The sequence below is a fragment of the Nitrospirillum karajorum genome, assembly GCF_036348415.1.
In the GTDB taxonomy this organism is placed as follows: Bacteria; Pseudomonadota; Alphaproteobacteria; order Azospirillales; family Azospirillaceae; genus Nitrospirillum; species Nitrospirillum amazonense_B.
Genome location: NZ_JAZBQB010000004.1, coordinates 1 through 55,390 on the forward strand (window position 1 = coordinate 1; position 55,390 = coordinate 55,390).

Genomic DNA, 55,390 nt, shown 5'->3' on the forward strand with positions numbered 1-55,390 from the left:
GCAGTGGAGTAGGAAGCGCTGGGGCGCTTCCCCTCCCCGAACCGTACGTGCACCTTTCAGCGCATACGGCTCTCCCTTCAACCTTGGCCCAGGGCCAAGGCGACATCATGATAGCGGGAGGTGACGGTGTTTCGGAGTTCGTCCCTGAAGATGTAGGGATTTCGCTCCGGGTTCCGCCACCGGAACTGCGCCTTCTGGCTGGAGACCAGTCGACGCAACGCCTTGCCGACGGGATTTCCCCGATTGCTTCGGCCATAGACCAGCCAAGTCTTCGCCTGGCCGGTGGCTGGAGCTTGGTACCATTTCCGCATCAATGGCTTGATGCGGGAGCGATATTTCCGCGCCAGCCAGTGCGCCATTTTCCAGAACACGACGGTGTCGATGCGCCGGAATGTGCGCGCCGTGAAGTCGGTGAACTTGTAGAACGCGGCCCATCCCACCAGTTCGCGGTTCAGGCTGTCGATCATGTCCACCGCGGCAACATCATGATTGCCGGAGAGGGCCTCGACCAGACGACGGGCGAAGGTCTTGGCTTTCTCCTTGGGTATGGTGGTGACCACGGACATACCCCCGTTCGACCCCCGCTTGCGAATGATCCGGTGCCCGAGGAAGACGAACCCGTCGTCGACGTGGGTGACATGGGTTTTGCCCATATTCAACGTCAGCTTCAGGCGACCTTCCAGGAAGGCCCGGCATTCCTCGCGGATGGCTTCGGCCTGCGCCCTTGTCCCTTTGACGATGACGACGAAGTCATCGGCATAGCGGCAGTAGGCGACAGCGGGCTTCCATTGCCGGTTCTCCCGAACCGCGATGGGGCGCCCTTGCTGGATGCCGAAGTTCCAGGCCCAGCGGTCCTTGCGGGCTTTCGCGCTCAGGTATTTCGCCTCCAGCCACTCATCAAACTCATGGAGCATGATGTTGGACAGGAGCGGCGACAACACGCCGCCTTGCGGAACCCCTTCGCTCGACGCCACGAACAGGCCACGGTCAACGTGGCCCGCCTTCAGGAGCCGCCAGAGCAGATCGGTGAACCGATCATCCCGGATGCGCCGCCGGACGCAGTGAAGCAGAAGCCGGTGGTGAACCGTGTCGAAGTAGCTCGCCAGATCGCCTTCGACGATCCAGCGGCCCCTCGTTCCCACGTCCCCATCCTGCAACTGGAGCTTCACGGTCCGGACGGCGTGATGCACGCTGCGTTCGGGTCTGAAGCCGTAGGAGAGGCGATGGAAGTCGCTTTCCCAGATCGGCTCCATGGCCATCAGCATCGCGCGTTGGACGATGCGGTCCCTCAGGGTCGGGATACCCAGTGGTCGCGTCTTGCCGTTGGCTTTGGGGATATAGAGTCGCTTGACCGGCTGTGGACGGTAGTCCCCCGACAGCAGGTCCGTTCGCAGGCTGGCCAGGTGTTCCGCCAGTTCAGCCTGCATCCACCGCTTGTCCATTCCGTCAATGCCCGGTGTCTTGGCGCCACTCGACGCCAGGACGATCCGGGCGGCTTCGGCAAGCCATTCCCGATCAGCCACGAGCCGGAGGAGGCGATCGAACCGGCGGTTCGGGTCGCTCTCGGCCCATGTCGCGAGCTTGTGCTGCATTTCGCTGATTATCAAAGGTCTTCACCTCGTTGGGTCAGGTAGTTTGCGCGCCAAGCCGGTTGAACTGTCCTCCTTCGCCATGTGACAGGCTTTCCCTGTCGCGGACTACTACGAGGACTCCGCCAGCGTGATGGGCATCGGGGCCAACTCCCTTGGCATTCCATCACGCCTTCCCTCGTTCATATGCTGGACGTTCACGCGCTGGGGAGGTTGCCGGTCGCAGTCCTTGTCCTTGCGTCCCGCAAGTCGACACCGACCCATGGTCTGGCTGCGTTCTCCCCATGGTCCCCTCGGGGCGCCTTACATCTGTGCCCGAGTTCGGATGCCGCCGGCTTACGTGTCCGACGTCACCATCGGTATTCCGCCTGTTAAGCCGTGTAGGCGAAGGCGACATTTCAGCCCTCGGATGCGGTTTAACCGGTTCGTGTTCCTCGACCTTCCAGCACTTCAGCCTCGGGGACCATCTCGGCGTAACGGCTTCGCCTCAATCCCCTTTTCCTGCGGGCTACGTCACCCTGCCAGTTGACGGCAGGTCACCGCCGCTTGGGCTCAGGCCCCCTCACAGCAGAGGGCAGGGCGTTCGTTCAATTCCTCCTTTCTCCTTGGCATTCCAGTCATATGCACCCCGGACCATCCGGGACGAGGCGCACTGAACGTGATGTCGGTCACCCAGACCTGATTGGGCGCGGCGGGGGCGAAGTCGCGGTCCAGGCGGTTGGGAGCGATGGGCAAGTCATGCTTGCTGTCGGTGGTGCACACCCGGAACGGTTTGGACTTCTTGGCCTTGATACCGTGGCGGTGCATCAGTTGCTCAACGCGGCCCCAGCTGACGGCGTGGCCTTCGGCTCGCAGGGTGGCGTGGATGCGCGGCACGCCGTACCGTCCCCAATGGTGATCATGAATGCGACGAATATCCGCCAGTGGATGTTGGTTAGCTATCGCACGGTTACTTTCCGGCCGCTGCCGCCAAGCGTAATATCCAGACGGCGACACGTTCAAGGCTGAGCAAAGCATCCAGACCGGGTAGTCATGTTGGCAATCTTCGATGATCTGGAACCCCATTTCAGGGGCTCCGAGAGATGGAGAGCGTTTTTTCCAGAATCTCCCGTTCCATTCTCAAGCGTTCATTCTCGCGGCGCAGCCGAGCAATCTCAGCAGCCGGATCGGCAACGGCCTGGGCAGGCACCGCCTGCTGTTTGGGGAGCTGCGGCGCCTGCCCAAGCCGACCCACACGACGGCGCCAATTCCGCAGCATTGATGGCTGGATGCCCAGCTCCCGGGCAATGTGCTCCAGCGGTCGGCCGCTGCTCTCAAGCAGCGCCACGGCCTCTTGTTTGAATTCATCCGTGAACGAACGGCGGGCTGTCATCATGGGAAACTTCCTGGCTCGTCGCCGAGCTTAGCGAAGGTGTCCACCAATTCGGAGAAGGCTCAGTTCAATGCACCTCCTATCCGCTGACCGTCATCGGGCAATTCAGGCAAGCCTGGCCGTTGTGCCGGGAAACGGATGATGAAGCCGGCACAAAACTCTCCGGTTGTGTCGGATTGCGCCAAAAGCCATAACAATGTTAACGCTGGGACCGCGGATAATCGGTGACATTGGGTGGTTCTTCGGGCATCCGCTCTTCCGAAGATGATATTGAGGCATTTGATGGTTGATCATGGCCCTGACGTGTCCGGCGTTCCCGACTCACTCTCCGTCGGCGGTCTCGAGGCCATGATTAACGGCTCTGACCAGGCGTATCGTGACGCCGCAGGGATCAAGCACGTCAGCCAATTGGCGCCGAGGGGCAGTTATTCACGCCGGCCCATGGCGCTGATGGACACCTTTCACATCAGCCCGCAAGTGGTGGAAAATTTTAAATACAACACGTCCATATCTGAGCAATTTTACTCAGAGGTAAACGCCACGATATTGGCCGATGCCTATGTTTCCGGGCAAGGAACCGTAGTCACGCGCAATGGCTTGCTGGTTCAAGAAAGCGCGCTTGAATACCTGGCGCACAATCAGGTGCCGGATGGCTTTCAGCGTGATCAGACTGGACAAGGATTCACTTTCGCAGCCCAACCCGACACTATAATAGAAGAAGCTTGTATTCTGGTGAAACGGCCTTGGCATCGGAATTATGGCCATTGGCTGGTTGATAGCGCGACTATCCTGGCCTACTTTGCGGAACAGATTATCACCACCCCCCTAACCGTCGTCATCGGCGCCAACGAGAGCCCGCTTCAGCGGAATATCGTCTGGGAAACGATTGATAAAATCTGTCCCGGCGCCCGCGTCATCGAAATGCCGGACACGGCCACCTGGCGGTTCGCCAATCTGCTCTATGTCACACCCCTGCACCGCCCCCCCATGGTTAAATGGCCTCCAGCGATGGCGAAGCTGAAGGCCGCCTTCGTAGAACAGGGAACACAGGTGGTCCAAGGGCAGCGCCTTTACCTATCGCGGGCGGATGCCGACACACGCAGACTCGCCAACGAAGACGAACTGAGCGGGCTGTTGGACCAGCATGGCTTTAAAACGGTTTTCACCAACGGCATGTCCCTGGCGGACCAGGCACACCTGTTCAGTTCCGCTGAAGTGGTCATGGGTGTCAAAGGGGCGGCGCTGACCAACCTCCTCTTCTGCGCCCCTGAAGCCACCGCGATCTGCCTATCGCCTGGCGACTTCGTTGATCCATTCTTCTGGGATATCGCCGGACAGATGGGGATGGCATACGCCGAAGTCTTCGGCCGGGTCGTTACCAATAGCTCCATGGGACGCAATGATTTTCTTATTGGAGTCGAACGCTTGAAGAATGCGCTTTCTGCGATTCTAGGGTAATATTCTTGTAAATAAGCATAACACATCAGTTCAACCTGCTGCCCTGGCGCTGGACACCCAAGGCGACAGCAACGCCCGCCGTGGCTGCCTGGCGGTGAAGGTCACAACAAGGTCCATCACGTCCAGACCATCACCCGCGTTGCCCAGTTGCTCGGCGAGGACGAGGACTGGCTATGGGACGTCGCTTCCGAAATGGGCCAGGAAGACGGATTGATCTGGGTCTACGGCCCAGGCGAAGAGACCGTCATGGCCTTCACCGACTTCGGCATCGAAACGCTTAACGACCTGGTCCAGATCCACAAGGACAATCCCGGACTGCTCAAGCGATGGATCGCGCCCGAATAGCCAGTCGCCTGTGAAGAATGGCCCTGATTGGCTCAATTGGAGCTGATCAGGGCCATTTTGCTTTGAGTTTGGAGAGCCAGGAAGAGGGCACGCCAAAGGTATTTGAGCCACCTGACGAGGAGGTGGAAGTTGAAGCCGGCGGCGGCGAGGATTGCGTTGATGCGATCGCCGCTGCGACCCTTGAGTAAGCGTCCGGCCTGGTCCGTTATGATGGGGGCGTGACAGCCGCCACCCAGGGCATCAGTTCGGTGATGCGGTTGATCGGGTGGCCATCGGCGATCCTGGCCAGCGCGTCACGAAGATAGGCCTCCGGATCGAGGCCGTTGAGCTTGGCGGTCTCGATCAGGGTGTAGAGGCTGGCCGCGCGCTCCCCCCCGGTGTCGCTACCCGCGAAGGTCCAGTTTTTCCGGCCCAGGGCGATGGCACGCAGGCTGTTTTCGGCGCGATTGTTGTCGGCCTCCAGACGACCGTCGTCGAGGAAGCGGGTCAGGGCCGCCCGGCGCTTAAGGATGTAGCGGAAGGCTTCGGCCAGGGCCGACTTGCCGGACAGCCGGGTGGCGGCGGATTGAGCCCAGGTGAAGAACTCATCCAGCAGCGGTCTGGTGCGAACGCGCAGGGCACGCCGCTCCTCGGCGGGCTTGCCCCGGGCTGCAGCCTCGATGGCGTAGACGACAGCGATGCGGTCCAACGCCTCCTTGGCCACCGGCGACTTCGTGGCCTGCCACACGTCGAACACCTTGCGGCGGCTGTGGGCCCAGCAAGCGACCTCGATGATTGGCCCGGGCTTGGTCCGGCCGGGCTCGTACAACTCCTCGAACCCGGCATAGCCGTCGGCCTGCAGGAAGCCGGTGTAGCCCTTCAGGTGGTCACGCGGCCGCTCGCCCTTGCGGTCGGGGCTGTAGAAGTAGGCGGCGGCCGGAGGGGCCGTTCCCTGGAAGGGCCGGTCGTCCCGGACATAAACCCAGAGCCGCCCGGTCCTGGTCTTGCCGTTACCCGGCGCCAGCACCGGGACGGGCGTGTCGTCACCGTGGATCTTGTCGGCGGCGAAGACATGGGCGCGGATGCCGTCGACGACGGGCGCCAGCAGCCAGGCGGCCTGGCCAACCCAGTCGGCCAGGGTGGAGCGGTCCAGGTCGACGCCATCGCGGGCGTAGATGGCGCTCTGTCGATACAGTGGCAGGTGGTCGCCATACTTGGCCACCAGCACGTGGGCCAACAGCGCCGGGCTGGGCCGTCCACGGGGGATGGGCAGGTTCGGCGCCGCCGCCTGGCTGATGTGGTCACACCGCTGGCAGGCGTACTTGGGCCGGACATGGCGCAGCACCTGGAAGCGGCCAGGCACATAGTCCAGCACTTCCGTCACGTCCTCGGTAAGCGCCGTTTTACCCCCACGTCGTCCGATATCCCATGACGTGCGATGATCGGGCCTGTCGAAGGAGGCCCGGTTGGATCGTTTGCCCATTAATTTGCCAATCAATGAGCCCACGCCGTATTCGGCGGATGTGCTGGACGGGCCTGAGCGTCGGCGTCGCTCGAGTGCGGAGGAGAAGGCGCGGATCGTGGCGGAGAGTTTGGAGCCGGACGCGGTGGCGAGCACTGTCGCGCGGCGTCACGGAATGCATCGGAACCAGTTGTATGCGTGGCGCCGGGAACTTCGCGGCGGGGAGAAGGCGGCTGGCATCACGTTCGCGCCCGTGGTCGCGGAAGGGATGGCGGCACCAAGGGGTCCGGGCATCGAGATCACCTATGCGGGCGCCGTGATCCGCGTGGGCGGCGATACCGACCCGGCCCTGCTGGCGCGGGTGCTGCGCACGCTGAAGCGGCTGGGATGATCATCCCCCCGTCCGGCATCCGGGTTCTGGTGGCGACGCGGCCGGTGGACTTCCGGCGCGGTGCCGACGGCCTGGCGGCGCTGGTGCAGGAGGTGCTGGCGCAGGACCCGTTCTCAGGGACGGTCTTCGTGTTCCGCTCCAAGCGCGCGGACAGGCTGAAGCTGCTGGTCTGGGATGGCACCGGGCTGGTGTTGGTGTGGAAGCGTCTGGAGGCCGACAGCTTCCGCTGGCCGCCGATCACCGACGGGGTGATGCGGCTGTCGGGCGCCCAGATGGAGGCACTGTTGGCCGGGCTGGACTGGAGCCGGCTGCATGTCCCGCGACAGGGGCGCCCGAAGGTTGCGGGATAGCCCGACCGTTGGGCATATGATGCCAAGTGGCTGATTCCGTGCTATAAATGCTCCTGCCATGCGGATCGATCCCGACACCCTTCCGGCCGATGTCGAGGCCTTACGCGCCCAGGTTCTGGCGCTGGCGGAGACATTGGAGGCTGAGCGGGCGGAGCGCCGGCGGGTTGAGGACCTGAACGACCGGTTACGCCACCTCATCCACCAACTGCAGCGCATGCAGTTCGGCTCGCGGTCGGAACGGCTGGATGCCGACCAGCTCAACTTGGCGCTGGAGGACGTCGAGCAGGCCCGGGCTGAGACCGAGGCCGTGGCGGAGAAGGATGATCCCGCGCTGAAGCGGCGGCGAACCGGTGAGCGCCGCAAGGCACGCGGGGTGCTGCCGCCGCACCTGCCGCGCGTCGAGGTGGTGGTGGCGCCAGAGAACACGGCCTGCCCCTGCTGCCAGGGGACCATGCATGTGATCGGCGAGGATCGGTCGGAGCGGTTGGATATCGTGCCGGCGCGCTACCAGGTGATCGTGACCCGCCGGCCCCGTTATGGCTGCCGCGCCTGTTCAGGCGCCGTGGTCCAAGCCCCGGCACCTGCCCGGCTGATCGAGGGCGGCTTGCCGACCGAGCGGCTGGTGGCGGCCGTGCTGGTCGCCAAATACGCCGATCACGTTCCGCTCTACCGGCAGGCCCAGGGCTTCGCCCGGCAGGGCATCGTGATTGATCGCTCGACGCTGGCCTTCTGGGTGGGTTATGCCGCCGCCGAGTTGACGCCGGTATGGCGGCTGATGCGCGCCGACCTGTTGCGCTCCGGCAAGCTGTTCGTTGACGAGACCAAGGCGCCGGTGCTCGATCCGGGCCGGGGCCGGACCAAGAGCGGCTACTTCTGGGCGCTGGCGCGGGATGACCGGCCCTGGCGGGGCGGCGATCCGCCGGCGGTGGTCTATCACTACGCCCTCGGCCGGAGCGCCAAGCATGCCGCCGGCGTGCTCGATGGGTTCACCGGCATCATCCAGACCGACGGCTATACCGTCTACAAGACGGTGGCGGGCCGCGCCGGCATCGGGATCGCGCATTGCTGGGCGCATCTGCGGCGGGACTTCTTCGACGTCACCAAGACGGGACCGGCACCCATCGCCGAGGAGGCGTTGCAGCGGATCGCCCGGCTTTATGCCATCGAAGCGGAGATACGGGGCAGCCCGGCAGCGGACCGGCGGTCCGCCCGCCAGGCCCGGAGCCGGCCGCTGGTCGAGGACCTCAAGCGATGGCTGGAGCAGCAGCTCGGCCGTGTGTCCGCCAAATCGACGACGGCCGAGGCGATCCGCTACGCGCTCAACCAATGGACCGGGCTCGTCCGCTTCCTGGACGACGGGCGGATAGAAATTGATTCCAACACGGTGGAACGGAGCATCAGGCCCTTGGTCCTCACTCGCAAGAACGCGCTCTTCGCCGGTCACGACCGGGGAGCGGAGAACTGGGCGGTGATCGCCTCGCTGATCGAAACCTGCAAGCTGCAGGGCGTGAACCCGGAGCCCTATCTGGCCGACGTGCTGACCCGGCTGGTCGACGGATGGCCCAACGCGCGGCTGGCCGAACTCACGCCGTGGGCCTGGGCCGAGGCGCAGGCCACTGCGGTGAGGGCCGCGGCATGACCATCGCCTCCTCATCCACCGCCTGGCTGAGCCTCCTCGCCTCGCCGGCGGCACCGAAAAGCGCGCTGTCGCCGCTGGCGCTGGAGGGCTATCTGACCGGCGTCGTGGTGGCGCCCGACCTGATCCCGCCCAGCCGTTGGATCGCCGCCCTCTGGGGCGATGAGGAGCCGGTCTTCGACAACGACGCCGACCTCCATGCGGTGCTCGGCACGCTGATGACCCGTTACAACAGCCTCCTGAGCGAAATCGACGCCGGCCTTGAACGGCTGGAAACGGAGCGGGTCTGCGACTATCGCCCGGCCTTCCTGGACGCTGGCGAAAAGCCCACCCACCAGGCCGTCCGGGAATGGGTCTCCGGTTTCTGGCGGGCCATGGCCATGGCGCCCGAAGGCTGGACCGCCTTTGCTGGGGATGAACGGCTGGAGGCGGTCATCACCCCCTTCGTCGGCTTCATCGACCTCGACGACGGCGCCTTCGTCCCCGCCGAGGACATCGACGAACGCCTCGATGAGGCCGCCGGACAAATCCCCCGCGCCATCCTCGTCCTGCACAAGATCGCCAAGATCAGGGCCGCACGCCCACCCGCAAAGCCAGCGCCCAGCCGCCAGACCAAGGTCGGCCGCAACGACCCATGCCCCTGCGGATCAGGCAAGAAATACAAGCGCTGCTGCGGCGCAAACTGAGCCGTCAACCGTTACGCCGGTGGGGCACACGCACCGCTTACTCTTCAGCTTCTCGATCTCCAGCCGCGTCAGCCGGACGGCGGCCTTGGCGGCCCGCAACTCCGCCTGGCAGGCCAGGGCGAAGGCGCGCAGCGCGTCCGGGTCGGACGGAAGATCGGCAGTGTCGAGTGACATGGCCCATCTTACCAAACGCCCGCCCAACCTACCAGAATCCAAGCGGAATCAAGGCCTCACAGCAAGCTGGGCGCCACCGTCGCCTCCGGCACCACGGTGCGCCGCCAGTCGATGCCTTCGATCAGCAGTGCCAGTTGCGCCGGGCTCAGCACCAGCCCGCCGTCCACGATAGGCGGCCACACAAAGCGGCCCTTCTCCAGTCGCTTGGCTAACAGGCACAAGCCAGAGCCGTCCCAGTACAGTGCCTTCAGGTAGTCGCCCCGCTTGCCCCGGAGCAGGAACAGATGGCCGCTGAACGGGTCGGCCCTCAGCACCTGCTGCACCTTGGCCGCCAGGCCGTCGAAGCCGTTGCGCAGGTCAACCGGACGGCAGGCCAGGTGGACCTTGGTGCCGGGCGCCACGCTGATCAAAGTGCTGCCTTCAAGGCCCGCACCACCCGCGACAGCGCCTTCTCGTTGACGGACGTGTCCACCCGCAGCCGCACGCCGCTGGGAAGCTCGACCTCGATCAGGCCCGAACGACTCCGTTCCCAAGGAACCACCGCCTCCGCTTCAGGCGGCGGGCTCTCTGCGTCCGCGACAGTCCCCAACGCCAGGAACTCCACCGGCGCCTCAGACCGAAACACCGCCGCTGCCTTCTGCGCCGCCCGCCAGTTGTAGATCAGGCTGCGGGGAAGGCCGTATCGCTCCGCCACCACCGGCACTTTGCCGCCCGCCGCGTCAACTTCGGCCAGCAACGCCGCCTTCTCTTCCGTCGTTCAGCGCCGCCGACGCGCCAGCAGTGTCGCCCCCGCCACGTTCCCTCTTTCTGGACCCCTCCAGAAGGAATCTCGACGGCCAAGCTTCCGCAGCCATCGTCAAAGGCGCAACACGGCCAAGGCCGGACGCTTACACTATGACGACATCGTCGACCACTGCTGCCACGCATGGAACAAACTCGTCGAACAGCCTTACCGCATCATGTCCATTGGACTTCGACGCTGGGCACATGGGTCGTAATTAACGCTCGTTGGTATAAGTAGTATGGCCTCTTCATATTACGATCGTCGGGCCGTACCCATGCCTCATAGCGCGCTCCCCATGTACTGAAAAAAATTCAGACTGCATCTCCTTGGGCAGCATTTTCTCAAAGTAGCCTGGGCGCTGTTGCCAATTAAATTTGCCATCTTTAGGACTCGATGCATTGGCGGCAAAAAGAGAAGATGTTACAATGTCATCTGAAGACCAGGGGAGGCACCGCTTTAAAGTTGAAAGCGCGACCAAGGGATTACGACACAAATCTTCATACCTTATTAAAAAAACATTATCGTGTTTATTAGACAGATCGGTCCAATTTTCAGCAGATTCAAACCAACTACCAGCCTCCACAAAGGTTGGATCTATAGTTCCATGAAGCATGAACGAAGAGAAGAAATACTTGAGATTTCTGCTTCTTTTAAGATTCTGAACGGTATCGATATCGATGTACATTCTATCTTGGAATCCAGATTTCTCGATGTAAGCGTAGTTCAAATGAGACAAAAACACGTCCAGGGGATGGCGTAAAATATAAATATAAATATCTGTATTTATGTCTTCCCCCTTAATGGCGTAAACTGGACTCTTCCCATGTGACTTGTAGAGCGACCAGTCTTCATCATTGATACGAAAAATTCTTCGATCGTTGTACGATTCGGTATGAATGTCAGGAGCATCAACTCTGACGTCAAAATCTCCTGCCCCTCCGGCCAACCTAAGCATTTCGTGAACGATCTTGCGAAGCCAGTTACTTCCAGATCTTGGGAATGAGTAAATCCCTAAAGTTCCCATTTCGGATCCATATCTTTTGCTTGGCTAACTAGAGTAGGTAAGGCTGGAGTGCCAAGTGTGAGGTTAAATCGCTGAAATCGTGTATGATTCTAGCGCAGAAACAGTTCACCACGGATCAATTGAGTTCACGCCCGCCATGGAGAGAAGAGTACCCGACTTGTCACCGGTTGCCGGCAGGTCCACACCTCGAAGAGCCCCGCTTGAGGGTGAGTTTCTGATAAAATCGGTTCGTCCTGTGTCGCTGATGTCAGGAGACCCGCGCGGAACGGCACCCAGAGCAAGTCCAATCCGGGGCTAAACAGCCGACGGTGGATACCAATCCCAGTGTGACAATTTGTCCAAAGTAGACGCGCCCAGCCCAACGTAATCCGAATCCGTTAGATCGAATTCACAGCTAACTAAGCCTTCGGTTCCGAATCTACGCACAACGTGACGTAGATCGCCAAAGGACTTTAATGGCCATTTCTGCTCAAAACCGAATGCGCTGTAAACTAACTGACAGGAGAGATTTTGATTTAGAATGGAAGCCTTCAGCCGCCCACATTCCGAAGCCGTACCATCCGCCTTCCAGCCACACACTATTTCATATCCAAATTTAGAAGCCGCTTGTTCCAATATAATATCAACAGCTTTTTCCTTCAGATCATTCATTACACCAGAGCGGATAAACGCCTCAACATTCTTCCGAAAATCAGGATATCGTAGATCAATTATATCTTCATTCTCTGGTACTGTGGTATGCGCTCCACTCACAAGCCCCGCAGCAAGATTTGAACCTCTTCCACGATGATAAACAAACACACCAGTACTTAACGTTACTCTATAGCCTTTTTTTAAGCTTCTCAGGCTCCAATCCGTCTCCTCACAATAGCCACGACCAAAAATTGGATCCATAACGCCAACATCTCTTACGACGTCAACGGGCATCATTATACAGAACGAAATCCCAGCCGGAACATCCAGAACTTGCCCACCGTACTTTCTGGACAGCGCATCTGAAACAAAGTTTACGGTATCCGCGTTTGCAAGATACCGATCTGGATCAACGTTCGGCAAGCTATAAATCGAAACATTATTCGACCAAGCGGTCACAGACCCAACATTGTCCTGTCTACAAGCCTCAACCATACACGTAATCAAATTGCGAGGGAATATTACATCAGAATTATTAATTGTAACAAAATCATAATTCCCTCGAACAGCCACCATAAGACCGAGAGAAACATTCCTCGGAATTCCGAGATTCCTCGGAGCAAGATAATACAAAGCACCGACGTTATCACAAAAGGCCTTCAATTCCTCGCTCCATCCGGCCTCTGGACTCGCGTCGTCAAGTACAAGAACATCTACTGACGCAGCAGTTTTATCCATCGACACAGCGCTCTCTATTGCCCTGGGGACAAAACTCCTGCCATTGTATACTGTGATAACGTGTAGAACTTTAGGCTTCATTGTGCACACTCCCGTTCAGGTAACAACTAACGCCATCCAGCGCGGGCTGGCATGTCAAGGACCTCAAAATAGGCGTCCACCGTCTTTTTCGCGGTAGCCTTCCAAGACAGACGCTCCACTGACTTCATTATCGTCGCAATGCTTTTTTGTGCCGCGTCACGTGAAGTCAGCAGAGTTACCGCCTGCGCGGCGAGTTCGTCAACTCGAAAGGACCCGCAAGTCACCGTGTCTGGTAGTAATTCACGAAGAGGTCCAAAAGATACAAACAACGTCGGAACCCCCATACAAGCTGCCTCAAATGGCCCTTGTCCAAACCCTTCGGCTGATGTCAAGTACATCGCCAAAGATGCGTGCTTAAGAAGCCAATTTCGTTCAAGGGATTCAACTTCTGGAAGAACAATTAAACTATCACAAGGCGTTTTACTTGAGATCAGTGCCTCTTCAACCCTCGATGAACCAAATGGCACTGTTGCTCCTACCAAAACTAAGCCAATATCAAACCCCATTCGACGAAGTTCAGCCCAAACCCTTATCGTAAAATCCCTGTTCTTATGAGCATAAGTAGCTCCTATTGCGACGAGAAACCGCCGCCCGGTCCAGCCACGCTCAGCAATTACCCGTGGAACACGAACCGGCTGATCTGGGGAACGAGCATCTCCACCATTCTCAACAACAAAAATACGATCTCTTTCTATTGGCATTCTCTCTTCTTGTATTACGGATACTACATCGTTACTAATGCTAAAAATGGCATCAGCTCGTGAAGCCTGAAGGCGAAAATTCGATCGGTAATCGTCCCATTTCTGCCAATTTGGGAAGTAAGACGCATTCCGATAGGCAATTAAATCCTGAATGGTTATTACAATCCTTTTTGAAATAGAGGACCATCTTTGCCAAGGAATTGGTTCGCTAGGTTGATATGGGCGGTGAATAATATCAACATAGTCAGCGTCAGGAAATTCCAATCCATTGCTTTTGACTAAAATCAGCTTATCGAGATTCCTCAGTTCCTGCGCATAAGACGGCAACCGGTCAGGTTGTGGGACAGCAAGAAAGAGACGTTGAACAACTGGTAGCGTACAAAGCTCTTTGCAGAGCTGCAAAATAACAAGTTGCGTGCCCATCTCCTTTGGCCCAAGCGCCGACCCATCTATGAGGATTCGAAGACCATTAGTTTGGGCCCTGGCAACATCTAGAGCCTGAGCAAGAACCGAATCACTGCGCTGCATCTCAATGTCATAACAAATGGGATAAAATGGATGCCTGCGATTAAGCGCATCGCGCCGCACAGTCATACGCTCATTTTCTCTTACCATAAAGTTCGGCGGCCATACTCGGAACACAAATGTATAGGGATCTAAATAGTTTACTAATCCGCGTCTTCCCGATCTTAATGAAATATCCTCCAATAGAAATTCTACGTCCCTACCGGAGCTATCTCCATCCTCGGAACATAGATTCCAGGCATTTGTGGACAAAACAACAACCGGACCTTGTGCAACGGGGATGGGAACTCCTCTTCGCTGGCCGATAGAGTGACGAGCGCGCAGATGATACGTCAAAGTGGTTTGATCGTAACCATCCGGCGCGAGTGGGTGAGGGGTATTTCTATAGGGAAAACTCAAAAATCCGCCAGCGTTTGAAAGAAACGACACACTTGCCACCCTCGGATCATTCTTGATCCAATAAGCAGCGTTCGTCAAAAACGAATTTGGTAGCACAGTGGGTGACAGTAAGAAAGCAACGCCAAGCAAATCCATATCCCAAATCTCGGAAAGTCCTACATTGAAGCTTTCGGGTGGAATTAGCTTAACATCCTTTAAGCTTCCAAAATGGGATAGCAGAAATTCACGGTCAGTATTGTGTGCAAAAGCAATAAAAATGACACCCGTTGACCCGCTTCCCGAAATTGACCTTACGCACTCAATCCAATCTCGCGGAGATTCTTCAATCCAGATAAAGAAACCAATTGTAGAACTCAAGTCGTTTTCTACACCACTCGTCGCAATATCAGTACTATGAATCTGTTCCATGATCAAATCACTTTCTCTTCAGTCAACCACTCACGCACCATGGACATGCCGCTCTCAAAGCCAACCGAAGCGGTAATACCCAGCCCCTCTTGCAGCGCACTTACATCTGCGACAGCCCACCGAACGTCGCCGTCACGAAATTTACCGGTAATTACAGGTTCTGGGGCTCCATAGAGGGACGAGATAGATTTCGCGGCGTATACTATCGAATTCGCGACGCCAGTGCCAACGTCAATGCATCTTCTTCCAACGGCGGGTTTCACGTATGCTGCTTCGATGGCTTTGACTACGTCCCCAATGAAGATGAAATCGCGTCCGATCATTCCATCTTCGTAAACCTCGATGACGTTGCCCTTTGCAGCGATTTGGTGGAAAAAAGTGATGATACCAGTGTATGGGTTGATTGGTGATTGTCCAGGTCCGTAGACGTTCTGTAGACGAAATATCGAGAGCGGAACGTTCTTTGCGGCACTCCATGCTTGCAGGATGTGCTCTTGAGCTAACTTAGTAGCTCCGTAGATACTCGCTGGGTTAGGAAATACATGTCCCGCTCTGTGAGGAACAGGCTCAGCTCTAAGGCCATGTTCGTCAATGACATCCCAATGCCCTTTTGATAACTGATCGTGAGAGCGCAGATTCTGGATAGAACATTACACCGGCATTGGACCGCCAAGCTCCCTCCCCATACACCGCTCTACTGGAAGCCAAAATTATATGATCAGGAATAATTGATGCATCTGAGAGTGCATCTAGCATTACAGTGGTTCCAAACACATTGACACCAGCGTGCCTAGCACTCTCTCCAAGAGATTGTCCAGTGCCCGTTTCTGCAGCCAAATGAATCAACGTGCCGATTTCATATCGAGCAAAAACATCTCGCCAGGCGTTGCGATCTCTAATATCCATCACAACTAGTTCGACTGATGGGTGTAAATCCTTTGGCCGTTGTGAAGAACGGTGGACCTGTGGATGCATACTATCGATTGCGACAATATTTTTTGACCTTAGACTAAGTTGGTGAGAAAGCGCCGTGCCAATGAAACCAGCGCCGCCTGTGATTACTGTAAAACGTGACATATTTCACCCCGCAGGTTTTTTAATATAATACAGCAACATTTCAACCTTCTCGTCTAGTGATGCGTGTTATATGCGTTGTCTTTCCGACCTGGTCGCGTACTTTACCAAATATTTCAAGGTCGTACCGGGATTCCGACATTTCTGTGCGGTCTATACAAAAGAAAAATCCCGTCATAAGGAGAGATGATGAATGAAAATGAGAAGCTACATCTGCACGCTCAGAGGGAGTAGCCATACGGGTGAGTACCGAGGCCTCCCCGACCAGTCGAACACCAATGAGCTCAAATGATTCCATCTTCTGTTCCGAATACGCCCAGCCCCTAATAACAATATCCTCTGATCCTGAAATTATGATCTCGGACTCAGAATGATCGTTCAATGCTCGACCAGAAATCTCCTCAATGTAACACACTGCAGCCAGATCGTCTCGAATTTTATCTTCTAAGTTTCCAACCATAGAATTATTAGAAGATTCATCGGAATTTACAGATAAAAACTGAGTTTCGCTTTCGGCGCCATCTCCAAAACCGACTACTAAGTGCTGGGATTCGGCGCCTGTTGAGCCGCCAACACGGGAGCGAGCAAATTCAAGACGCGTCGACAACTCATCACGCTTTGTCCGTTCCTCTACAAGAATGGAAGTATGCTGAGAAATGGCGGTTGCCAGTTCAACCACTCGCAAATTAGCGCTATATTGATCTGAAAGTGTCATTTCGGCCAAAATAGAGTCGATATCTGGTAGCATTTTTCCTCTTTACCTTTCTAATTCAACGAAAGCCTCAAAAGATAATACCACGAGCAGCTTAACCCTGAGTTTTCGGTGATATCAATATGTTGTACGTGGTGGACTTGATGTGACAAGCGCAGACGAGCCAGTGCCTTGTCGATTACCTCGCCGCCGGCCGGCGGATCATCCTTGGTCCCGGTGGGGGATTTGGGTCTCGGCGGCCTCCTTGACCATGCCGAACAGCAAGGCCTGGCCGGGATCGACCATAGCCAGGCGCAGCTTGGCGCAACAGCAACCAGGCGCTCTTGCGAGATCCCAGCCCCAGTTGCCGGCCTATCTGCTGGGCCGACGGCCGCTGGTGTGCGTGGCCACGGATAGGCCGCCCAGAACCACATGGACAGCGGCAATTTGGAACCGTGCATTACCATCCCTGCCGCAACCGAAGTTTGTCATTGACATTGGCGGCACTTATAGGTCCAGGCATTGGTGCTCAGTCTCCACGCCCGACCGCGCACGCAGCCAGGACAACAGAACCCGTCCAGCCACTGCGCCGCCACTAACCAGGCCGTGCACGCCGCCTCGTCGGCGAACCGATGCTGAAACTCCGGGATAGAGCGGGGAAAGTCGAGTGTGGCGGGACCTCTCGGCACTTATCTGTCCGCCATATGTTCTATCATGCCACGCCACTCCAAGCGCCAGATATTGATGCTCAAGAGCCTCAGGGACAAGCCGCCACTACATAAGCCTATTTATCTCAAATTCCAACTCAGAACATTGACGTTTATAAAGCGAGATGTCCGCCTTAACAGAAGCAAGCCTCGCCACAAGCTCCTTTACGAGCTTGTTAGTTGTCTCAAACTCTTGGAGAGATGCCGCTAGAGCAGCCCGTTCCTCGGCTCCAATACGTTTGGTCAAATCAGATTTATCTAGGTTTGCGAGTTTACTCGAGGGGACTTTTAACGGAGCCATGTTTGCACCATCCACTTCCGATTCTGCGCATTTATTAGCATATCCAAGCGGCGAGTGCACCTAAGTTCCTGAGAGTCCGGCCCGGAATCAGACAGGTATTTTGAGGGTGAACTGAACCGCCCCGAGTTTGCCGGAGGCTCTACCCATATGAGAGGATGGAGCTATGGACGAGCATCGCAAACAGAAGTCGTTTTCGCCTGAGCTGCGGGAACGTGCGGTCCGTATGGTACAGGACCATCGGGGCGACTACGCATCGGAATGGGCAGCGATCGTGTCGATCGCCGGCAAGATCGGCTGCACGCCGGAGACGCTTCGTCGATGGCTGCGGCAGTCTGCCGGAGCTGTCACGGCACCAGACGGCATGAGCGCCGAGATGCGCGAGCGGCTGAAGGCCCTGGAGCGGGAGAACCGGGAGCTGCGGCAGGCCAATGAGATTCTACGCAAGGCATCGGCGTATTTTGCCCAGGCGGAGCTCGACCGCCGGTTCAAGCCATGATCCGGTTCATCGCTGATCACCGGGACGTTTATGGCGTCGAGCCGATCTGCAAGGTGCTGCCGATCGCGCCATCCACCTATCACCGGCATGCGTCGCGGCGTTCCAACCCGGACCGCCTGCCGGCGCGGGCCAGGCGGGACGCGCGGTTGAAGGTCGCGATACGGCGGGTGTTCGACGAGAACTTCGCCGTCTATGGCGTGCGCAAGGTCTGGCACCAGTTCAAGCGGGAAGGCCACGCCGTCGCGCGCTGCACGGTCGCCCGGCTGATGCGGGGCATGGGTTTGCGGGGCGTGATCCGGGGCAAGCCGGTGAAGACGACGGTGAGCGACATGGCGGCGCCCTGTCCGCTGGACCACGTCAACGTATGGCCCGCCCCGTCCACAGGTGGTTTGACGATCGCGCCTTGATCAGTCTGCTTCAACTGAGCTGGTCCCAGGAAAGTGGACATGTCGTTAAGCTCGGGTTTTGCTCTCTGCCAACGGAGAGAGGACAGCAGGACCATGAGCAAGTCGACACGACGGAATCACAGCGCCGCGTTCAAGGCCAAGGTGGCGCTGGAGGCGCTTCGGGGGGAGCAGACGGTGCCGGAGATCGCGGCGAAGCACGGCGTTCATCACACGCTGGTGAACGAATGGAAGCGGGCGCTGACGGCCGGAGCGTCCTCGGTGTTCGAGCGGGGGACGGAGCGTTCGACCAAGGAGGCGGAAGGGCTGACGGACGAGTTGTACAAGCAGATCGGCCAGCAGAAGGTGCAGATTGATTTTTTGTCTCGCGCGCTCGGCAAATGAGCCGGGCGGAGAAGCGGGCGATGATCCGTCCCGGGCACCCCGCCCTGTCGGTGGCGCGGCAATGCGCGCTGATCGGTCTCAACCGGTCCAGCTTTTATTACAGGCCGGTCAACGACAATGCGTCGGATCTGGCGCTGATGGAGCTGATCGACCGGCAGTTCCTGGAGACCCCCTGCTATGGTTCACGGCGAATGACGGCGGTGCTGCGCCGGGCGGGTCATGCCGTCAACCGGAAGCGGGTGCGGCGGTGATGGGGGTGATGGGCTTGCAGGTGATCTGGCAGAAGCCGAACACCAGTAAGCGGCACCCGGCGCACAAGCTGTATCCCTACCTGCTGCGGGACCTGGTGATCGACCGGCCGAACCAGGTGTGGGCCACCGATATCACGTTCATCCCCATGCCGCGGGGGTTCCTGTATCTGGTGGTGATCATGGACTGGTTCAGCCGTAAGGTCCTGTCTTGGCGGCTGTCGAACACGATGGAGGTGGACTTCTGCATCGAGGCGCTGGAGGAAGCCCTGGGCCGCTATGGGAAGCCGGAGATATTCAACAGCGACCAGGGCAGCCAATTCACCAGCACGGGCTTCACCGGCGTGCTGACCGGCGCGGGCGTGAAGATCAGCATGGATGGTAAGGGGCGGTGCATCGACAACGTCTTTGTTGAGCGGCTTTGGCGCAGCCTGAAATACGAGGACGTCTATCTGCGAGCCTATGACACCGGGTCGGCGGCCCGAGCCGGTATCGGTACCTGGCTGGCCGCCTACAACACCCAACGACCGCATCAGGGGCTGGCTTATCAGACCCCCGATGAGGTCTATTTCCGCCGCCCAGTGTGGACGGGGCTCGCCCCGTCCACACTGGCTGTGGCAGCTTGAGTAACCAGCAGTGCGCAATCCGAGCTTAACGAACGGTCAAACCTGTCCAGCCAAGGGGGGCCAGCTCACTCGGCAACTACCTGGCGTTTGAACGCGATGCTGTAAACTCGGTGCTTCGCCATGACCCCACTCCTGCAAGGCCCGACATCACCGTCAATCTTTTATACCCGCTGTGTCCACCCCAAGGGGCGCACTCCAAGTGGCGCCCGAATTTTCCCCAGTTTCGCTGACCGGCCAGGTCCCGGGGGGCATGCCCCCCGGGACCTCGCGGCCACTGGTCACCCAGACTGTCCTCGCAGGCGCGAGGGAGGGGACTGGTGGTCACACTTGGGGAACTTGTCATGATCCTGGAACTCGCCCGTGAAGGGCTGACCGTCTCCGCCATCGCCCGGCAGACCGGCCTGGACCGTAAGACCGTCCGTCGCTACATCGCCCAGGGGCTGGAGCCGCCCCGCTATACGCCCCGGGCGCCCAAGCCCACGGTGGTCGGGCCCTATGAAGCCTACCTGCGCCAGCGGGTAATCGCGGTACCCGGGCTGAGCGCCCGCCGTCTGCTGCGGGAGATCCAAGCCCTGGGCTATCCCGGCGGCTACACGGTGGTAAAGGATTACCTGCGCACCGTGCGCCCGGCGGCGGCCAAGGGCTATGAGCAGCGGTTCGAGACGCCGCCGGGGCATCAGGCCCAGGTGGACTTCGCCCACTTCAAGGCCAGATTCACCGACGAGCCCGGCGTGGAACGGGTGGTGTGGCTGTTCTCCCTGGTGCTGGGCCACAGCCGCATGCTCTGGGCGCGCTTCGTCGCCCGCCAGGACTTGGCCACCGTGCTGAGGTGCCATATCGCCGCCTTCGAGGCCCTGGGCGGCGTGCCCGCCCGCATCCTCTACGACCGCATGAAGGCCGCCGTGCTGGGCGAAGCGGCGGGGGATGACGGCGCCGATGGCGGCATCGTCTACAATGCCCGCCTGCTGGACCTAGCCACCCATTACGGCTTCCTGCCTAAGGCCTGCAAACCCTATCGCGCTAAGACCAAGGGCAAAGTCGAGCGGCCCTTCCGCTACATCCGCCAGGACTTCTTCCTGGGACGTACCTTCCGCAACCTCGACGACCTGAACGGCCAACTGCGCCAATGGCTGGACCAGGTCGCCAATATCCGCCGCCACGCCACCACCCTGCGCATCGTCGTCGAGCACTACGCCGAGGAACGGTCCCACCTCAAGCCCGTCCCCGCAATCCCCTATGCCACCGTGCTGTCCCTGGAACGCCGCATCACCAAGGACGGCATGGCGTCCGTCGGCGGCAACCTCTATTCCGTCCCCGACAGCACCCGGCGCCGCGCCGTCGAAGTGCACCTCACCGCCGACCAGGTCCTCATCCTGGAGGAAGGCCGCCGGATCGCCGTCCACCCTGTGCTGGAAGGGCGTGGGCGCCGACACCTGATCGCCGGGCACCGCGTCCTACCGCCACCCGTCAACAGCACGACACCCCGGCAAAGTGCTCCCCAGGCGCCACCATTACGGCGGCCCGGCGAGATCGTCACGCCGCGCGACCTGGCGATTTACGACGCCATCGGCCGCCACCTCGCCCAGCGCGAGGTCACGCCATGAGCGCCACCCTCGACAGCATTCGCCGCCACTTGGTGGGCCTGAAGATGCCGCGCGCCCTGGAAACGCTGGACCACGTCCTGCGCCAGGCCGAGCGCGGCACCCTCACCACCCTGGAGGCCATCGACGCCCTGCTCGGCGAGGAACTGGCGCTGCGAGAAGCACGCCGTGTCAAGGCAGCCCTCCAGATGGGCCGTCTGCTCACCGTCAAGACGTTGGCGGGCTTCGACTTCGCCTTCCAGCCTTCCCTCGACAGGGATCGCATCCTGGCCCTGGCCCAACTGGACTTCATCGACCGGCACGAAGTCCTCCATCTCCTGGGCCAACCCGGATGTGGCAAGACCCACCTCGCCACGGCCCTGGGCGTCGAGGCCGTCAAGGCGGGACGCTCCGTCTACTTCATCACCCTGGCCGACCTCATCGCTTCCCTGGCCAAGGCCGAACGCGAAGGCACCTTGCGGGAACGCTTGCGCTTCCTCTGCCGCCCCCAACTCCTCATCGTCGATGAGATCGGCTACCTGCCCGTCGTGCCCGGCGGCGGCAACCTCTTCTTCCAGCTCGTCAACGCCCGATACGAAAAGGGCGCCATGGTCCTCACCTCGAACCGCGGCTTCGCCGAGTGGGGCGACGTCTTCGGCGACACCGTCGTCGCCACGGCGCTCCTCGATCGCCTTCTCCACCACGCCATCGTCGTACAGATCGAGGGCGCCAGCTACAGGCTACGCCAGCATGCCGACCTCATCCCGGAAAACGTCCGGCGAAGACCCGACACCGCTCCGCTCCAAGCCATCCGAAAACGTGGAAGACCGCCGAAAGTGAGGCCCGCCGACACCCACCCAATCAATTAACCAAACAAACCATCTGGGGATTTTTAAGTCGCCACTTCTGGGGAAAATCACTTCGCCGTTTACAGCGTGTGATGAACGCCGTGCTTCGCCGCGATCTCCGGCACCGTCTGCTCCCCCCGAAGCGCCTCCAGCGCCACCTTGGCCTTGAACGCGGCGCTGTGATTCCGTCGTGTCGACTTGCTCATGGTCCTGCTGTCCTCTCTCCGTTGGCAGAGAGCAAAACCCGAGCTTAACGACATGTCCACTTTCCTGGGACCAGCTCACTGGTCCAATGGCCAAACCGAAGGCCAGATCACCAAGCTCAAACTCGTCAAACGCCAGATGTATGGCCGCGGAAAGCTTGACCTCCTCCAGGCCCGCGTCATCGGCGCCGGTAAGCGTCAGCGCAGCCCCGCCTTCCCAGGGCGTTATTGATGGGCATGCTTGCCGCTCGGCTTGAGTGGTGGACGCATGGATGACGTGACGGTGATCGGCAAGGAGGCGCTTCGAAGTGCTCATACGAGCGCTTCGGAGTTGCACGGCGAGGTTTTGAGCGGGCCGGAGCGGCGGCGGCGCTGGAGTACCGAGGAGAAGCTGCGGGTTCTGGCGCAGAGTGTGGCGCCGGGGTCGTCGCCGAGCCTGACGTGCCGGATGCACGGTATCAGCACCGGTCAGCTGTCGACGTGGCGCAAGCAGTTCCGGTCGGGTGAGCTGACGGGGTTCGTGCCGGTCTCGGTCGTTGCCGATGCGGCGTTGCCTGAACCAGCTGTCGCTCCTCAAGCGGCGGAGCGGGCCCCCGTTGCCATCGGCGTGATCGAGGTGGAGCTGCCGACCGGCGTGCGGCTGCGGATCACCGGCGATGTCGGCGAAGCGGCGTTGCGCCGGGTTTTGGCGGCGTTGTCGTGATCGGCATTCCGGGCAATGTGCGCATCTACCTGGCGTGCGGCGCGACCGATATGCGCCGTGGGTTCGACAGCCTGGCCGCCCAGGTGCAGACGATGCTGAGGCTTGATCCCCACGACGGCGCGCTTTACGCCTTCCGGGGGCGGCGGGGCGACCTGATCAAGATTTTATGGTGGGACGGCCAGGGCCTTTGCCTGTTCTCCAAGCGGCTGGAGCGCGGCCGGTTCGTCTGGCCGCAGGCCCGGGAGGGCTCGGTCGTGCTCACCTCCGCCCAGGTTTCCATGCTGCTGGAAGGGATCGATTGGCGGACGCCGGTGCGCACCTGGCAGCCGGACGCGGCCTGCTGAGCACGCTCGGTTCCATGCGGCCCCCGGCGCGTCATAGTGACTCGGATGCTGTCCACCACCCTGCCGGTGGTGGTGTTTTCGGGTAGAATCCGCCCCATGACCGACGTTGCCGCAGAGATCGCCGAGCTTCGTGCCCGGCTCGCCGAACGCGAGGCCGAACTGGCCGCGGCGCGGGCGGAACTGACCGGCGCACGTCTCCTGATCGAGCAGTATAAGGCGCAACTGGCCAAGCTTCGCCGGATGCAGTTCGGCCGCTCGTCGGAGAAGCTCGACCGGCAGATCGCCCAACTGGAACTGATGCTGGAAGACCTGGAGGAAGGCGAGGCCGCCCGGACGGCGCCGTCGCTGGATGGCGGGAACGCGGCCCCGGAACGGCGCCAGCGGGACCAGCGTCATCCGGTGCGCCGTCCTCTGCCGGAGCATTTGCCACGCGAAGAGGTCGTCCATTCCCCAGGCGACGTCTGCCCCGGCTGCGGCGGCACGCATTTCTCCCGGTTGGGTGAGGACGTGACCGAGGTACTGGAGAAGATCCCGGCCCGGCTCAAGGTGATCCGCCACATCCGGCCGAAGCTGTCTTGCCGGGCGTGCGAGGCCGTCCTCCAGGCGCCGGCCCCGGACCTGCCGGTGGAGAAGGGCCGCCCCGGGGCCGGCCTGCTGGCCAATGTCGTGGTGTCGAAGTACCTGGACGGGCTGCCGCTCTACCGGCAGTCGGCGATCCTGGCGCGTGAGGGCATCGCGATCGAGCGCGCGACCTTGGCCGATTGGGTCGGCCATGCCGCCTGGTGGGTAGCCCCCCTGGCCGGTCTGATCGGCGCCCATGTGATGGCGGCGCCAATCATCCACACCGACGACACGCCGGTCAAGGTGCTGGCCCCCGGCAACGGCCAGACCAGGCTCGGTCGGCTCTGGACCTATCTGGTCGATGAGCGGCCCTGGTGCGGTGACCGTGCGCCGGCGGCGTTCTATCGCTTCAGCCCGGACCGCAAGGGCGAGCGCCCGCGTGAGCATCTCTCCGGGTTCAGCGGGGTGATCCAGGCCGACGCCTACACGGGCTATGAGGCCCTGACCCGGCCATCGGGCCTGGTCCCGCCCGGTATCGTTCCACCAGGTATCGTCCATGCGGCCTGTTGGGCGCATGCGCGGCGGCACCTCTACGACCAGTACGAGAAGACCAGGTCACCCATCGCCGAAGAGGCCTTGCGCCGGATTGGGCGGCTCTACGAGGTCGAGGCCACGATCACCGGCCTGTCGGCCGACCAGCGCCGGGACGCGCGACGGCAACTCGCCGTTCCCATCCTCGACGACCTCAAACCATGGCTGGAGGCGCAGCAGCGGCGCCTGTCGGCCAAGAACACGCTGGGCAAGGCGATCGGGTATGCGCTGAACCGCTGGAACGCGCTCACCCTCTATGTCGCCGACGGCCGCATCGCCATCGACAACAATCCCGCCGAGCGCTCCCTGCGTGGCATCGCCCTTACCAGGAAGAACTTCCTGTTCCTGGGCTCCGAGGCGGGCGGCGACCGGGCGGCACTCCTCTACTCCGTCCTGGAGACGGCGAAGCTGAACGGGCTCGACCCCGAGGCCTATCTGGCGGATGTCCTGGACCGCATGGCCAAGGGCCATCCGATCAACCGGCTGGCCGAACTTCTGCCCTGGAACTGGACACGCCGGGCTGACAAACTCGCGGCATGACCGCCGACGCCCCCCTCCCGCCAGAGCTCATCGCGACAGTCCGCATCGATCTGCTCGACACCGACCCGCCGATCTGGCGCGAGGTCGAGGTGCCGATCACGATGACGCTGAAGCAAGTTCATGGCGTCATCCAGGCCGCCATGGAATGGCAGGATGCCCATCTCTGGTCATTCGCCAGCGACAGCGAGGAGATATCCCAAAGCCGGGCCGCCAAGCTGCCGCTTCAAGACCTGCTGCGGCCTCGCAAGACCAAGCTCCTCTACACCTACGACTTCGGTGACTGCTGGGAACATCAACTGACTGTGACCCGGCCCCGTCCGCCCGAAATGGGTGTCGCCTATCCCCGCTACGTCGCCGGGGAAGGTGCCGCGCCGCCGGAGGATTGCGGCGGCATTCCTGGCTTCTATGCTCAACTCGACATCCTCGCTGACCCGAACCATCCCGATCACGATGAGGTCAAGGAGTGGCTCGGTGACTACGATCCTGGCGCCTTCGATGAGCAACCGGTCAGGCAAAGACTCGCCCGCATCGCCGCTCGCCGGTCAGCACCGAAAAAGGCAAAGACGCGGTGATCCGCTGACGCTTACCGGCGCCGAATGATCTGCCCATCATCAAGTTTGCGTCAGAGCCAATTTTGGGTGCATCCAGCCCCGATAACTGGGGCACTTTTCCACGCCGGATAACACCGTGGTCGTGACATGGCCTGTTCCCACCGCTGTTCACAGGGTGAATCGAATCACGAAACGCCCTAAAAGGGGATCCCAAATCGCAAGAAAGCGGAGGTCGAGCCCCCGCTTTCCTGCAAATCCGATTACTGACCGGGCGCCGAAACCGCAGCCTCATCAGGGGCTTAGCGATTATTCACGGACGACTTGGTATCAATCTGTGCCACGACCGTCGTAATGCCTGGTTGTATATTACTTTGGTTTATTTCGAGTCGGTGCCGGCATTTTGGTGTTGGCGTAGGGCCTTCAGTTCGGGGATGCGCTTCTGGGAATAGGCGTAATCCTCGGGAATGCCGATGTCGATGAAGTCGCCTCGAACTGGAACTGCGGCGACATTCAGGTCGGATAATCGTGGCTGTAGAAAATCAGTTTCGATGGAGAACCGCTCCGGCAATGTCCAACGATCCACCAGGGAGCGGCGGAATAGGTAGGCGCCGGCATTGACGGCGCCCGGCCGGCCGGGCGCTTTCTCACGAAAGCCGGCCAGTCGCCCATCCACGACGCTGACCAACCCATAGCGTCCGCAGTCGGCGACATGGCACACGGCCATAGCCATGTCGGTTCCCGAATCCTGCAGAGCCGTTTCCATCTCATCTGCCGGGAGGTCGAAATAAGTGTCACCATTAAGCGTGAAGAAGGTCTCCCCTTCCACCAGGCGAGCCGCTTGCCAAATGGCGCCACCCGTCCCCAACGCGGTCTCTTCCACCGCATATTGGACCGCCATGCCGGCGAACGTATCGCCATACGCCGCCATGACCTTGTCGTGCATGTAACCCACCGCCAGGATGACTCGGCTAAAGCCTTGGTCGGCCAGTTGTTCCAGTTGCCAATGCAGGAAGGGGCGACCGGCCACCATGGCCAGTGACTTGGGCAAGTCGCTGACCACGGTGCGCAGACGGGTCCCAAGTCCTCCAGCCAGAATGACCGCTTCGCGCATTACGCCGCTTTCGGAAAAATGCGCTGCTCGATCAGGCCGCAAATCATGTGGCCCAAGGCTTCATGACCCTCCTGGATGCGCGGTGTGTGGGTTGAGGGGATGCGAAGGCAAAGATCGCACAGAGCCAGCATGTCGCCGCCTGTGGCGCCGGTGAAGCCCACCGTCTTCACGCCGCGCTCCTTGCAGGCGGCCAGGGCGCGGATGATGTTCTTTGAGCGGCCCGAGGTGGACAGGGCGAAAAATACATCGCCTTCCCGACCCAAGGCCTCGATCTGCCGGGCAAAACTATAATCGTAGCCGTAGTCGTTGCCGATTGCGGTCAGGATGGAAGTGTCGGTGGTCAGCGCGATGGCAGCCAGGCCCGGCCGATCATAATTGAAACGGCTCACCAACTCGCCAGCCCAATGCTGGGCGTCGGCGGCGCTGCCCCCGTTGCCGGCGAACAGGATTTTGTTGCCGGCCTGGAGGGCGGCGACGCTCAGGTCCACCACGTCGGCGACACGCTGGCAAAGGTCCGTGTCGGTTTGCATGGCTTGCAACATCTGGATGGTGGCGCCCAGTTCCTCTTTAATCGCACCGATCATCGCACTCTCCACGCTTTGGCTCCCTCAGAGGTGAAATAGCAGGCCGAGGCCGTACCACCGAACTGTTGCAGCGCCTTGATAACCTTCTGCCGGCATTCCGGCGGGGCCAGGAAGAACATGAACCCCCCGCCCCCGGCGCCCGACATCTTGCCAGCGAAGGCCCCGGCCTCGCGGGCCGCTTGATCGATGGCGTCGATGTTGGAGTTGGAAATAGAGTGGGCGCTACGTTTTTTTGCTTCCCAGCCAGCCTGAAGGGCGCGCCCGAGGGCAGGAATGTCCCCGCGCAACAGGTGTTCTTTCATCGCCACCGCCTCACGTCGCAGCGCGTGCATGGCATCGATAGAGGTTTGGTTGCCGCTTTGGACGTTGCTGACCTGCTCCGCGATGATGTTCGCGGATTCGCGCGAGACCCCGGTGAAGTAAAGCACCAAGGACGATTCTAGTTCGCAGGCGATCCAGTTTTTCACTCGTAGCGGGTTAACGATGACACGGTCCTCGGCGTAGAACTCCATAAAATTGAATCCGCCGAAGGTGGCAGCGTACTGATCCTGCTTGCCGCCCTTCAGGCCCAGATCCTTGCGCTCGATGATGTAGGCCAGATGAGCCACGTCATATTCTCCCAGCGGCAGCGCGAAGGCCTCGACGAAGGCCTGCACCATTGTCACCACGAGGGTGGACGAAGACCCTAGGCCCGAACCAGCTACCGCGTCGGAACTTGTCCTCAGCCGGAGCGATACTGGCCGCCCTCCCAGGTAGTCGCCTACAATGCGGTTGTACACGGCTTTGTGAAGGTCCAGGCATCCATCCGGCGGCAGCCTCACCACCACGTCATAAGTGGTCATCTCGTTACGATCCAATGCCTCGAAAACAATCTGGCCGTCATCGGTGATTTCTAGCATCGCGTATGAGAACTTGGAGATGGTGACATTCAGGATGGCACCCGTATGAATGTCGCAATAGGGCGAAACATCTGTGCCACCACCGGCCAGCCCAAGCCTGAGGGGCGCACGTGCACGAATCAAAGTGCCAGCTTTAGGATTATAGGCGAGGGCCATTATAAATCTCCTCAATCTCACCAAATAGCAGGACGCTTATCGATTAAAGAACATGAACCGCCCCGAGTTTACCGAAGGCTGACTGTTGTGAGTCATGCCGCCAAGGTTTAGTTGTCGGCAGCAGCATAGTAGCGCGCCTCGGCCTCGGCTAGCGGGATATTCCCGATGGGGGCCAGCAAACGATAGTCGTCTGTGAATAATCGCTAAGCCCCTGATGAGGCTGCGGTTTCGGCGCCCGGTCAGTAATCGGATTTGCAGGAAAGCGGGGGCTCGACCTCCGCTTTCTTGCGATTTGGGATCCCCTTTTAGGGCGTTTCGTGATTCGATTCACCCTGTGAACAGCGGTGGGAACAGGCCATGTCACGACCACGGTGTTATCCGGCGTGGAAAAGTGCCCCAGTTATCGGGGCTGGATGCACCCAAAATTGGCTCTGACGCAAACTTGATGATGGGCAGATCATTCGGCGCCGATGACGCGGGCCTGGAGGAGGTCAAGCTTTCCGCGGCCATACATCTGGCGTTTGACGAGTTTGAGCTTGGTGATCTGGCCTTCGGTTTGGCCATTGGACCAGTGAGCTGGTCCCAGGAAAGTGGACATGTCGTTAAGCTCGGGTTTTGCTCTCTGCCAACGGAGAGAGGACAGCAGGACCATGAGCAAGTCGACACGACGGAATCACAGCGCCGCGTTCAAGGCCAAGGTGGCGCTGGAGGCGCTTCGGGGGGAGCAGACGGTGCCGGAGATCGCGGCGAAGCACGGCGTTCATCACACGCTGGTGAACGAATGGAAGCGGGCGCTGACGGCCGGAGCGTCCTCGGTGTTCGAGCGGGGGACGGAGCGTTCGACCAAGGAGGCGGAAGGGCTGACGGACGAGTTGTACAAGCAGATCGGCCAGCAGAAGGTGCAGATTGATTTTTTGTCTCGCGCGCTCGGCAAATGAGCCGGGCGGAGAAGCGGGCGATGATCCGTCCCGGGCACCCCGCCCTGTCGGTGGCGCGGCAATGCGCGCTGATCGGTCTCAACCGGTCCAGCTTTTATTACAGGCCGGTCAACGACAATGCGTCGGATCTGGCGCTGATGGAGCTGATCGACCGGCAGTTCCTGGAGACCCCCTGCTATGGTTCACGGCGAATGACGGCGGTGCTGCGCCGGGCGGGTCATGCCGTCAACCGGAAGCGGGTGCGGCGGTGATGGGGGTGATGGGCTTGCAGGTGATCTGGCAGAAGCCGAACACCAGTAAGCGGCACCCGGCGCACAAGCTGTATCCCTACCTGCTGCGGGACCTGGTGATCGACCGGCCGAACCAGGTGTGGGCCACCGATATCACGTTCAGTGCGCCTCGTCCCGGATGGTCCGGGGTGCATATGACTGGAATGCCAAGGAGAAAGGAGGAATTGAACGAAGGCCCTGCCCTCTGCTGTGGGGGGGCATGAGCCCAAGCGGCGGTGACCTGTCGTCAACTGACAGGGTGACGTAGCCCGCAGGAAAAGGGGACTGAGGCGAAGCCGTTACGCCGAGATGGTCCCCGAGGCTGAAGTGCTGGAAGGTCGAGGAACACGAACCGGTTAAACCGCATCCGAGGGCTGAAATGTCGCCTTCGCCTACACGGCTTAACAGGCGGAATGCCGATGGTGCCGTCGGACACGTAAGTCGATGGCATCCGAACTCGGGCGCAGATGTAAGGCGACCCGAGGGGACCCATGGGGAGAACGCAGCCAGACCATGGATCGGCGTCGACTTGCGGGACGCAAGGACAAGGACTGCGACCGGCAACCTCCCCAGCGCGTGAACGTCCAGCATATGAACGAGGGAAGGCGTGATGGAATGCCAAGGGAGTTGGCCCCGATGCCCATCATGCTGGCGGAGTCCTCGTAGTAGTCCGCGACAGGGAAAGCCTGTCACATGGCGAAGGGGGACAGTTCAACCGGCTTGGCGCGCAAACTACCTGACCCAACGAGGTGAAGACCTTTGATAATCAGCGAAATGCAGCACAAGCTCGCGACATGGGCCGAGAGCGACCCGAACCGCCGGTTCGATCGCCTCCTCCGGCTCGTGGCTGATCGGGAATGGCTTGCCGAAGCCGCCCGGATCGTCCTGGCGTCGAGTGGCGCCAAGACACCGGGCATTGACGGAATGGACAAGCGGTGGATGCAGGCTGAACTGGCGGAACACCTGGCCAGCCTGCGAACGGACCTGCTGTCGGGGGACTACCGTCCACAGCCGGTCAAGCGACTCTATATCCCCAAAGCCAACGGCAAGACGCGACCACTGGGTATCCCGACCCTGAGGGACCGCATCGTCCAACGCGCGATGCTGATGGCCATGGAGCCGATCTGGGAAAGCGACTTCCATCGCCTCTCCTACGGCTTCAGACCCGAACGCAGCGTGCATCACGCCGTCCGGACCGTGAAGCTCCAGTTGCAGGATGGGGACGTGGGAACGAGGGGCCGCTGGATCGTCGAAGGCGATCTGGCGAGCTACTTCGACACGGTTCACCACCGGCTTCTGCTTCACTGCGTCCGGCGGCGCATCCGGGATGATCGGTTCACCGATCTGCTCTGGCGGCTCCTGAAGGCGGGCCACGTTGACCGTGGCCTGTTCGTGGCGTCGAGCGAAGGGGTTCCGCAAGGCGGCGTGTTGTCGCCGCTCCTGTCCAACATCATGCTCCATGAGTTTGATGAGTGGCTGGAGGCGAAATACCTGAGCGCGAAAGCCCGCAAGGACCGCTGGGCCTGGAACTTCGGCATCCAGCAAGGGCGCCCCATCGCGGTTCGGGAGAACCGGCAATGGAAGCCCGCTGTCGCCTACTGCCGCTATGCCGATGACTTCGTCGTCATCGTCAAAGGGACAAGGGCGCAGGCCGAAGCCATCCGCGAGGAATGCCGGGCCTTCCTGGAAGGTCGCCTGAAGCTGACGTTGAATATGGGCAAAACCCATGTCACCCACGTCGACGACGGGTTCGTCTTCCTCGGGCACCGGATCATTCGCAAGCGGGGGTCGAACGGGGGTATGTCCGTGGTCACCACCATACCCAAGGAGAAAGCCAAGACCTTCGCCCGTCGTCTGGTCGAGGCCCTCTCCGGCAATCATGATGTTGCCGCGGTGGACATGATCGACAGCCTGAACCGCGAACTGGTGGGATGGGCCGCGTTCTACAAGTTCACCGACTTCACGGCGCGCACATTCCGGCGCATCGACACCGTCGTGTTCTGGAAAATGGCGCACTGGCTGGCGCGGAAATATCGCTCCCGCATCAAGCCATTGATGCGAAAATGGTACCAAGCTCCAGCCACCGGCCAGGCGAAGACTTGGCTGGTCTATGGCCGAAGCAATCGGGGAAATCCCGTCGGCAAGGCGCTGCGTCGACTGGCCTCCAGCCAGAAGGCGCAGTTCCGGTGGCGGAACCCGGAGCGAAATCCCTACATCTTCAGGGACGAACTCCGAAACACCGTCACCTCCCGCTATCATGATGTCGCCTTGGCCCTGGGCCAAGGTTGAAGGGAGAGCCGTATGCGCTGAAAGGTGCACGTACGGTTCGGGGAGGGGAAGCGCCCCAGCGCTTCCTACTCCACTCCCCATGCCGCGGGGGTTCCTGTATCTGGTGGTGATCATGGACTGGTTCAGCCGCAAGGTCCTGTCTTGGCGGCTGTCGAACACGATGGAGGTGGACTTCTGCATCGAGGCGCTGGAGGAAGCCCTGGGCCGCTATGGGAAGCCGGAGATATTCAACAGCGACCAGGGCAGCCAATTCACCAGCACGGGCTTCACCGGCGTGCTGACCGGCGCGGGCGTGAAGATCAGCATGGATGGTAAGGGGCGGTGCATCGACAACGTCTTTGTTGAGCGGCTTTGGCGCAGCCTGAAATACGAGGACGTCTATCTGCGAGCCTATGACACCGGGTCGGCGGCCCGAGCCGGTATCGGTACCTGGCTGGCCGCCTACAACACCCAACGACCGCATCAGGGGCTGGCTTATCAGACCCCCGATGAGGTCTATTTCCGCCGCCCAGTGTGGACGGGGCTCGCCCCGTCCACACTGGCTGTGGCAGCTTGAGTAACCAGCAGTGCGCAATCCGAGCTTAACGAACGGTCAAACCTGTCCAGCCAAGGGGGGCCAGCTCAGTATGCCAGCGTCGCCTATCGGCGGATCTTGGCAGACAACGGCTTCGTCGGCTCCATGAGTTCGGCGCGGCAATCCCTACGACAACGCCAAGGCCGAAAGCTTCATGAAAACCCTGAAGGTCGAGGCCGTTTATCCCATGGCGTACGAGACCTTCGACGACGTCGTGGCCGATCTGCCGCGTTTCATCGATCTGGGTTACAATGCCCGGCGCCTTCATTCAGCGCTGGGCTATCTCAGCCCTATTGCATTCGAAGAACAACACGCCCGATCACCGGTCAATTCCGCGGCTTGAAGCTGTCCACCCCAAGGGGCGCACTCCACACTTCTGGGGAGTATTCATCCGCCACTGACAACGGTTGCCGATGTCTGCGGGCGGTAGGACGAGATGGCCTGACAGTCGAACGGCAGTAAGGAAACCTGGGTGTTGTCAACGGCCTTCGAGGCCGGGCCGATTATGAGGGACCGGGTTGCGCGGATCTCCATCTTGGCAGGGGGCATCGCCCCGAGGCCGGATACGTTGAAGCAGACTGATCAAGGCTGGATCGTCAAACCACCTGTGGACGGGGCGGGCCATACGTTGGCACGCGAACTTGCGTCACCAGCATGAGCCGGGCAAATCGGGGCGGCGAATTATCCAGGCTAGATAACCCGTTGGGGCACAATCCCCGGATTGATCGGAACCCCAGCCGGCTTCAGTCGGAATCCGCCGTTGACAAAACGCAGGCAATATCTATACCTGATAGAAGCAAATGCCCTTAATGCCAACAGGAGGAAAAATCCAATCAGAACGGGGATTGATTTTTTCTGTGTACAACAGGAGCGCGTCAATAATGAAAAATCACTTGAAAAAATCGATATTTTAAGAAAGTTACCAATTGCGATCCAGCAGTTCTATAGCCCCGCGAGTCGACTTAAACGTTTCATGGTCGGTCGTTATTGGTATTTATTTACGATGCTGTAGTGCGAATGATGGCCATTAAGAAATAGTTGCATCTTCCCCCTGAGTTTCGGTGATATCAACACTTTGTACGTGGTGAGCTTGATGCGGCAAGCGCAGGAGAGCCGGTGCCTTGTCGATGACCTCGCCCCCGGCCGGCGGGTCATCCTTGGTCAGGTGGGGGATATCGGTCTCATCGGCCTTCTTGACCATGCCGAACAGCAAGGCCGGGCCGGGATCGGCCATAGCCAGGCGCAGCTTGGCGCACAGCAACTAGGCGGTCTTGTGCGATTCCAGCCTCAGTTGCCGGCCCATATGCCGGACCGGCAGGTCGTTGGTATGCGTGGTCATCAGATAGGTCGCCCAGAACCACACGGTCAGCGGCAATTTGGAACCGTTCATCACCGTCCCCGCCGTCACCGAGGTTTGCCCGTGACATTGGCGGCACTCGTCGGTCCAGGCCTTGGTGCTCAGGCCCCACTCCCAGTCGCGCCCGCAGCCAGGACAACGGAACCCGTCCGGCCACCGCGCTGCCGCCAACCGGGCCGCACATGCCACCTCAACGGCGAACTGATGCTGAAACTCCAGGATAGAGCGGGGGAAGTCGAGTATGGCGGGACATCTCGGCGCTTATCTGTTCGCCATATGCTCTATCATGCCAAGCTAGTCCTAGCACTAGGTATTGATGCCCCGGAGCCTCAGGGACAAGCCGCAAATGGATAATAATCTCATATTGGTGTTTGATGGAAACTGCCAAGCGCAGCACATTGCCGCGATTTTTTCGGCCATGGAAGGCGTGCAAGCTTTTGCCGTAGGCGGCGATCTTGGTTATGTTCCTGGTTACAATGGGCGATCGTGTGCCTATATTTCCGAATCTGAAGTTATTGAATTGTGCGCGCGCAAGTCTACTGGCAGTAAAGTCATTCAAGTCTCGCAAAGCACAATTCACATGTCTAAGGCGCCGTCCAAATATGAAGAATTGGTCGACTCGATTATAACTTTCCCTCACATTCAATTATTTTCTATTTTTCCAGATGAATTCCGACAGAATTTTGGGGGTTATTCGAACGCGAATCGCCACTATGCTACTGATCTGCGAATTTTAGAAGTTACTGAAGATCGCGCTGGGACCGGTGGACAGATTGCTAGGGCATTGCGTGAAGAGATTGCGCTCTATCCGCTGTTCCATACGTCAGTTCACCCTGGTGGGATGCTTACTTCCTTATTGGTCGAGCATATCGCCTCTAAATTGGGAATCTTGAATGAGGATGTGCGCAGTATAATTCGCGACGTAAGATCTGGAGAGGGTCTGAACTTCGCCACGGGCCACCCAGTGCCTGTAGAAGTGCGTCTGGATCTAAAATTCGACTGGGGAATACAGTATAATTATTATGAGACAATGATTCGGAGTGCCCAATCCGCAGCATGGCAAGAAACCCTGCGTGCTGCGGATTTAATTACGGATATTAGGTTTCATGATAGCCAGTATTGGCTTGCCATAGTTAAGGCCAGTCGTGCGCTTGGAGATATTGATTATGCGCTTCTCGCCCTTGAAAAGCTCCTAAGTTTATCGAGAGGGCATGATGAATTTTGGATTTATGCTTTTTCTTTTTGTAATTCGGAAAAGAGATTTGACCTTGCCTCTTCGTATGTAGAACAATGTAAGGATTACTATCGCGGCCAAAGGCGCCAATACGTAATCTTGTCTTGGATGGCAATTATTAATAGGGATCTCGACAGAGCCGTCGAGTACGCTTCCGAATATCATTCTAGGGCACCAGATCGCCCAGATTCGTGTCTCGCACTGGTAAAGAGTCTTGCTTTAACTGGGCAGATCCAACGGGCGCGCACACTCTTCGTCGATTCATACCGGTGTGGAAACATTCATACCAAGAACTGGCTGATGAATAACTTAATTAAAGTGAAAGAAACTGGTTTAGATTTGGCAGATTTGGAGTCGCTTTGACACTCATACAGAAATTCCCGCAACGTAGGCCTAATACCAAATCCTACTTGTATAGAGATGAAAGTTCCGCGTAATGGAGGATCTTGACTGTCGGCGCGAGTAACAGGCGATATCAACGGACGCCGCGCGTCCAGGAGAATCGCTTAAAGTGGGTTATGCGGACTGTGTGATGAGGGCGTGAAGGTATTGGGTATCCCAGGCGGCGGATTTTCTGCGGACTTTGAGATTGTGCTTGTCCTTTGCGCCTCGCAGGAGGTTCATAGCCATGTGTCGGATGATTGCCATGTTCTGGGGTCCGTTGCCGGATCTGAGACGGCTCAAGTCTTCATGGAGGACGACATCGAGTACCCAGTGGAGCCGGTTTTCGATATGCCAATGGGCTCGGACGGCATGAGCGAAGAGGTGGATGTCGAGTTTTTGAGATAAAAGATAGTATCGGCGTTCCAGGCTGGTTTTGCCGTTACGCTCGATCTTGGTGTTCAGAGATGGTTATCCCCTGACAGTCGCCCCCTCATGTGAGGTTATCAGGCGGCGGGTTTGAGGTTGGTTTCGGGTGCCTCCTTCTGTGGTTTGGGGATACCGTCGCGGAAGGCCTGGAGGGGCGTGCGTCCCCTCATGTCACGTCCCTGATGGGGCCGCTTGGTATTGTAGACGACCAGGTACTGGTCGAGCACGATCTGCATCTCCTCGATGGTATCGAACCAGGTGCGTCGGCCTTCGACGCGGAAGTGCTCGCCCAGCAGCGTGCGGTGCAGGCGCTCGACGATGCCGTTGGATTGCGGGCGTTTGACCTTGGTCCGCCTGTGCTCGATGCCTTCCAGTTGGAGGAAGAGTTCGTAGGGGTGCTGGTCCTCGCGGCCACAGAACTCACGGCCGTTGTCGCTCAGCACAGCCTCGACGGTGGCGCCTTCGGCCTCGAAGGTGGGCAGCACGTCGTTGTTCAGAGTCTGGACGGCGGTCAACGGCAATTTGTTGGCGTAGAGCCTGGCCCAGGCATGACGGCTGTGGCAGTCGATGGCGGTCTGCAGGTAGACCTTGCCCACACCCTTGAAGACGCCGACGAAGAAGGTGAACTGATGGTGTGGATGCCCCCTTTCCTCGGCATCGGCGGATGCCAGGCTATGATGTCTGCTGGACATCGTTATGGAGGGCACCATGACCACGACGTATTTGGTGGCGATAGACCTGGCCAAGCGGCATTTCCAGGTCTGCGCGACGGACTTTTCCGGCAAGGTGTTGTTCAATCGTGCTTTTTCACGGTAGAAGCTGATGGTGTTTCTGAGTGGCCAGCCTCGCTGCATCGTTGCGATGGAGGCCTGCTCGACCAGCCACTACTGGGGCCGGCTCGCCGAAGGTGCGGGGCATGAGGTTCGGCTGATCCCGCCGATTTACGTGAAGCCGTTCGTGAAGCGGCAGAAGAACGACGCGGCGGACGCCGAGGCGATCTCGGAAGCGGCCCGCCGTCCGAACCTTCATTTCGTTGCGGTGAAGAGTGTGGAGCATCAGGCCCGGGCGGTCACCTTTCGGACCCACCAGTGTTTTGTGAGGCAGCGGACGCAGTTGATCAACGCGTTGCGCGGCCATCTGGCGGAATTCGGCATCGTCGCGCCGGTTGGGGCGACCAATGTCACGCGGCTGGAGGAGGCGATTGGCGCCGAGGGTGACGATCTGCCGCCCGTTGTCCGCGAGATGGCTGGCTTCTACATTGAACAGATCAAAGCTCTGACGGTGAGGATCGACGGCCTGGTTCAGCGCCTGCAATCGGCATCCCGGACGGATGCGTTTCTGCGGCGTCTCTGCACCCTTCCAGGCGTCGGCCCCGTCACGCCCGGTGCACTTGCCGCCTTCGCGCCGGACCTGCGCACCTTTTCCGATGGCAGGAACTTCGCGGCCTGGCTGGGCCTGGTGCCGAAGCAGTTGTCTTCTGGAGGCAAATCCCGGCTTGGCGGCATGAGCCGAATGGGCCAGGACGATATCCGAAGGCTGTTGATCATTGGTGCCATGAGCCGCATCCGATGGATATCGTTGTTCTTGGGATCGACCTTGGCAAGAATTCCTGCAGCGTTGCTGGGCTGAGCGCCACCGGCCAGGTTGTGCTTCGCCGCCGGGTGAAACGTGAGGGCATGTAAACGGCGAAGTGATTTTCCCCAGAAGTGGCGACTTAAAAATCCCCAGATGGTTTGTTTGGTTAATTGATTGGGTGGGTGTCGGCGGGCCTCACTTTCGGCGGTCTTCCACGTTTTCGGATGGCTTGGAGCGGAGCGGTGTCGGGTCTTCGCCGGACGTTTTCCGGGATGAGGTCGGCATGCTGGCGTAGCCTGTAGCTGGCGCCCTCGATCTGTACGACGATGGCGTGGTGGAGAAGGCGATCGAGGAGCGCCGTGGCGACGACGGTGTCGCCGAAGACGTCGCCCCACTCGGCGAAGCCGCGGTTCGAGGTGAGGACCATGGCGCCCTTTTCGTATCGGGCGTTGACGAGCTGGAAGAAGAGGTTGCCGCCGCCGGGCACGACGGGCAGGTAGCCGATCTCATCGACGATGAGGAGTTGGGGGCGGCAGAGGAAGCGCAAGCGTTCCCGCAAGGTGCCTTCGCGTTCGGCCTTGGCCAGGGAAGCGATGAGGTCGGCCAGGGTGATGAAGTAGACGGAGCGTCCCGCCTTGACGGCCTCGACGCCCAGGGCCGTGGCGAGGTGGGTCTTGCCACATCCGGGTTGGCCCAGGAGATGGAGGACTTCGTGCCGGTCGATGAAGTCCAGTTGGGCCAGGGCCAGGATGCGATCCCTGTCGAGGGAAGGCTGGAAGGCGAAGTCGAAGCCCGCCAACGTCTTGACGGTGAGCAGACGGCCCATCTGGAGGGCTGCCTTGACACGGCGTGCTTCTCGCAGCGCCAGTTCCTCGCCGAGCAGGGCGTCGATGGCCTCCAGGGTGGTGAGGGTGCCGCGCTCGGCCTGGCGCAGGACGTGGTCCAGCGTTTCCAGGGCGCGCGGCATCTTCAGGCCCACCAAGTGGCGGCGAATGCTGTCGAGGGTGGCGCTCATGGCGTGACCTCGCGCTGGGCGAGGTGGCGGCCGATGGCGTCGTAAATCGCCAGGTCGCGCGGCGTGACGATCTCGCCGGGCCGCCGTAATGGTGGCGCCTGGGGAGCACTTTGCCGGGGTGTCGTGCTGTTGACGGGTGGCGGTAGGACGCGGTGCCCGGCGATCAGGTGTCGGCGCCCACGCCCTTCCAGCACAGGGTGGACGGCGATCCGGCGGCCTTCCTCCAGGATGAGGACCTGGTCGGCGGTGAGGTGCACTTCGACGGCGCGGCGCCGGGTGCTGTCGGGGACGGAATAGAGGTTGCCGCCGACGGACGCCATGCCGTCCTTGGTGATGCGGCGTTCCAGGGACAGCACGGTGGCATAGGGGATTGCGGGGACGGGCTTGAGGTGGGACCGTTCCTCGGCGTAGTGCTCGACGACGATGCGCAGGGTGGTGGCGTGGCGGCGGATATTGGCGACCTGGTCCAGCCATTGGCGCAGTTGGCCGTTCAGGTCGTCGAGGTTGCGGAAGGTACGTCCCAGGAAGAAGTCCTGGCGGATGTAGCGGAAGGGCCGCTCGACTTTGCCCTTGGTCTTAGCGCGATAGGGTTTGCAGGCCTTAGGCAGGAAGCCGTAATGGGTGGCTAGGTCCAGCAGGCGGGCATTGTAGACGATGCCGCCATCGGCGCCGTCATCCCCCGCCGCTTCGCCCAGCACGGCGGCCTTCATGCGGTCGTAGAGGATGCGGGCGGGCACGCCGCCCAGGGCCTCGAAGGCGGCGATATGGCACCTCAGCACGGTGGCCAAGTCCTGGCGGGCGACGAAGCGCGCCCAGAGCATGCGGCTGTGGCCCAGCACCAGGGAGAACAGCCACACCACCCGTTCCACGCCGGGCTCGTCGGTGAATCTGGCCTTGAAGTGGGCGAAGTCCACCTGGGCCTGATGCCCCGGCGGCGTCTCGAACCGCTGCTCATAGCCCTTGGCCGCCGCCGGGCGCACGGTGCGCAGGTAATCCTTTACCACCGTGTAGCCGCCGGGATAGCCCAGGGCTTGGATCTCCCGCAGCAGACGGCGGGCGCTCAGCCCGGGTACCGCGATTACCCGCTGGCGCAGGTAGGCTTCATAGGGCCCGACCACCGTGGGCTTGGGCGCCCGGGGCGTATAGCGGGGCGGCTCCAGCCCCTGGGCGATGTAGCGACGGACGGTCTTACGGTCCAGGCCGGTCTGCCGGGCGATGGCGGAGACGGTCAGCCCTTCACGGGCGAGTTCCAGGATCATGACAAGTTCCCCAAGTGTGACCACCAGTCCCCTCCCTCGCGCCTGCGAGGACAGTCTGGGTGACCAGTGGCCGCGAGGTCCCGGGGGGCATGCCCCCCGGGACCTCGCCGGTCAGCGAAACTGGGGAAAATTCGGGCGCCACTTTTGGGGAGTATTCATCCGCCACTGACACACGCTGGTGAACGAATGGAAGCGGGCGCTGACGGCCGGAGCGTCCTCGGTGTTCGAGCGGGGGACGGAGCGTTCGACCAAGGAGGCGGAAGGGCTGACGGACGAGTTGTACAAGCAGATCGGCCAGCAGAAGGTGCAGATTGATTTTTTGTCTCGCGCGCTCGGCAAATGAGCCGGGCGGAGAAGCGGGCGATGATCCGTCCCGGGCACCCCGCCCTGTCGGTGGCGCGGCAATGCGCGCTGATCGGTCTCAACCGGTCCAGCTTTTATTACAGGCCGGTCAACGACAATGCGTCGGATCTGGCGCTGATGGAGCTGATCGACCGGCAGTTCCTGGAGACCCCCTGCTATGGTTCACGGCGAATGACGGCGGTGCTGCGCCGGGCGGGTCATGCCGTCAACCGGAAGCGGGTGCGGCGGTGATGGGGGTGATGGGCTTGCAGGTGATCTGGCAGAAGCCGAACACCAGTAAGCGGCACCCGGCGCACAAGCTGTATCCCTACCTGCTGCGGGACCTGGTGATCGACCGGCCGAACCAGGTGTGGGCCACCGATATCACGTTCAGTGCGCCTCGTCCCGGATGGTCCGGGGTGCATATGACTGGAATGCCAAGGAGAAAGGAGGAATTGAACGAAGGCCCTGCCCTCTGCTGTGGGGGGGCATGAGCCCAAGCGGCGGTGACCTGTCGTCAACTGACAGGGTGACGTAGCCCGCAGGAAAAGGGGACTGAGGCGAAGCCGTTACGCCGAGATGGTCCCCGAGGCTGAAGTGCTGGAAGGTCGAGGAACACGAACCGGTTAAACCGCATCCGAGGGCTGAAATGTCGCCTTCGCCTACACGGCTTAACAGGCGGAATGCCGATGGTGCCGTCGGACACGTAAGTCGATGGCATCCGAACTCGGGCGCAGATGTAAGGCGACCCGAGGGGACCCATGGGGAGAACGCAGCCAGACCATGGATCGGCGTCGACTTGCGGGACGCAAGGACAAGGACTGCGACCGGCAACCTCCCCAGCGCGTGAACGTCCAGCATATGAACGAGGGAAGGCGTGATGGAATGCCAAGGGAGTTGGCCCCGATGCCCATCATGCTGGCGGAGTCCTCGTAGTAGTCCGCGACAGGGAAAGCCTGTCACATGGCGAAGGGGGACAGTTCAACCGGCTTGGCGTGCAAACTACCTGACCCAACGAGGTGAAGACCTTTGATAATCAGCGAAATGCAGCACAAGCTCGCGACATGGGCCGAGAGCGACCCGAACCGCCGGTTCGATCGTCTCCTCCGGCTCGTGGCCGATGGGGAATGGCTTGCCGAAGCCGCCCGGATCGTCCTGGCGTCGAGTGGCGCCAAGACACCGGGCATTGACGGAATGGACAAGCGGTGGATGCAGGCTGAACTGGGGGAACACCTGGCCAGCCTGCGAACGGACCTGCTGTCGGGGGACTACCGCCCACAGCCGGTCAAGCGACTCTATATTCCCAAAGCCAACGGCAAGACACGACCACTGGGTATTCCGACCCTGAGGGACCGCATCGTCCAACGCGCGATGCTGATGGCCATGGAGCCGATCTGGGAAAGCGACTTCCATCGCCTCTCCTACGGCTTCAGACCGGAACGCAGCGTACATCACGCCGTCCGGACCGTGAAGCTCCAGTTGCAGGATGGGGACGCCGGAACGAGGGGACGCTGGATCGTCGAAGGCGATCTGGCGAGCTACTTCGACACGGTTCACCACCGGCTTCTGCTTCACTGCGTCCGGCGGCGCATTCGGGATGATCGGTTCATCGATCTGCTCTGGCGTCTCCTGAAGGCGGGCCACGTTGACCGTGGCCTGTTCGTGGCGTCGAGCGAAGGGGTTCCGCAAGGCGGCGTGTTGTCGCCGCTCCTGTCCAACATCATGCTCCATGAGTTTGATGTGTGGCTGGAGGCGAAATACCTGAGCGCGAAAGCCCGCAAGGACCGCTGGGCCTGGAACTTCGGCATTCAGCAGGGGCGCCCCATCACGGTTCGAGAGAACCGGCAATGGAAGCCCGCTGTCGCCTACTGCCGCTATGCCGATGACTTCGTCGTCATCGTCAAAGGGACAAGGGCGCAAGCCGAAGCCATCCGCGAGGAATGCCGGGCCTTCCTGGAAGGCTGCCTGAAGCTGACGCTGAATATGGGCAAGACCCATATCACCCACGTCGACGACGGGTTCGTCTTCCTCGGGCACCGGATCATTCGCAAGCGGGGGTCGAGCGGAAGGATGTCCGTGGTTACCACCATACCCAAGGAGAAAGCCAAGACCTTCGCCCGTCGCTTGGTCGAAGCCCTCTCCGGCAATCATGATGTTGCTGCGGTGGACATGATCGACAGCCTGAACCGCCAACTGGTGGGATGGGCCGCGTTCTACAAGTTCACCGACTTCACGGCGCGCACGTTCCGGCGCATCGACACCGTCGTGTTCTGGAAAATGGCGCACTGGCTGGCGCGGAAATATCGCTCCCGCATCAAGCCATTGATGCGAAAATGGTACCAAGCTCCAGCCACCGGCCAGGCGAAGACTTGGCTGGTCTATGGCCGAAGCAATCGGGGAAATCCCGTCGGCAAGGCGCTGCGTCGACTGGTCTCCAGCCAGAAGGCGCAGTTCCGGTGGCGGAACCCGGAGCGAAATCCCTACATCTTCAGGGACGAACTCCGAAACACCGTCACCTCCCGCTATCATGATGTCGCCTTGGCCCTGGGCCAAGGTTGAAGGGAGAGCCGTATGCGCTGAAAGGTGCACGTACGGTTCGGGGAGGGGAAGCGCCCCAGCGCTTCCTACTCCACTGGCGACCTGGGGTGGCTTCGTCTATGTCGCCTTCGTCATCGACGCCTACGCCCGGCGCATCGTCGGCTGGCGGGTGTCGCGGACGGCCCATGCCGCCTTCGTGCTCGACGCCCTGGAGCAGGCTCTGCATGAACGACGCCCAGCCAAGCACGGCGGCCTGGTTCACCAGCATCAAGTACACCGAGCGCCTGGCGGACGCCGGGATCGAGCCCTCGGTCGGCAGTGTCGGCGACAGCTACGACAACGCCCTGGCGGAAACCATCAACGGCCTCTACAAGGCCGAGGTGATCCACCGGCGTGGGCCATGGCGATCCTTCGAGGCCGTCGAATACGCCACCCTGGAATGGGTCGATTGGTTCAACCACCAGCGGATCCTGGGGCCCATTGGCAACATCCCGCCCGCCGAAGCTGAGGCTCGCTTCCACGCCATGACGGACACTCCGGCGATGGCCGCCTGACTCAAACCAAAACGCCTCCGACAATCCCGGCGCGTGTGTGGATGCCCCCGGTTAAGCAAGAGGAATCTTCTGACGTCGTATCGGCTGCGAGGAGTTCTATCGGTCGTGTGTCAGGCCTCATGATGTGGCCTGAACGGGCCACGGGCCGGTATGCTGTTCGAGAGATGGGGTTCACATCGGTTCAGAGAGCTTTGTCGCCCGCGCGCCGGGACTGGTTATTCCCACCTGAACATTGAAGTCCTTGCCGCTTACACCGTCAGTCGATCTTCCTGCCCGGGCCGTGAGGCCCGCAACGTGCTCCGTCAGGCGCCATTACCGACTGCCGGATCACGCTGTCCGATAATCCTGTTGCTTGACCACCATCGCCCAAAGGGTCCGTGCCATCTTGTTGGCCAGGGCGACGGCAGCGACCATACGCGGCTTGCGCAACAGGAGACGCCCAAGCCAGTTGTCCGGTGTCGCCCCGCGCCGGCAGATCCATCGGATGCGGCTCATGGCACCAATGATCAACAGCCTTCGGATATCGTCCTGGCCCATTCGGCTCATGCCGCCCAGCCGGGATTTGCCTCCAGAAGACAACTGCTTCGGCACCAGGCCCAGCCAGGCCGCGAAGTTCCTGCCATCGGAAAAGGTGCGCAGGTCCGGCGCGAAGGCGGCAAGCGCACCGGCCGTGATGGGGCCGACGCCCGGAAGGGTGCAGAGACGCCGCAGAAACGCATCCGTCCGGGATGCCGATTGCAGGCGCTGAACCAGGCCGTCGATCCTCACCGTCAGAGCTTTGATCTGTTCAATGTAGAAGCCAGCCATCTCGCGGACAACGGGCGGCAGATCGTCACCCTCGGCGCCAATCGCCTCCTCCAGCCGCGTGACATTGGTCGCCCCAACCGGCGCGACGATGCCGAATTCCGCCAGATGGCCGCGCAACGCGTTGATCAACTGCGTCCGCTGCCTCACAAAACACTGGTGGGTCCGAAAGGTGACCGCCCGGGCCTGATGCTCCACACTCTTCACCGCAACGAAATGAAGGTTCGGACGGCGGGCCGCTTCCGAGATCGCCTCGGCGTCCGCCGCGTCGTTCTTCTGCCGCTTCACGAACGGCTTCACGTAAATCGGCGGGATCAGCCGAACCTCATGCCCCGCACCTTCGGCGAGCCGGCCCCAGTAGTGGCTGGTCGAGCAGGCCTCCATCGCAACGATGCAGCGAGGCTGGCCACTCAGAAACACCATCAGCTTCTACCGTGAAAAAGCACGATTGAACAACACCTTGCCGGAAAAGTCCGTCGCGCAGACCTGGAAATGCCGCTTGGCCAGGTCTATCGCCACCAAATACGTCGTGGTCATGGTGCCCTCCATAACGATGTCCAGCAGACATCATAGCCTGGCATCCGCCGATGCCGAGGAAAGGGGGCATCCACACCATCAGTTCAAGCGCCATTCTTCACAGACGACACGATAGCGTCCGTCAAGCTGGTGTAAAAGCGGCGCGCGCTTGAGGTGGCCGTTGGTCAGGCGGCTTTGGGTGAGAATGTGACGGCTGGGGTTGTTTCTGGGTTGGTCGTCAGTTCGGCCATGGCCTCGACCTGCATGTAGCGGTTCTGCGTCTGCCACTTGATGGCATGGACCACTCCCGTCCCAAACTGAGAGTGGGGCGTCTCCAGCCACAGAGGTGTTGCCATGTCCACCGTTGTAACGATCGGCCTCGACCTCGCCAAATCCGTCTTCCAGTCCTCGATCATGCGGCGACGAAGAGGGCTCAACTCGGCCATCGCGGAACATCCTGTCTGTGGATTGGGCTTCGACAACCGCAATCCTCAGATCTGTGGCTTCTTACGCCAACAGCGGCGCCATTCCCGCGACAGCGGGTTCGTTCAATCCACCGCAGCATCGTCGAGTCAATATTTCCGGCAATTGGTATAAACCAGTATGGCCGCCATCCCGTGCAGGACGGCGGGTATCCATACGGCGGCGGCGGCGAGCGTCTGGAGGGCGGGAGCGCCTTGCTGTGTGGCTTGGGCGTGTGCGTCGAATCCCGCCATGCTGAGCGCCGTCAGCGCCAGCGCCGGGCCGATAGCCGCGGCCAGCTTGTCGGAGACGGACAGCAGGGCGGCTAGCGTGCCCATTTGGTCGATGCCGGTGATCAGCCGATGCTCGTCCCCCAGGTCGGCCATCATGGAGCGCACCAGCACCGGGTCGGCGGACAGGAAGGTGCCGAAGACCCCCAGGATGGCGAGGCCGGCCGTCAGGCCGGACCAGCGGAACAGATGTACGACCAGGCACATCAGGACCATCCCGGAGAAGCCCAGCGCCATGGCCCGGTGCTTCTCCAGCCGGTTGCCCAGCCAGCCCCACAGTGGCGCGCCGGCCATGGCGCCCGCCTTCACCGCGAACAGCAGGGCCGCCGTCTGCATCCGGTCGAGGTCGTGGAAGGTGGCGTAGTAAAAGAAGAAAACGCCCCCGGCGGCATAGACGGCGGTGCTGGACAGGAAGTCGGCGGCCAGCAGGCGCGCGATGGCACCTTGCCCGAGTAAGCGCCCATAGTCGCGCCAACGTGGCATGGGCCGTTGGCCCCCGTTGCGTTCCGGCACCAGCAGCAGGGCGGCAGCCACGCCCAGGGGAAAGCTGATGAGCACAAACCACCCCATGGCGGGCAGCGTCGCCTGTGGCGCCGTGCGCAAGGGGGGAAGCAAGGGCAGGGCGGTGACCGCGAGGCCACCGACCAGGAACAGCACCTGGCACCAGGCGAAGATGGCGTTGCGCCCGCCATAGTCGCGGGACAGCGTGCCGCCCCACCCCAGATGGGCAACGAAACACAATGACCATGCGGCGTAGGTGCCGGCAAGGCACACCGCCAGATAGGAAAAGCTGGCGCCCGTTGGCGGCATGAACAGGCCATGGACCGACAGCATGAGCAAGGGCGTGCCCATAGCCAACCACAGCCTGAATCGGCCATGCCGCGACCGGGTGCGATCAATCAAAATCCCAGCTAACGGGTCGATGGCGATGTCGGCCAGGCGGGCCACCAGGAAAGCCACACCCACCAAGCCCAGGGGCAGGCCCACCACCGTTGCGTAATAGTCGGGCAGATATATCAGCAGCGGCAGGCCCAGGGCGGCCAAACCGGCAGCCGGCGCGGCATAGGCCGCCTTGATCAAAACACCCATACGGACCCTGCGCCCCCAAGTCACCCAATCCCATGAGCGCCGATAGTTCCCGTATCGACGATGGCGGCGCGATCCTGCCACCCTCGCCGTCCGAAATCCACGCCTGTGCCGCCGGGGCAGAGAGAGGCCCCAGGGCCCTTAGGCGCTCAGGGCCTCACGTTCGCACGTCGTGGGTAGCTGTGAGGCGGGAGGGGTCAAAGTCAACTGGTTGTGCCTCAGCGCAAAGGCCAAAGCCCGCGCGGTCATGGCCAGCGCAGCCCGGTCCTCCTCGGCGGCCAGCCAGCGCAGTTGAGCATCGAACTGCGCGTCCTTGCCATTTTGCGCCGCTGCGACCAGCAGCAGAACCTGGCGTTCGTCCGCGGTGAGGCTGGGGCAGCCAGGGTGGCCGATGGACAACTCCCGCCGGCAGGTATGGATCAAGGCCAGCAGGAAGGTGTGCAAGGTGGCCAGCACCTCACGTCCATCCTCGCCGCAGGTATCGGCGAACTCCCGCCCCACCAAGGGGCCATAGTCCTTGCCCTTCACCATGCGGCGCAAGGCCCAGACGAGCAAATGCTCCCCTGGCCCGAATTCCGGCGCCTGGTCCATCGTCCCGCCAATGGCATCCATCAACGACATCATCATGTCCCCCGGCGGCTTCCGCCCCGTCCCGGAGGCAGCCAAGCGCCGTAGATGCAAATCATTCTCAAATCATAGCCCATGTTGAGGCTATTAGCAAAGGCCGGCATCACAGCCGACCGCGGCGATCAGTCCGTTCCCGGACCCCAACTCCATCCATACTATACCCATGGAACCCGACTCCGCCATGGCGGCCGCAGAGCTATGCCGGAGGGGCACCAATCCGTCACGGCCGTCACGCGCCGGATGCCAACGGCCGAGGACGACAGCCGCCCGCCGACGTCCTATTGTGGCGCGGCACCGCACCTGGCTGTCACCGTTGGGATTGAACTGGGGGTTCTTCTCCCGGATGGCAAGGGGCATGACAGAAGGACCTGGCAGAATGGCACCCCGCTTCGATATCGACCTGCTGATGCCCGCCCCCATGATGCCCTTCGTCATGGAGCGGTTGGATCAGGCCTTCCGCGTGTGCAAGCTGTGGCTGGCCGCAGACCGCGAGGCCTTGCTGGCGGAGGTGGCGCCCCGCATCCGCGCCATCGCCGCCGGCGGGTCCGCCGCTGTCACCGCCGACCTCATGGCGCGTCTGGCCCGGCTGGAATGTGTCGCTGGTTTTGGCGTGGGCTATGACGCCATCGATGCCGCGTGGGCGGGTGCCCACGGCATCACGGTCACCAACACCCCCGACGTGCTGACGGAGGAGGTGGCGGACACGGCCTTGGCCCTGATCCTGATGACCGTGCGGCGCCTGCCCCAGGCGGAGCGTTACCTGCGCGCCGGCCGGTGGCTGGAGAAGGCCTTCCCCTTGTCCCCCACGTTGCGGGGGCGCACGGCGGGCATCCTGGGGCTGGGCCGAATCGGCAAGGCCATCGCCCAGCGCCTGGCCGCCTTCGGCGTTGCCGTCCATTATCATGGCCGCCAGCGCCAGGCGGATGTGGCGTTGCCCTATCACGCCACGCCCCTCGATCTGGCGCGGGCGGTCGACGTGCTGGTGGTGGTGACGCCGGGCGGACCGGAAACGCGCGGGCTGGTGGATGGCGCGGTGCTGGAGGCCTTAGGCAGCGATGGCGTCCTTATCAACATCGCCCGCGGCACGGTGGTGGATGAGGATGCGCTGATCGCCGCCTTGCGGGACGGCACCATCCTGGGCGCCGGCCTGGACGTGTTCGCCCAGGAACCAACCGTGCCCCAGGCCCTTCTGGACCTGGATAACGCGGTGCTGCTGCCCCATGTCGGTTCCGCCACCCTCCACACCCGTCAGGCCATGGGCCAACTGGTGGTGGACAACCTGCTGGCCTGGGCCGAGGGACGGCCGGTGCTGACGCCCGTGCCGGAGACGCCGGCGCGTCCCACGCGGGGCGCGGGCTGAGCCGGCTGGAGGCGGACCGCTTGGCTAGCCGGGCGCTACAACCAGCCCCGGCGGCGGAAATACCAGTAGGGCAGAATGGCGGAGACGACCATCAGGCACAGCGCGCCCGGATAGCCGAAGATCAGATCCAACTCCGGCATGTGCTTGAAGTTCATGCCGTAGATGGACGCGATCAGCGTCGGCGGCAGGAAGATGACGGCCGCGACGCTGAAAATCTTGATGATGGCGTTCTGCTGGATGTTGATCAGCCCCAGGGTCGAGTCCAGCAGGAACTGCGTCGTCTGGGCCAGGTACAGGTTGTAGTCCAGCAGCGACTGGATGTCGCCGTTCAGGGTGTTCAGGATCAGCTTGGTTTCCGGCGCGATGGGCGTGGCCTTCTCCGCCGCCTTGAGGAAGGACACGGTGCGGGCCAGGCTGTGCAGGCTCTCCCGCACACGGGACGCCAGGTCGCCGCTCCGCCCGATGCGCTTCAGCGCGTTCTGCAAATCGGCGTCGATGATGCTGGGCGACTGATCCTCCCCTTGGCTGAAGACGGAACGTGACAGGGTGTCTAGCCCGTCCTTCACCTCCTCCAGCACGTCGGCCACGCGGCCGACGATGGCGGTCAGGATGCCCAGCAGGATGGCCTCGGGGTCGGTGGGCACGTCGGTGCCCTGGTCCACCCGCCCGGCGAAGGTGCGAAAGGGCGTGCTGTCCAGATAGCGCACCGTCACCAGATGGTCCGGCCTCAGGATGAAGGTGGCGTCGGCCAGCGCCGGGCCCAAGGGGGTCTGCCGGGTCAGCACCCGTACCGTCATGACCAGCGCGTCGCCGGATTTGTAAACCTGGCTGCTGGTCTCGATTTCCCGCATCTCTTCCCGGGTGGGGATCTCCACACCCAGCGCCGCCTCGACCGCCGCCTCTTCCTCCTTGGTCGGGGCGATCATGTCGATCCAAAGGTCGTCGGCCAGGCAGTCGGCGCCCGCCTCTCGTCGCGTCAGGGCGCCCTTGTCCAGGCGGTATAGGGTGAGCATGCGTGGGATTCTTTCCGAGGTTGACGCCCGCAAGAAGAAAGGGCGCCCGCTGGCAAAGGCAAGCGCCATCGCATGCCCGCCGCTGGTCGCCCCGGATACCGTGGCCAAGTGCCCAAGTTCGCTGGTCCCGTGCCGCGGCGCTAAGACCCTAAGCACAGGTTGCCGCGCAGGGGCGTCACGGCTTCGTCAGCGCCTGGATCTTCCGGCCCAGTTCGTCCAGGTCAAAGGGCTTGGCGATGTAATCCATCCCCGCGCCGACGAAGGCGGAGCGCTGGCTGGCCCCCTCCGCGTAGCCGGTGGCGAACAGAATCTTCAGCCCGGGGCGCAGGCGCCGCGCCTCGGCGGCCAGGTCACGGCCGTTCATGCCAGGCAGACCGACGTCGGTCAGCAGCAGGTCGATGCTGCCAGGGCCCTGAAGATGGGGCAGGGCGTCGGCGGCCGTCTCGGCCTCGATCACGCCGTATCCATGCTCCTCCAGGATGTCGACCACCACCATGCGCACCACCAGCTCATCCTCCACAACCAGCACGGTCCCCCGGCCCCGGTGCGGATTTTCCGCCGCCCGCGCGCCGGGATTCTCCAGGCCGTCTTTGGCGGTGACGTCGCGGGGCATGTAGAGGCAGATGGTCGTGCCCTGGCCCGGCGTGGACGACAGGGTGACATGGCCGCCGACTTGGCGGGCGAAGCCATAGATCATGGACAGGCCCAGGCCCGTGCCCTGACCGATGGGCTTGGTGGTGAAGAAGGGGTCGAACGCCTTCTCCAGCACGTCCGGCGGCATACCGACCCCGGTATCCGTGACGCAGGTCAGGACATAGTCACCCGGCTGCAGATCGGCGGAGGCGCGCTCGTCGCCTGCGGTGATGGTGACGTTGCTGGTCTGGATGGTCAGGCGGCCGCCCCCCGACATGGCGTCCCGGGCGTTGATGGCCAGGTTCAGCAGGGCGCTTTCGAACTGGTTGGCGTCGGTGATGGCCGGCCACAGATCGGGTGCTAGGGCGATATCCAGCTCGATGGCCTGACCCAGCGTGCGCCGCAGCAGGTCGTCCAGCGACCCGACCAGTTGGTTGATGTTCGCGGTCTTGAGGTCCAGTGTCTGGCGCCGGGCGAAGGCCAGCAGGCGGTGGGTCAGGCCCGCCGCACGGTGCGCGGAGGACAGGATGCTGTCGACGTAGCGGCTGATGCTGTCGAAACGGCCGTCACGCACCCGCTTCTGGATCAGGTCGGCGGCACCGACGATGCCGGCCAGCATGTTGTTGAAGTCATGGGCGATGCCGCCGGTCAGTTGGCCGATGGCTTCCATCTTGTGCGATTGGCGCAGCGCCTCTTCCTTGACGCGCAATTCCTCCGTCCGCGCCACCACCTCCGCCTCCAGCGCGTCGCGCGCCAGCTTGGTCTCGGTGATGTCGATGGCGCAGCCGACATAGCCCAGGAAGGTTCCGGCGTCGTCGAAGCGTGGGCTGCTCTCACAGCGCAGCCAGCGCACCTCGCCGGTGGGCTTACGCACGCGGATGTCGTCCAGGAACAGCGCCCGGTCCCGGAACAGCGCATCGCGCGTGGCCCGGAACGCCGGCCAGTCCTCCTCATGGATCAGGGCGGCCCAACCTTCCTTTTCCACCCGGACCGGCGGCACGCCGAACTCGGTCTCGAAGCGGCGGTTGGCGAAGACGATGCGTCCGGTGGTGTCCACCGACCAGATCAGGGCGGGCGCGCTGTCCGCCATCAGGCGGAAGCGGTGCTCGCTTTCCCGCAACGCCTGGGCGGACTTCCGGGCCTGGCGCCTGTCATCCGCCTCGCGCAGGGCGCGGGTCACCACCATGGGAATGCGCGCCAGATTGCGCTTCGTCACATAGTCGGTGGCGCCGGCGCGCAGGGCCTCGGTCGCGAACTCCTCGCCGATGACCCCCGAGATGAAGATGAAAGGCACCGACGGGTCCCGGGCCCGGGCCAATTCCAGGGCCGCCAGCCCGTTGAATCCCGGCAGGGAATAATCCGACAGGATGATGTCGAAACTGCCGGAGGCCAGGGCCGCCTCGTACTCCGGACGCACCGCCGCGCGCGCCATGGCAATGGGCTGGTCGATTTTGCGGAACTGGTGGGCGATCAGTTCCGCATCGATGTCGCTGTCTTCCACCAACAGCAGGGACACAGGCTTTTCCGCGGATTGGGACACTAAAAATCTCCAGGCACGGGCTCGTTCAGCACCGCCCAGAAGATACCTAGGTCGCGGATCGCTTCGAAAAAGGCCTTGAAGTCGACCGGCTTCACCACGAACGAATTCACGCCGTAATGATAGCTGCGGACGACATCGCTTTCCTCGCGGGAAGAGGTCAGCATCACGATGGGGGTGGCGCGGTGCTTGGGGTGGGATTTCACCTTCTCCAGCACCTCCAGCCCATCGACCTTGGGCAGTTTGAGGTCGAGTAGGACCACGGCGGGCGCGCCCGGCTCACGGTCCGCGTACTGGCCTTCGCTGAAGATGTACTCCAGCGCCTCCACCCCGTCGCGGGCCACGATAATCTCGTTGGCCAGCTGCGTTTTCCTGAGGGCGGCGAGGGTCAGTTCCACGTCGGCGGGATTGTCCTCGACCAGAAGGATGGGTCTAAGCGATGCCACGGTTTCCTCCTGTCTGGCGTTTCGGCAGGGTGAAGCTGAAGGTGGCGCCCTGGCCGACCGCGCCTTTGGCTTCCAGCGTGCCGCCGTGCCGGTCGATGATGCGCTTGGTCAGCGCCAGGCCGATGCCCGTCCCCTCGAAATCCTCCTGCCTGTGCAATCGCTGGAAAACCTGGAACAGTTTGCTGGCGTAGTTCATGTCGAATCCGACGCCGTTGTCCTCAACGCAGTACAGAACATCGGTCGCCCGTTCCTGTCCCCATATCCTGATGCGGGGCGGGTTGGCGCCGCGGCTGTATTTCGCGGCGTTCTCCACCAGATTGAACAAGGCCTGGCGCACCAGCGTGGGATCCCCCAGGCGGTGGGCAGGGCGCCGATGCTCCATTCCACCTGGCGCTGCCGTTCGTCGATGTCCAGGCTGCGGCGGATTTCGGTCACAACCTTCGCCATGTCGATGCGCGTCATCTTCAGGCTGGTGCGGCCCAGTTGCGAGAAGTGCAGCAGGTCGTCCACCAACTGGCCCGCCGACAGGGCGGCGGCGATGATGCCGTCCAGGTAATGGCGGGACAGCGCCTTCAGCCCCGGCTCCTCCTCCCCCAGCAGTTCGGCGTAGCCGGCGATGTGGCGGAATGGCGCCCGCAGGTCATGGGAGATGGAGTAGGAGAAGGCCTCCAATTCCTTGTTGGACCGCTGCAGCTCCTCCGTCAGTTGGGCGCGTTCCTCCGCCCGCTGCAGCACGAAGTTGACGATGGCGCCCCGGAAGTCGGCGGCGCTCAACAGCTCGGCCGGGCGCCAGGGCTGGGCCCGTTGCCGCACCTCTTGCTTCCACGCCTCGAACGACAGGCGGGGATGCAGCCGCCCGGCGACATCCACGGCCTTGCTGGCGCGGGGATCGCCGCCCCAGCGCACCGTCTCCACCACCTCGGGCCGGAACCAGAAGATGAAACTGGCATGGATGCGCGAGATGGGCACGGCGATGACGCCGCTGGCCACGTCCGCGATTTCCGCGCCCGGCGGCCAGTCCGCCGCCAGACTGCTGGTGGAATAGAGTTGCTCGATGTTCCGGGTCCGCAGCCAGTCGGCCAGGGCCAGGATGCTCTGGATGGGGGGCGCCTTGCCGGTGGACAGCACGATGCCGTCGGTGACCACGGCCGCGCCGGCGCTGTTGGTCAGGGCCAGCCACTGGGGCGCGCAATCCACCAGGCCCGCCTGGAAGCCGGGCGCCCGGGCCAAATGGGCCACCAATTCCGTTTCTATGGACTTCAGCCGCAGCCGCTCGTCGATTTCCGCCGCCCGTTCGCGCGCCGCGATCTGCTGCGCCACGATGCGGCCCAGGAAGTCACAGGCGGCGCGGATGGGCGGGCCAATGTAGCGGGGCTGGGCATGGTGGCAGGAGATCAGGCCCCACAGCCGGCCGTCGATGACGATGGATATGGACAGCGAGGCCGCCGTCCCCATGTTGCGCATATATTCCAGATGCACCGGCGACACGCTGCGCACCGCCACGAAGCTCATGTCCAACGGCGCGCCGTCCGCCGGGCACAGGGCCGGCACCAGCGGAACGGGCGTGTATGAGGCGGTGGGAATGAGGCGGAGCCGGTTCAGGCGGTACAGCTCCCGCGCCTGGGCCGGTATGTCGGACGCCGGAAAGCGCAGGTCGAGGTAGGAGGGCAGGGTGCCATCGCCATCCTCCGCGACGACTGTGCCGTTCCAGTCCTCATCGAACCGGTACACCATGACACGGTTGAAGCCGGTGAGGGCCCGCACTTCCGCCGCGACGCCTGTGCAGATGTCCGCCACCGTGGTCAGGCCATCGGACCTGTCCAGGAAATTGCGCAGCAGCTGGTTCAGGCTGGCGTTGCGGGCCCGCTCCGCCTCATCGAACGCCTCGAACTCCAGGATCACACCCTGCGCGACCTGCTGGCCGGTGACATGGTAGGTCCGGCCGTCGATCTGGTATTGCTCAAGGAAGCCGGCTTCCGCGCCGGCGAGCCAGCGGCCGACATCCCCTTCCAATGCCGAGCCCGGGCCCACCAGGTCACCCAGCGTCTGGCTGCCGTCCAGGGCGACGGGACGGTCGAGGATGGCGCCCAGGTTGGCGCTGGCCTGCACCAGGACCAGGTCGGCCGGCCGAAGCACGGCCAGCGCGCCATGCGGCTGGATGCCGCCGGGGATGCGGATGGGTTCCCGGGCGCACTGGTCCAGCAATTCCTGGGGAACCAGAGGCACGGACGGGGACGGGGAATCCACCGCCCTGCCGTTTTCGCCCTGTCCTGGATTGTGTGACGTGACCACGGGTTATCCCATCTGTCCGCACGGCCACTGACCGCACGCATTGCGAGTATTTAAGTCAATTGCCGGGCGCGGCTCAGTTTTCTGACACCCGGCGGCGGTCATGGCTAGCCTCATAATGGTACAGGGCCTGGTCGCCCGCCTTCTGGAATAAACCGAAGGACAGGATCGCGGCCTCCACGGCCTGCGCCTGAAGGGTTGGGTCCGACGGTTCCGCGTTCAACAGCGCCAGGAAGTCACGCCAATACGGCCGCCCCCGGCCGTGGGCCAGAAAGCGGGTGGCAAGCGGTATCCGTGGGTCTCCGCCGGCCAGGGCCCGGCGCAACAGCACCTCACCCCCCAACCGCGCTCCTTCCAGCACGTACAGGTGCCCCAGGATTTCGGCCCGGCAGCGGATCGAGGGTGTCTCCACCAGGATGGCCGGCGGATCGCCCCATGCTTCCAGCGCCGCCAGATCCGCCTCAAGGGCGTGCCGGCGGCGCCGTTCGGGCCAGTCGGGCAGGATGGCGTCCACACCCGCGGCTTCAAGGCTCAGTTCCACGGCACGCAAGGCGGGATGCTGGGCCTTAAGCAGCAGGGTGTAATCCGGCAGGTGGCGGATATCCAGGCCGGCGAACCGCTGATCCAGGGCGGCGTGGCACGCCGCCGTGCCGGCGCGCAGCACCTCTCTGAATTCCGTCACAGGCGTCCCTTTCACTGTTCAAACACCAAAAGTCACATAACGCCCGGTGCCGGGATTTCAATACAGCGACCGGCTATCAAAGGTAAACCTCCGGCCGGGAGTGCCGGTGGTTGGCCTATTCTCTTGGTGGAAGTTGGCCGCCGTCACCCGGCTGTTCCCGCGAGGAACCCACCGCGCCGTCCCGGGGTTGCTGTATCCGTGACCTGGGTCCCGCCGCGGGCCGCCATGGAGGATTTCCCCGATGGAACGCAAGAAAGATCATGTCGTCCTGTCCGCCCGTGAGGCGCGGGGGGCGACGCTGGGACGGCCGGTGTTGGCCGTGCTGCTGATCAGCTTGGCCTTGGTGATCATCGCTTTCGTCCTGGCGTGGTGGCTGGGGAAGTGGTGGTAGGGCGGCGGCGAGGGCGTGCGGCATCATGGCGATCCCGGCGGATATTCGTATCGGTATTTCTGGCTGGACCTATGCCCCTTGGCGCGGGGCCTTTTATCCGCCGGACCTGCCGCAACGGCGCGCGCTGGAATACGCCAGTGGCGTCTTTCGCAGCATAGAGATC

The 55,390-nt window shown here is 61.7% G+C and carries 51 protein-coding genes, 14 pseudogenes and 1 other annotated feature (1 of these 66 cut by a window edge); of the genes and pseudogenes, 30 read left to right on the plus strand and 35 right to left on the minus strand.

Annotated features, from left to right (window positions below):
* Positions 1-77 precede the first annotated feature (77 nt).
* From ltrA (UCD39_RS25815) to UCD39_RS25825, 3 genes are all read right to left on the minus strand, one after another.
* The gene (gene ltrA, locus UCD39_RS25815; protein WP_442943709.1) at positions 78-1,592 is read right to left on the minus strand and encodes a group II intron reverse transcriptase/maturase; all 1,515 of its coding nucleotides are present in this window, start codon (positions 1,590-1,592) and stop codon (positions 78-80) included.
* 549 nt (positions 1,593-2,141) lie between these two features.
* Positions 2,142-2,654, minus strand: coding sequence for an IS3 family transposase (locus UCD39_RS25820; RefSeq protein ID WP_330498522.1), 513 nt, complete (start codon positions 2,652-2,654; stop codon positions 2,142-2,144).
* Position 2,655: 1 nt separating this feature from the next.
* Positions 2,656-2,964, minus strand: coding sequence for a transposase (locus UCD39_RS25825; protein WP_330498523.1), 309 nt, complete (start codon positions 2,962-2,964; stop codon positions 2,656-2,658).
* A 279-nt stretch (positions 2,965-3,243) separates the two neighbouring features.
* On the opposite strand from UCD39_RS25825, the gene UCD39_RS25830 reads away from it, so the two are divergent.
* Positions 3,244-4,419 carry a glycosyltransferase family 61 protein gene (locus tag UCD39_RS25830; RefSeq protein ID WP_330498524.1) on the plus strand — a complete coding sequence of 392 codons (1,176 nt, stop codon included), beginning with the start codon at positions 3,244-3,246 and terminating at the stop codon, positions 4,417-4,419.
* Positions 4,420-4,566: 147 nt separating this feature from the next.
* Positions 4,567-4,764: a hypothetical protein gene (locus UCD39_RS25835; protein WP_330498525.1), complete on the plus strand. Its 198-nt coding sequence runs from the start codon at positions 4,567-4,569 to the stop codon at positions 4,762-4,764.
* A gap of 32 nt (positions 4,765-4,796) precedes the next feature.
* Here the strand turns inward: UCD39_RS25835 and UCD39_RS28620 are convergent.
* Positions 4,797-4,949, minus strand: a pseudogene (locus UCD39_RS28620) (IS5/IS1182 family transposase); the annotation flags it as partial.
* A gap of 20 nt (positions 4,950-4,969) precedes the next feature.
* A pseudogene (tnpC, locus tag UCD39_RS25845) lies at positions 4,970-6,139 on the minus strand (IS66 family transposase); the annotation flags it as partial.
* 70 nt (positions 6,140-6,209) lie between these two features.
* Between tnpC (UCD39_RS25845) and tnpA (UCD39_RS25850) the strand changes: the two are divergent.
* The 4 genes from tnpA (UCD39_RS25850) to UCD39_RS25865 are packed head-to-tail and all read left to right on the plus strand — an operon-like array spanning position 6,210 to position 9,268.
* Positions 6,210-6,596, plus strand: a complete 387-nt coding sequence (gene tnpA / locus UCD39_RS25850; RefSeq protein ID WP_442943710.1) for an IS66-like element accessory protein TnpA — start codon at positions 6,210-6,212, stop codon at positions 6,594-6,596.
* Positions 6,593-6,946, plus strand: a complete 354-nt coding sequence (tnpB, locus tag UCD39_RS25855) for an IS66 family insertion sequence element accessory protein TnpB (RefSeq protein ID WP_330498527.1) — start codon at positions 6,593-6,595, stop codon at positions 6,944-6,946. The genes tnpA (UCD39_RS25850) and tnpB (UCD39_RS25855) overlap by 4 nt, the downstream gene beginning before the upstream one ends.
* Before the next feature lie 58 nt (positions 6,947-7,004).
* Positions 7,005-8,585 (plus strand): IS66 family transposase, encoded by a 1,581-nt coding sequence (tnpC, locus tag UCD39_RS25860; RefSeq protein WP_330498528.1) that lies wholly within the window; start codon positions 7,005-7,007, stop codon positions 8,583-8,585.
* Positions 8,582-9,268, plus strand: coding sequence for a YecA/YgfB family protein (locus UCD39_RS25865; protein ID WP_330498529.1), 687 nt, complete (start codon positions 8,582-8,584; stop codon positions 9,266-9,268). The genes tnpC (UCD39_RS25860) and UCD39_RS25865 overlap by 4 nt, the downstream gene beginning before the upstream one ends.
* Here UCD39_RS25865 and UCD39_RS25870 read toward each other — a convergent pair.
* The 10 genes and pseudogenes from UCD39_RS25870 to UCD39_RS25910 all read right to left on the minus strand — a co-directional run.
* Positions 9,230-9,442 carry a hypothetical protein gene (locus UCD39_RS25870; RefSeq protein ID WP_330498530.1) on the minus strand — a complete coding sequence of 71 codons (213 nt, stop codon included), beginning with the start codon at positions 9,440-9,442 and terminating at the stop codon, positions 9,230-9,232. The genes UCD39_RS25865 and UCD39_RS25870 overlap by 39 nt on opposite strands.
* 56 nt (positions 9,443-9,498) lie before the next feature.
* Positions 9,499-9,843, minus strand: a complete 345-nt coding sequence (tnpB, locus tag UCD39_RS25875; RefSeq protein ID WP_442943727.1) for an IS66 family insertion sequence element accessory protein TnpB — start codon at positions 9,841-9,843, stop codon at positions 9,499-9,501.
* 5 nt (positions 9,844-9,848) lie between these two features.
* The gene (locus tag UCD39_RS25880) at positions 9,849-10,178 is read right to left on the minus strand and encodes a hypothetical protein (protein ID WP_330498532.1); all 330 of its coding nucleotides are present in this window, start codon (positions 10,176-10,178) and stop codon (positions 9,849-9,851) included.
* 295 nt (positions 10,179-10,473) lie between these two features.
* Positions 10,474-11,250 carry a sulfotransferase domain-containing protein gene (locus UCD39_RS25885; protein ID WP_330498533.1) on the minus strand — a complete coding sequence of 259 codons (777 nt, stop codon included), beginning with the start codon at positions 11,248-11,250 and terminating at the stop codon, positions 10,474-10,476.
* A 294-nt stretch (positions 11,251-11,544) separates the two neighbouring features.
* On the minus strand, positions 11,545-12,702 hold the full coding sequence (locus UCD39_RS25890) for a glycosyltransferase family 2 protein (RefSeq protein WP_330498534.1): 1,158 nt from the start codon (positions 12,700-12,702) through the stop codon (positions 11,545-11,547).
* Between the two features lie 26 nt (positions 12,703-12,728).
* A complete protein-coding gene (locus tag UCD39_RS25895; RefSeq protein ID WP_330498535.1) occupies positions 12,729-14,735 on the minus strand; it encodes a glycosyltransferase in 2,007 nt (668 codons plus the stop codon).
* Positions 14,736-14,737: 2 nt separating this feature from the next.
* Complete coding sequence (locus UCD39_RS25900; protein WP_330498946.1) at positions 14,738-15,379, minus strand: NAD-dependent epimerase/dehydratase family protein; 642 nt, start codon at positions 15,377-15,379, stop codon at positions 14,738-14,740.
* Positions 15,324-15,812, minus strand: coding sequence for an NAD-dependent epimerase/dehydratase family protein (locus tag UCD39_RS28625; RefSeq protein WP_442943711.1), 489 nt, complete (start codon positions 15,810-15,812; stop codon positions 15,324-15,326). The genes UCD39_RS25900 and UCD39_RS28625 overlap by 56 nt, the downstream gene beginning before the upstream one ends.
* 40 nt (positions 15,813-15,852) lie before the next feature.
* Positions 15,853-16,557: a hypothetical protein gene (locus UCD39_RS25905; RefSeq protein ID WP_330498536.1), complete on the minus strand. Its 705-nt coding sequence runs from the start codon at positions 16,555-16,557 to the stop codon at positions 15,853-15,855.
* Between the two features lie 146 nt (positions 16,558-16,703).
* Positions 16,704-17,189, minus strand: a pseudogene (locus UCD39_RS25910) (IS1595 family transposase); the annotation flags it as partial.
* Positions 17,190-17,671: 482 nt separating this feature from the next.
* Between UCD39_RS25910 and UCD39_RS25915 the strand changes: the two are divergent.
* The 4 genes and pseudogenes from UCD39_RS25915 to istB (UCD39_RS25930) all read left to right on the plus strand — a co-directional run.
* Positions 17,672-18,366, plus strand: a pseudogene (locus tag UCD39_RS25915) (IS3 family transposase); the annotation flags it as partial.
* Positions 17,959-18,075: a sequence feature (AL1L pseudoknot), on the plus strand. (Overlaps the previous pseudogene by 117 nt.)
* Before the next feature lie 138 nt (positions 18,367-18,504).
* A pseudogene (locus tag UCD39_RS25920) lies at positions 18,505-19,666 on the plus strand (IS3 family transposase).
* A gap of 317 nt (positions 19,667-19,983) precedes the next feature.
* The gene (gene istA, locus UCD39_RS25925; RefSeq protein ID WP_330498537.1) at positions 19,984-21,270 is read left to right on the plus strand and encodes an IS21 family transposase; all 1,287 of its coding nucleotides are present in this window, start codon (positions 19,984-19,986) and stop codon (positions 21,268-21,270) included.
* Positions 21,267-22,115: an IS21-like element helper ATPase IstB gene (gene istB / locus UCD39_RS25930; RefSeq protein WP_330498538.1), complete on the plus strand. Its 849-nt coding sequence runs from the start codon at positions 21,267-21,269 to the stop codon at positions 22,113-22,115. The genes istA (UCD39_RS25925) and istB (UCD39_RS25930) overlap by 4 nt, the downstream gene beginning before the upstream one ends.
* 62 nt (positions 22,116-22,177) lie before the next feature.
* Here istB (UCD39_RS25930) and UCD39_RS25935 read toward each other — a convergent pair.
* Positions 22,178-22,300: pseudogene (locus UCD39_RS25935) on the minus strand (transposase); the annotation flags it as partial.
* Here UCD39_RS25935 and UCD39_RS25940 point away from each other — a divergent pair.
* The 5 genes from UCD39_RS25940 to UCD39_RS25960 all read left to right on the plus strand — a co-directional run bounded on the left by UCD39_RS25940 (position 22,299) and on the right by UCD39_RS25960 (position 25,608).
* Positions 22,299-22,529 (plus strand): hypothetical protein, encoded by a 231-nt coding sequence (locus tag UCD39_RS25940; protein WP_330498951.1) that lies wholly within the window; start codon positions 22,299-22,301, stop codon positions 22,527-22,529. The pseudogene UCD39_RS25935 and the gene UCD39_RS25940 overlap by 2 nt on opposite strands.
* A gap of 36 nt (positions 22,530-22,565) precedes the next feature.
* Positions 22,566-23,000, plus strand: coding sequence for an IS66-like element accessory protein TnpA (gene tnpA / locus UCD39_RS25945; protein ID WP_330494635.1), 435 nt, complete (start codon positions 22,566-22,568; stop codon positions 22,998-23,000).
* On the plus strand, positions 22,997-23,344 hold the full coding sequence (gene tnpB, locus UCD39_RS25950) for an IS66 family insertion sequence element accessory protein TnpB (protein WP_044559820.1): 348 nt from the start codon (positions 22,997-22,999) through the stop codon (positions 23,342-23,344). The genes tnpA (UCD39_RS25945) and tnpB (UCD39_RS25950) overlap by 4 nt, the downstream gene beginning before the upstream one ends.
* A gap of 96 nt (positions 23,345-23,440) precedes the next feature.
* Positions 23,441-25,036 (plus strand): IS66 family transposase, encoded by a 1,596-nt coding sequence (gene tnpC, locus UCD39_RS25955; RefSeq protein ID WP_330494634.1) that lies wholly within the window; start codon positions 23,441-23,443, stop codon positions 25,034-25,036.
* A complete protein-coding gene (locus tag UCD39_RS25960; RefSeq protein WP_330494633.1) occupies positions 25,033-25,608 on the plus strand; it encodes a plasmid pRiA4b ORF-3 family protein in 576 nt (191 codons plus the stop codon). The genes tnpC (UCD39_RS25955) and UCD39_RS25960 overlap by 4 nt, the downstream gene beginning before the upstream one ends.
* Positions 25,609-25,963: 355 nt before the next feature.
* Here UCD39_RS25960 and UCD39_RS25965 read toward each other — a convergent pair whose 3' ends face one another.
* From UCD39_RS25965 to UCD39_RS25980, 4 genes are all read right to left on the minus strand, one after another.
* The gene (locus tag UCD39_RS25965) at positions 25,964-26,698 is read right to left on the minus strand and encodes a nucleotidyltransferase family protein (RefSeq protein ID WP_330498539.1); all 735 of its coding nucleotides are present in this window, start codon (positions 26,696-26,698) and stop codon (positions 25,964-25,966) included.
* The gene (locus UCD39_RS25970) at positions 26,698-27,240 is read right to left on the minus strand and encodes a D-sedoheptulose-7-phosphate isomerase (RefSeq protein WP_442943728.1); all 543 of its coding nucleotides are present in this window, start codon (positions 27,238-27,240) and stop codon (positions 26,698-26,700) included. The genes UCD39_RS25965 and UCD39_RS25970 overlap by 1 nt, the downstream gene beginning before the upstream one ends.
* Positions 27,241-27,278: 38 nt before the next feature.
* Positions 27,279-28,337: a GHMP family kinase ATP-binding protein gene (locus UCD39_RS25975; RefSeq protein ID WP_330498541.1), complete on the minus strand. Its 1,059-nt coding sequence runs from the start codon at positions 28,335-28,337 to the stop codon at positions 27,279-27,281.
* A gap of 457 nt (positions 28,338-28,794) precedes the next feature.
* Positions 28,795-28,989: a hypothetical protein gene (locus UCD39_RS25980; RefSeq protein WP_330498952.1), complete on the minus strand. Its 195-nt coding sequence runs from the start codon at positions 28,987-28,989 to the stop codon at positions 28,795-28,797.
* Between UCD39_RS25980 and UCD39_RS25985 the strand changes: the two genes are divergently transcribed.
* The 6 genes and pseudogenes from UCD39_RS25985 (at position 28,988) to UCD39_RS26005 (ending at position 32,750) form a co-directional block, all read left to right on the plus strand.
* Positions 28,988-29,275 carry a transposase gene (locus UCD39_RS25985; RefSeq protein WP_330498542.1) on the plus strand — a complete coding sequence of 96 codons (288 nt, stop codon included), beginning with the start codon at positions 28,988-28,990 and terminating at the stop codon, positions 29,273-29,275. The genes UCD39_RS25980 and UCD39_RS25985 overlap by 2 nt on opposite strands.
* A gap of 20 nt (positions 29,276-29,295) precedes the next feature.
* Positions 29,296-29,526: an IS3 family transposase gene (locus UCD39_RS25990; protein ID WP_330498543.1), complete on the plus strand. Its 231-nt coding sequence runs from the start codon at positions 29,296-29,298 to the stop codon at positions 29,524-29,526.
* A 792-nt stretch (positions 29,527-30,318) separates the two neighbouring features.
* The gene (gene ltrA / locus UCD39_RS25995; protein WP_442943712.1) at positions 30,319-31,833 is read left to right on the plus strand and encodes a group II intron reverse transcriptase/maturase; all 1,515 of its coding nucleotides are present in this window, start codon (positions 30,319-30,321) and stop codon (positions 31,831-31,833) included.
* 67 nt (positions 31,834-31,900) lie between these two features.
* Positions 31,901-32,389: pseudogene (locus UCD39_RS26000) on the plus strand (IS3 family transposase); the annotation flags it as partial.
* A gap of 63 nt (positions 32,390-32,452) precedes the next feature.
* A pseudogene (locus UCD39_RS28630) lies at positions 32,453-32,577 on the plus strand (IS3 family transposase); the annotation flags it as partial.
* Positions 32,562-32,750: an IS3 family transposase gene (locus UCD39_RS26005; RefSeq protein ID WP_442943729.1), complete on the plus strand. Its 189-nt coding sequence runs from the start codon at positions 32,562-32,564 to the stop codon at positions 32,748-32,750. The pseudogene UCD39_RS28630 and the gene UCD39_RS26005, both read left to right, overlap by 16 nt.
* Before the next feature lie 756 nt (positions 32,751-33,506).
* On the opposite strand, the pseudogene UCD39_RS26010 reads toward UCD39_RS26005, so the two are convergent.
* Positions 33,507-34,007 (minus strand): annotated as a pseudogene (locus UCD39_RS26010) (transposase); the annotation flags it as partial.
* A 103-nt stretch (positions 34,008-34,110) separates the two neighbouring features.
* On the opposite strand from UCD39_RS26010, the gene UCD39_RS26015 reads away from it, so the two are divergent.
* Complete coding sequence (locus UCD39_RS26015) at positions 34,111-35,361, plus strand: hypothetical protein (RefSeq protein WP_330498545.1); 1,251 nt, start codon at positions 34,111-34,113, stop codon at positions 35,359-35,361.
* Positions 35,362-35,514: 153 nt separating this feature from the next.
* Here UCD39_RS26015 and UCD39_RS26020 read toward each other — a convergent pair.
* Together UCD39_RS26020 and UCD39_RS26025 are read right to left on the minus strand one after the other, a co-directional pair.
* Positions 35,515-35,832, minus strand: a pseudogene (locus tag UCD39_RS26020) (ISAs1 family transposase); the annotation flags it as partial.
* Positions 35,833-35,885: 53 nt separating this feature from the next.
* Positions 35,886-36,431: pseudogene (locus tag UCD39_RS26025) on the minus strand (integrase core domain-containing protein); the annotation flags it as partial.
* A 199-nt stretch (positions 36,432-36,630) separates the two neighbouring features.
* Between UCD39_RS26025 and UCD39_RS26030 the strand changes: the two are divergent.
* Positions 36,631-37,437 (plus strand): IS110 family RNA-guided transposase, encoded by an 807-nt coding sequence (locus UCD39_RS26030; RefSeq protein WP_330498546.1) that lies wholly within the window; start codon positions 36,631-36,633, stop codon positions 37,435-37,437.
* A gap of 112 nt (positions 37,438-37,549) precedes the next feature.
* On the opposite strand, the gene istB (UCD39_RS26035) is transcribed toward UCD39_RS26030, so the two are convergent.
* The gene (gene istB, locus UCD39_RS26035; protein ID WP_330498538.1) at positions 37,550-38,398 is read right to left on the minus strand and encodes an IS21-like element helper ATPase IstB; all 849 of its coding nucleotides are present in this window, start codon (positions 38,396-38,398) and stop codon (positions 37,550-37,552) included.
* Positions 38,395-39,681, minus strand: coding sequence for an IS21 family transposase (istA, locus tag UCD39_RS26040; RefSeq protein WP_330498537.1), 1,287 nt, complete (start codon positions 39,679-39,681; stop codon positions 38,395-38,397). Before istA (UCD39_RS26040) ends, istB (UCD39_RS26035) begins: the two co-directional genes overlap by 4 nt.
* Before the next feature lie 154 nt (positions 39,682-39,835).
* Here istA (UCD39_RS26040) and UCD39_RS26045 point away from each other — a divergent pair, with 154 nt between their 5' ends.
* The 4 genes and pseudogenes from UCD39_RS26045 to UCD39_RS26060 all read left to right on the plus strand — a co-directional run.
* Entirely contained in the window at positions 39,836-40,000 is a 165-nt protein-coding gene (locus UCD39_RS26045; protein ID WP_330498547.1) for a hypothetical protein, read from the plus strand.
* A 20-nt stretch (positions 40,001-40,020) separates the two neighbouring features.
* Positions 40,021-40,251, plus strand: coding sequence for an IS3 family transposase (locus tag UCD39_RS26050; protein ID WP_330498543.1), 231 nt, complete (start codon positions 40,021-40,023; stop codon positions 40,249-40,251).
* Between the two features lie 792 nt (positions 40,252-41,043).
* Positions 41,044-42,558, plus strand: a complete 1,515-nt coding sequence (gene ltrA / locus UCD39_RS26055) for a group II intron reverse transcriptase/maturase (RefSeq protein WP_442943713.1) — start codon at positions 41,044-41,046, stop codon at positions 42,556-42,558.
* A gap of 67 nt (positions 42,559-42,625) precedes the next feature.
* Positions 42,626-43,091, plus strand: a pseudogene (locus tag UCD39_RS26060) (DDE-type integrase/transposase/recombinase); the annotation flags it as partial.
* Between the two features lie 327 nt (positions 43,092-43,418).
* Here the strand turns inward: UCD39_RS26060 and UCD39_RS26065 are convergent.
* The 4 genes and pseudogenes from UCD39_RS26065 to UCD39_RS26080 all read right to left on the minus strand — a co-directional run bounded on the left by UCD39_RS26065 (position 43,419) and on the right by UCD39_RS26080 (position 46,861).
* Positions 43,419-44,432 (minus strand): annotated as a pseudogene (locus UCD39_RS26065) (IS110 family RNA-guided transposase).
* A 164-nt stretch (positions 44,433-44,596) separates the two neighbouring features.
* Entirely contained in the window at positions 44,597-44,857 is a 261-nt protein-coding gene (locus UCD39_RS26070) for a hypothetical protein (protein WP_330498953.1), read from the minus strand.
* 126 nt (positions 44,858-44,983) lie between these two features.
* Entirely contained in the window at positions 44,984-46,252 is a 1,269-nt protein-coding gene (locus tag UCD39_RS26075) for an MFS transporter (protein WP_330498549.1), read from the minus strand.
* A gap of 138 nt (positions 46,253-46,390) precedes the next feature.
* Positions 46,391-46,861 (minus strand): hypothetical protein, encoded by a 471-nt coding sequence (locus tag UCD39_RS26080; RefSeq protein WP_330498550.1) that lies wholly within the window; start codon positions 46,859-46,861, stop codon positions 46,391-46,393.
* Between the two features lie 391 nt (positions 46,862-47,252).
* Here UCD39_RS26080 and UCD39_RS26085 point away from each other — a divergent pair, with 391 nt between their 5' ends.
* Positions 47,253-48,236, plus strand: coding sequence for a 2-hydroxyacid dehydrogenase (locus UCD39_RS26085; protein ID WP_330498551.1), 984 nt, complete (start codon positions 47,253-47,255; stop codon positions 48,234-48,236).
* Positions 48,237-48,271: 35 nt separating this feature from the next.
* Here UCD39_RS26085 and UCD39_RS26090 read toward each other — a convergent pair whose 3' ends face one another.
* From UCD39_RS26090 to UCD39_RS26115, 6 genes and pseudogenes are all read right to left on the minus strand, one after another.
* Positions 48,272-49,249 carry a magnesium transporter CorA family protein gene (locus tag UCD39_RS26090; RefSeq protein WP_330498552.1) on the minus strand — a complete coding sequence of 326 codons (978 nt, stop codon included), beginning with the start codon at positions 49,247-49,249 and terminating at the stop codon, positions 48,272-48,274.
* A gap of 175 nt (positions 49,250-49,424) precedes the next feature.
* Positions 49,425-51,398, minus strand: coding sequence for a response regulator (locus UCD39_RS26095; RefSeq protein ID WP_330498553.1), 1,974 nt, complete (start codon positions 51,396-51,398; stop codon positions 49,425-49,427).
* A 23-nt stretch (positions 51,399-51,421) separates the two neighbouring features.
* Positions 51,422-51,865 (minus strand): response regulator, encoded by a 444-nt coding sequence (locus tag UCD39_RS26100; RefSeq protein ID WP_145733574.1) that lies wholly within the window; start codon positions 51,863-51,865, stop codon positions 51,422-51,424.
* A complete protein-coding gene (locus tag UCD39_RS26105) occupies positions 51,852-52,247 on the minus strand; it encodes a sensor histidine kinase (RefSeq protein WP_330498554.1) in 396 nt (131 codons plus the stop codon). The genes UCD39_RS26100 and UCD39_RS26105 overlap by 14 nt, the downstream gene beginning before the upstream one ends.
* A 155-nt stretch (positions 52,248-52,402) precedes the next feature.
* Positions 52,403-54,157: pseudogene (locus UCD39_RS26110) on the minus strand (GAF domain-containing protein); the annotation flags it as partial.
* Positions 54,158-54,230: 73 nt separating this feature from the next.
* A complete protein-coding gene (locus UCD39_RS26115; protein ID WP_330498555.1) occupies positions 54,231-54,836 on the minus strand; it encodes a biliverdin-producing heme oxygenase in 606 nt (201 codons plus the stop codon).
* A gap of 241 nt (positions 54,837-55,077) precedes the next feature.
* On the opposite strand from UCD39_RS26115, the gene UCD39_RS26120 reads away from it, so the two are divergent.
* Positions 55,078-55,227: a hypothetical protein gene (locus UCD39_RS26120; RefSeq protein ID WP_330498556.1), complete on the plus strand. Its 150-nt coding sequence runs from the start codon at positions 55,078-55,080 to the stop codon at positions 55,225-55,227.
* Between the two features lie 25 nt (positions 55,228-55,252).
* Positions 55,253-55,390, plus strand: partial view of a DUF72 domain-containing protein gene (locus UCD39_RS26125; RefSeq protein WP_330498557.1) — the 5' portion only. The gene runs 783 nt beyond the window's last position; 138 of the gene's 921 nt are visible here — the first part of the coding sequence; the start codon lies at positions 55,253-55,255; its stop codon lies off the right edge, out of view.

Bases quoted from the DNA above. Each gene is read 5' to 3' on its own strand.
- ltrA (WP_442943709.1), bottom strand. From the start codon at position 1,592: ATGCAGCACAAGCTCGCGACATGGGCCGAGAGCGACCCGAACCGCCGG.
- UCD39_RS25820 (WP_330498522.1), bottom strand. From the start codon at position 2,654: ATGGGGTTCCAGATCATCGAAGATTGCCAACATGACTACCCGGTCTGG.
- UCD39_RS25825 (WP_330498523.1), bottom strand. From the start codon at position 2,964: ATGATGACAGCCCGCCGTTCGTTCACGGATGAATTCAAACAAGAGGCC.
- UCD39_RS25830 (WP_330498524.1), top strand. From the start codon at position 3,244: ATGGTTGATCATGGCCCTGACGTGTCCGGCGTTCCCGACTCACTCTCC.
- tnpB (WP_330498527.1), top strand. From the start codon at position 6,593: ATGATCATCCCCCCGTCCGGCATCCGGGTTCTGGTGGCGACGCGGCCG.
- tnpC (WP_330498528.1), top strand. From the start codon at position 7,005: ATGCGGATCGATCCCGACACCCTTCCGGCCGATGTCGAGGCCTTACGC.
- UCD39_RS25865 (WP_330498529.1), top strand. From the start codon at position 8,582: ATGACCATCGCCTCCTCATCCACCGCCTGGCTGAGCCTCCTCGCCTCG.
- UCD39_RS25870 (WP_330498530.1), bottom strand. From the start codon at position 9,442: ATGTCACTCGACACTGCCGATCTTCCGTCCGACCCGGACGCGCTGCGC.
- UCD39_RS25885 (WP_330498533.1), bottom strand. From the start codon at position 11,250: ATGGGAACTTTAGGGATTTACTCATTCCCAAGATCTGGAAGTAACTGG.
- UCD39_RS25890 (WP_330498534.1), bottom strand. From the start codon at position 12,702: ATGAAGCCTAAAGTTCTACACGTTATCACAGTATACAATGGCAGGAGT.
- UCD39_RS25895 (WP_330498535.1), bottom strand. From the start codon at position 14,735: ATGGAACAGATTCATAGTACTGATATTGCGACGAGTGGTGTAGAAAAC.
- UCD39_RS28625 (WP_442943711.1), bottom strand. From the start codon at position 15,812: ATGTCACGTTTTACAGTAATCACAGGCGGCGCTGGTTTCATTGGCACG.
- UCD39_RS25905 (WP_330498536.1), bottom strand. From the start codon at position 16,557: ATGCTACCAGATATCGACTCTATTTTGGCCGAAATGACACTTTCAGAT.
- istB (WP_330498538.1), top strand. From the start codon at position 21,267: ATGAGCGCCACCCTCGACAGCATTCGCCGCCACTTGGTGGGCCTGAAG.
- UCD39_RS25940 (WP_330498951.1), top strand. From the start codon at position 22,299: ATGGTCCTGCTGTCCTCTCTCCGTTGGCAGAGAGCAAAACCCGAGCTT.
- tnpA (WP_330494635.1), top strand. From the start codon at position 22,566: ATGGATGACGTGACGGTGATCGGCAAGGAGGCGCTTCGAAGTGCTCAT.
- tnpC (WP_330494634.1), top strand. From the start codon at position 23,441: ATGACCGACGTTGCCGCAGAGATCGCCGAGCTTCGTGCCCGGCTCGCC.
- UCD39_RS25960 (WP_330494633.1), top strand. From the start codon at position 25,033: ATGACCGCCGACGCCCCCCTCCCGCCAGAGCTCATCGCGACAGTCCGC.
- UCD39_RS25965 (WP_330498539.1), bottom strand. From the start codon at position 26,698: ATGCGCGAAGCGGTCATTCTGGCTGGAGGACTTGGGACCCGTCTGCGC.
- UCD39_RS25970 (WP_442943728.1), bottom strand. From the start codon at position 27,240: ATGTTGCAAGCCATGCAAACCGACACGGACCTTTGCCAGCGTGTCGCC.
- UCD39_RS25975 (WP_330498541.1), bottom strand. From the start codon at position 28,337: ATGGCCCTCGCCTATAATCCTAAAGCTGGCACTTTGATTCGTGCACGT.
- UCD39_RS25985 (WP_330498542.1), top strand. From the start codon at position 28,988: ATGAGCAAGTCGACACGACGGAATCACAGCGCCGCGTTCAAGGCCAAG.
- UCD39_RS25980 (WP_330498952.1), bottom strand. From the start codon at position 28,989: ATGGTCCTGCTGTCCTCTCTCCGTTGGCAGAGAGCAAAACCCGAGCTT.
- UCD39_RS25990 (WP_330498543.1), top strand. From the start codon at position 29,296: ATGATCCGTCCCGGGCACCCCGCCCTGTCGGTGGCGCGGCAATGCGCG.
- ltrA (WP_442943712.1), top strand. From the start codon at position 30,319: ATGCAGCACAAGCTCGCGACATGGGCCGAGAGCGACCCGAACCGCCGG.
- UCD39_RS26005 (WP_442943729.1), top strand. From the start codon at position 32,562: ATGAAAACCCTGAAGGTCGAGGCCGTTTATCCCATGGCGTACGAGACC.
- UCD39_RS26015 (WP_330498545.1), top strand. From the start codon at position 34,111: ATGGATAATAATCTCATATTGGTGTTTGATGGAAACTGCCAAGCGCAG.
- UCD39_RS26030 (WP_330498546.1), top strand. From the start codon at position 36,631: ATGGTGTTTCTGAGTGGCCAGCCTCGCTGCATCGTTGCGATGGAGGCC.
- istB (WP_330498538.1), bottom strand. From the start codon at position 38,398: ATGAGCGCCACCCTCGACAGCATTCGCCGCCACTTGGTGGGCCTGAAG.
- UCD39_RS26050 (WP_330498543.1), top strand. From the start codon at position 40,021: ATGATCCGTCCCGGGCACCCCGCCCTGTCGGTGGCGCGGCAATGCGCG.
- ltrA (WP_442943713.1), top strand. From the start codon at position 41,044: ATGCAGCACAAGCTCGCGACATGGGCCGAGAGCGACCCGAACCGCCGG.
- UCD39_RS26070 (WP_330498953.1), bottom strand. From the start codon at position 44,857: ATGGCCGAGTTGAGCCCTCTTCGTCGCCGCATGATCGAGGACTGGAAG.
- UCD39_RS26075 (WP_330498549.1), bottom strand. From the start codon at position 46,252: ATGGGTGTTTTGATCAAGGCGGCCTATGCCGCGCCGGCTGCCGGTTTG.
- UCD39_RS26080 (WP_330498550.1), bottom strand. From the start codon at position 46,861: ATGGATGCCATTGGCGGGACGATGGACCAGGCGCCGGAATTCGGGCCA.
- UCD39_RS26085 (WP_330498551.1), top strand. From the start codon at position 47,253: ATGGCACCCCGCTTCGATATCGACCTGCTGATGCCCGCCCCCATGATG.
- UCD39_RS26090 (WP_330498552.1), bottom strand. From the start codon at position 49,249: ATGCTCACCCTATACCGCCTGGACAAGGGCGCCCTGACGCGACGAGAG.
- UCD39_RS26105 (WP_330498554.1), bottom strand. From the start codon at position 52,247: ATGGAGCATCGGCGCCCTGCCCACCGCCTGGGGGATCCCACGCTGGTG.
- UCD39_RS26120 (WP_330498556.1), top strand. From the start codon at position 55,078: ATGGAACGCAAGAAAGATCATGTCGTCCTGTCCGCCCGTGAGGCGCGG.